Source organism: Ekhidna sp. (assembly GCF_965228795.1).
In the GTDB taxonomy this organism is placed as follows: domain Bacteria; phylum Bacteroidota; class Bacteroidia; order Cytophagales; family Cyclobacteriaceae; genus Ekhidna.
The window spans coordinates 3630061-3687731 of record NZ_OZ245839.1 but is presented as its reverse complement, the minus strand read 5'-3'; the positions used below and the strand labels follow the sequence as shown (position 1 = coordinate 3687731).

55 protein-coding genes (2 of these 55 only partly in view) are annotated in these 57671 nt (G+C 40.0%); 21 read left to right on the top strand and 34 right to left on the bottom strand.

Going from position 1 to position 57671, the window contains the following annotated elements:
- The 4 genes from ACQK2H_RS16545 to ACQK2H_RS16530 all read left to right on the top strand — a co-directional run.
- Positions 1-1147: the 3' portion of an MFS transporter gene (locus tag ACQK2H_RS16545; RefSeq protein ID WP_425392488.1), read on the top strand. It extends 131 nt beyond the left edge of the window; only the last 1147 of its 1278 coding nucleotides appear in the window; the start codon falls outside the window, past its left edge; it ends in the stop codon at positions 1145-1147.
- Positions 1144-3030, top strand: a complete 1887-nt coding sequence (locus tag ACQK2H_RS16540; RefSeq protein WP_425392487.1) for a RecQ family ATP-dependent DNA helicase — start codon at positions 1144-1146, stop codon at positions 3028-3030. The genes ACQK2H_RS16545 and ACQK2H_RS16540 overlap by 4 nt, the downstream gene beginning before the upstream one ends.
- A gap of 107 nt (positions 3031-3137) precedes the next feature.
- Positions 3138-3512 (top strand): hypothetical protein, encoded by a 375-nt coding sequence (locus ACQK2H_RS16535; protein WP_425389432.1) that lies wholly within the window; start codon positions 3138-3140, stop codon positions 3510-3512.
- Positions 3509-4444 carry an IS3 family transposase gene (locus ACQK2H_RS16530; RefSeq protein ID WP_425392486.1) on the top strand — a complete coding sequence of 312 codons (936 nt, stop codon included), beginning with the start codon at positions 3509-3511 and terminating at the stop codon, positions 4442-4444. Before ACQK2H_RS16535 ends, ACQK2H_RS16530 begins: the two co-directional genes overlap by 4 nt.
- A gap of 78 nt (positions 4445-4522) precedes the next feature.
- On the opposite strand, the gene ACQK2H_RS16525 is transcribed toward ACQK2H_RS16530, so the two are convergent.
- A complete protein-coding gene (locus tag ACQK2H_RS16525) occupies positions 4523-5710 on the bottom strand; it encodes a phosphoglycerate kinase (protein WP_425392485.1) in 1188 nt (395 codons plus the stop codon).
- A gap of 103 nt (positions 5711-5813) precedes the next feature.
- Here ACQK2H_RS16525 and ACQK2H_RS16520 point away from each other — a divergent pair, with 103 nt between their 5' ends.
- Positions 5814-6554 carry a tryptophan-rich sensory protein gene (locus ACQK2H_RS16520; RefSeq protein ID WP_425392484.1) on the top strand — a complete coding sequence of 247 codons (741 nt, stop codon included), beginning with the start codon at positions 5814-5816 and terminating at the stop codon, positions 6552-6554.
- Here ACQK2H_RS16520 and ACQK2H_RS16515 read toward each other — a convergent pair whose 3' ends face one another.
- The gene (locus ACQK2H_RS16515) at positions 6555-7529 is read right to left on the bottom strand and encodes a polyprenyl synthetase family protein (RefSeq protein WP_425392483.1); all 975 of its coding nucleotides are present in this window, start codon (positions 7527-7529) and stop codon (positions 6555-6557) included.
- Positions 7530-7692: 163 nt separating this feature from the next.
- On the opposite strand from ACQK2H_RS16515, the gene ACQK2H_RS16510 reads away from it, so the two are divergent.
- Both ACQK2H_RS16510 and ACQK2H_RS16505 read left to right on the top strand, forming a co-directional pair.
- Complete coding sequence (locus ACQK2H_RS16510; RefSeq protein ID WP_425392482.1) at positions 7693-9366, top strand: 1-acyl-sn-glycerol-3-phosphate acyltransferase; 1674 nt, start codon at positions 7693-7695, stop codon at positions 9364-9366.
- Entirely contained in the window at positions 9344-10408 is a 1065-nt protein-coding gene (locus tag ACQK2H_RS16505) for an NAD(P)H-dependent glycerol-3-phosphate dehydrogenase (RefSeq protein ID WP_425392481.1), read from the top strand. Before ACQK2H_RS16510 ends, ACQK2H_RS16505 begins: the two co-directional genes overlap by 23 nt.
- A gap of 39 nt (positions 10409-10447) precedes the next feature.
- On the opposite strand, the gene ACQK2H_RS16500 is transcribed toward ACQK2H_RS16505, so the two are convergent.
- The 3 genes from ACQK2H_RS16500 to ACQK2H_RS16490 are packed head-to-tail and all read right to left on the bottom strand — an operon-like array spanning position 10448 to position 12546.
- On the bottom strand, positions 10448-11509 hold the full coding sequence (locus ACQK2H_RS16500; protein WP_425392480.1) for a hypothetical protein: 1062 nt from the start codon (positions 11507-11509) through the stop codon (positions 10448-10450).
- On the bottom strand, positions 11481-11999 hold the full coding sequence (locus tag ACQK2H_RS16495) for a hypothetical protein (protein ID WP_425392479.1): 519 nt from the start codon (positions 11997-11999) through the stop codon (positions 11481-11483). Before ACQK2H_RS16495 ends, ACQK2H_RS16500 begins: the two co-directional genes overlap by 29 nt.
- Entirely contained in the window at positions 11992-12546 is a 555-nt protein-coding gene (locus tag ACQK2H_RS16490; protein ID WP_425392478.1) for an RNA polymerase sigma factor, read from the bottom strand. The genes ACQK2H_RS16495 and ACQK2H_RS16490 overlap by 8 nt, the downstream gene beginning before the upstream one ends.
- A gap of 249 nt (positions 12547-12795) precedes the next feature.
- Between ACQK2H_RS16490 and ACQK2H_RS16485 the strand changes: the two genes are divergently transcribed.
- The 3 genes from ACQK2H_RS16485 to ACQK2H_RS16475 all read left to right on the top strand — a co-directional run bounded on the left by ACQK2H_RS16485 (position 12796) and on the right by ACQK2H_RS16475 (position 15800).
- Positions 12796-14343 carry a hypothetical protein gene (locus ACQK2H_RS16485; RefSeq protein ID WP_425392477.1) on the top strand — a complete coding sequence of 516 codons (1548 nt, stop codon included), beginning with the start codon at positions 12796-12798 and terminating at the stop codon, positions 14341-14343.
- Between the two features lie 111 nt (positions 14344-14454).
- A complete protein-coding gene (locus tag ACQK2H_RS16480; RefSeq protein WP_425392476.1) occupies positions 14455-15462 on the top strand; it encodes a 3-oxoacyl-ACP synthase III family protein in 1008 nt (335 codons plus the stop codon).
- Positions 15463-15641: 179 nt separating this feature from the next.
- On the top strand, positions 15642-15800 hold the full coding sequence (locus ACQK2H_RS16475; RefSeq protein ID WP_425392475.1) for a hypothetical protein: 159 nt from the start codon (positions 15642-15644) through the stop codon (positions 15798-15800).
- Positions 15801-16149: 349 nt separating this feature from the next.
- On the opposite strand, the gene ACQK2H_RS16470 is transcribed toward ACQK2H_RS16475, so the two are convergent.
- On the bottom strand, positions 16150-16965 hold the full coding sequence (locus ACQK2H_RS16470; protein ID WP_425392474.1) for an alpha/beta fold hydrolase: 816 nt from the start codon (positions 16963-16965) through the stop codon (positions 16150-16152).
- Between the two features lie 48 nt (positions 16966-17013).
- Here ACQK2H_RS16470 and ACQK2H_RS16465 point away from each other — a divergent pair, with 48 nt between their 5' ends.
- From ACQK2H_RS16465 to ACQK2H_RS16450, 4 genes are read left to right on the top strand one after another with little or no spacing between them, the layout of a single operon-like run.
- The gene (locus ACQK2H_RS16465) at positions 17014-17952 is read left to right on the top strand and encodes a phosphoribosylaminoimidazolesuccinocarboxamide synthase (protein WP_425392473.1); all 939 of its coding nucleotides are present in this window, start codon (positions 17014-17016) and stop codon (positions 17950-17952) included.
- Between the two features lie 5 nt (positions 17953-17957).
- Complete coding sequence (locus ACQK2H_RS16460; protein WP_425392472.1) at positions 17958-18329, top strand: STAS domain-containing protein; 372 nt, start codon at positions 17958-17960, stop codon at positions 18327-18329.
- A gap of 3 nt (positions 18330-18332) precedes the next feature.
- Positions 18333-19256, top strand: a complete 924-nt coding sequence (locus ACQK2H_RS16455; protein ID WP_425392471.1) for a ribonuclease Z — start codon at positions 18333-18335, stop codon at positions 19254-19256.
- Entirely contained in the window at positions 19246-20046 is an 801-nt protein-coding gene (locus ACQK2H_RS16450) for a queuosine precursor transporter (protein ID WP_425392470.1), read from the top strand. Before ACQK2H_RS16455 ends, ACQK2H_RS16450 begins: the two co-directional genes overlap by 11 nt.
- A gap of 30 nt (positions 20047-20076) precedes the next feature.
- Here ACQK2H_RS16450 and ACQK2H_RS16445 read toward each other — a convergent pair whose 3' ends face one another.
- The 12 genes from ACQK2H_RS16445 to ACQK2H_RS16390 all read right to left on the bottom strand — a co-directional run bounded on the left by ACQK2H_RS16445 (position 20077) and on the right by ACQK2H_RS16390 (position 30855).
- Complete coding sequence (locus ACQK2H_RS16445) at positions 20077-20607, bottom strand: hypothetical protein (protein ID WP_425392469.1); 531 nt, start codon at positions 20605-20607, stop codon at positions 20077-20079.
- Positions 20608-20625: 18 nt separating this feature from the next.
- Positions 20626-21426, bottom strand: a complete 801-nt coding sequence (gene ispE / locus ACQK2H_RS16440; RefSeq protein ID WP_425392468.1) for a 4-(cytidine 5'-diphospho)-2-C-methyl-D-erythritol kinase — start codon at positions 21424-21426, stop codon at positions 20626-20628.
- Positions 21427-21541: 115 nt separating this feature from the next.
- Positions 21542-22354 (bottom strand): enoyl-ACP reductase FabI, encoded by an 813-nt coding sequence (locus ACQK2H_RS16435; protein WP_425392467.1) that lies wholly within the window; start codon positions 22352-22354, stop codon positions 21542-21544.
- Between the two features lie 48 nt (positions 22355-22402).
- Positions 22403-22804: an endonuclease domain-containing protein gene (locus tag ACQK2H_RS16430; RefSeq protein ID WP_425392466.1), complete on the bottom strand. Its 402-nt coding sequence runs from the start codon at positions 22802-22804 to the stop codon at positions 22403-22405.
- An 84-nt stretch (positions 22805-22888) separates the two neighbouring features.
- Positions 22889-23824 carry an IS3 family transposase gene (locus tag ACQK2H_RS16425; protein ID WP_425392465.1) on the bottom strand — a complete coding sequence of 312 codons (936 nt, stop codon included), beginning with the start codon at positions 23822-23824 and terminating at the stop codon, positions 22889-22891.
- Entirely contained in the window at positions 23821-24195 is a 375-nt protein-coding gene (locus tag ACQK2H_RS16420; RefSeq protein ID WP_425389432.1) for a hypothetical protein, read from the bottom strand. Before ACQK2H_RS16420 ends, ACQK2H_RS16425 begins: the two co-directional genes overlap by 4 nt.
- A 45-nt stretch (positions 24196-24240) precedes the next feature.
- Positions 24241-25893, bottom strand: a complete 1653-nt coding sequence (recN, locus tag ACQK2H_RS16415) for a DNA repair protein RecN (protein WP_425392464.1) — start codon at positions 25891-25893, stop codon at positions 24241-24243.
- A gap of 27 nt (positions 25894-25920) precedes the next feature.
- Positions 25921-26808: a DUF4835 family protein gene (locus ACQK2H_RS16410; protein ID WP_425392463.1), complete on the bottom strand. Its 888-nt coding sequence runs from the start codon at positions 26806-26808 to the stop codon at positions 25921-25923.
- The gene (coaBC, locus tag ACQK2H_RS16405; RefSeq protein ID WP_425392462.1) at positions 26805-27995 is read right to left on the bottom strand and encodes a bifunctional phosphopantothenoylcysteine decarboxylase/phosphopantothenate--cysteine ligase CoaBC; all 1191 of its coding nucleotides are present in this window, start codon (positions 27993-27995) and stop codon (positions 26805-26807) included. The genes ACQK2H_RS16410 and coaBC overlap by 4 nt, the downstream gene beginning before the upstream one ends.
- A 10-nt stretch (positions 27996-28005) precedes the next feature.
- Complete coding sequence (locus tag ACQK2H_RS16400; protein ID WP_425392461.1) at positions 28006-28338, bottom strand: DNA-directed RNA polymerase subunit omega; 333 nt, start codon at positions 28336-28338, stop codon at positions 28006-28008.
- A gap of 10 nt (positions 28339-28348) precedes the next feature.
- On the bottom strand, positions 28349-29155 hold the full coding sequence (locus tag ACQK2H_RS16395) for an outer membrane protein assembly factor BamD (RefSeq protein WP_425392460.1): 807 nt from the start codon (positions 29153-29155) through the stop codon (positions 28349-28351).
- Positions 29156-29211: 56 nt separating this feature from the next.
- Positions 29212-30855, bottom strand: coding sequence for an OstA-like protein (locus ACQK2H_RS16390; protein WP_425392459.1), 1644 nt, complete (start codon positions 30853-30855; stop codon positions 29212-29214).
- Positions 30856-30879: 24 nt separating this feature from the next.
- Between ACQK2H_RS16390 and tilS the strand changes: the two genes are divergently transcribed.
- The gene (gene tilS, locus ACQK2H_RS16385) at positions 30880-32190 is read left to right on the top strand and encodes a tRNA lysidine(34) synthetase TilS (protein WP_425392458.1); all 1311 of its coding nucleotides are present in this window, start codon (positions 30880-30882) and stop codon (positions 32188-32190) included.
- Here the strand turns inward: tilS and ACQK2H_RS16380 are convergent.
- The 14 genes from ACQK2H_RS16380 to ACQK2H_RS16315 form a co-directional block, all read right to left on the bottom strand.
- Positions 32168-34021 (bottom strand): cation:proton antiporter, encoded by a 1854-nt coding sequence (locus tag ACQK2H_RS16380; RefSeq protein ID WP_425392457.1) that lies wholly within the window; start codon positions 34019-34021, stop codon positions 32168-32170. The two genes, tilS and ACQK2H_RS16380, sit on opposite strands and share 23 nt — an antisense overlap.
- A 96-nt stretch (positions 34022-34117) precedes the next feature.
- Positions 34118-35842 (bottom strand): tetratricopeptide repeat-containing sensor histidine kinase, encoded by a 1725-nt coding sequence (locus tag ACQK2H_RS16375; protein WP_425392456.1) that lies wholly within the window; start codon positions 35840-35842, stop codon positions 34118-34120.
- 18 nt (positions 35843-35860) lie between these two features.
- Positions 35861-37582, bottom strand: coding sequence for a chitobiase/beta-hexosaminidase C-terminal domain-containing protein (locus ACQK2H_RS16370; RefSeq protein WP_425392455.1), 1722 nt, complete (start codon positions 37580-37582; stop codon positions 35861-35863).
- A 118-nt stretch (positions 37583-37700) separates the two neighbouring features.
- On the bottom strand, positions 37701-37892 hold the full coding sequence (locus tag ACQK2H_RS16365) for a YwbE family protein (protein ID WP_425392454.1): 192 nt from the start codon (positions 37890-37892) through the stop codon (positions 37701-37703).
- Complete coding sequence (locus ACQK2H_RS16360; protein ID WP_425392453.1) at positions 37892-38131, bottom strand: CBU_0592 family membrane protein; 240 nt, start codon at positions 38129-38131, stop codon at positions 37892-37894. The genes ACQK2H_RS16365 and ACQK2H_RS16360 overlap by 1 nt, the downstream gene beginning before the upstream one ends.
- Positions 38132-38297: 166 nt before the next feature.
- The gene (locus ACQK2H_RS16355) at positions 38298-40871 is read right to left on the bottom strand and encodes an FtsX-like permease family protein (RefSeq protein ID WP_425392452.1); all 2574 of its coding nucleotides are present in this window, start codon (positions 40869-40871) and stop codon (positions 38298-38300) included.
- On the bottom strand, positions 40858-41187 hold the full coding sequence (locus ACQK2H_RS16350; protein WP_425392451.1) for a PadR family transcriptional regulator: 330 nt from the start codon (positions 41185-41187) through the stop codon (positions 40858-40860). Before ACQK2H_RS16350 ends, ACQK2H_RS16355 begins: the two co-directional genes overlap by 14 nt.
- Before the next feature lie 149 nt (positions 41188-41336).
- Positions 41337-42365, bottom strand: a complete 1029-nt coding sequence (locus tag ACQK2H_RS16345; protein ID WP_425392450.1) for a serine hydrolase domain-containing protein — start codon at positions 42363-42365, stop codon at positions 41337-41339.
- Positions 42366-42438: 73 nt separating this feature from the next.
- Positions 42439-43974, bottom strand: a complete 1536-nt coding sequence (locus ACQK2H_RS16340; RefSeq protein ID WP_425392449.1) for an NFACT RNA binding domain-containing protein — start codon at positions 43972-43974, stop codon at positions 42439-42441.
- A 38-nt stretch (positions 43975-44012) separates the two neighbouring features.
- Positions 44013-44375: a four helix bundle protein gene (locus ACQK2H_RS16335; RefSeq protein ID WP_425392448.1), complete on the bottom strand. Its 363-nt coding sequence runs from the start codon at positions 44373-44375 to the stop codon at positions 44013-44015.
- 51 nt (positions 44376-44426) lie between these two features.
- Positions 44427-45188 (bottom strand): MBL fold metallo-hydrolase, encoded by a 762-nt coding sequence (locus ACQK2H_RS16330; protein ID WP_425392447.1) that lies wholly within the window; start codon positions 45186-45188, stop codon positions 44427-44429.
- Positions 45185-45460, bottom strand: a complete 276-nt coding sequence (locus tag ACQK2H_RS16325) for a hypothetical protein (protein WP_425392446.1) — start codon at positions 45458-45460, stop codon at positions 45185-45187. Before ACQK2H_RS16325 ends, ACQK2H_RS16330 begins: the two co-directional genes overlap by 4 nt.
- Positions 45450-45824, bottom strand: coding sequence for a response regulator (locus ACQK2H_RS16320; protein ID WP_425392445.1), 375 nt, complete (start codon positions 45822-45824; stop codon positions 45450-45452). The genes ACQK2H_RS16325 and ACQK2H_RS16320 overlap by 11 nt, the downstream gene beginning before the upstream one ends.
- Complete coding sequence (locus ACQK2H_RS16315; protein ID WP_425392444.1) at positions 45817-49077, bottom strand: PAS domain S-box protein; 3261 nt, start codon at positions 49075-49077, stop codon at positions 45817-45819. Before ACQK2H_RS16315 ends, ACQK2H_RS16320 begins: the two co-directional genes overlap by 8 nt.
- 127 nt (positions 49078-49204) lie before the next feature.
- Between ACQK2H_RS16315 and miaA the strand changes: the two genes are divergently transcribed.
- The 6 genes from miaA to ACQK2H_RS16285 all read left to right on the top strand — a co-directional run bounded on the left by miaA (position 49205) and on the right by ACQK2H_RS16285 (position 56634).
- Entirely contained in the window at positions 49205-50122 is a 918-nt protein-coding gene (gene miaA, locus ACQK2H_RS16310) for a tRNA (adenosine(37)-N6)-dimethylallyltransferase MiaA (RefSeq protein ID WP_425392443.1), read from the top strand.
- Between the two features lie 32 nt (positions 50123-50154).
- On the top strand, positions 50155-51450 hold the full coding sequence (locus ACQK2H_RS16305; RefSeq protein WP_425392442.1) for a hypothetical protein: 1296 nt from the start codon (positions 50155-50157) through the stop codon (positions 51448-51450).
- The gene (locus tag ACQK2H_RS16300; protein WP_425392441.1) at positions 51437-52282 is read left to right on the top strand and encodes a hypothetical protein; all 846 of its coding nucleotides are present in this window, start codon (positions 51437-51439) and stop codon (positions 52280-52282) included. Before ACQK2H_RS16305 ends, ACQK2H_RS16300 begins: the two co-directional genes overlap by 14 nt.
- On the top strand, positions 52275-53084 hold the full coding sequence (murQ, locus tag ACQK2H_RS16295) for an N-acetylmuramic acid 6-phosphate etherase (protein WP_425392440.1): 810 nt from the start codon (positions 52275-52277) through the stop codon (positions 53082-53084). Before ACQK2H_RS16300 ends, murQ begins: the two co-directional genes overlap by 8 nt.
- 169 nt (positions 53085-53253) lie before the next feature.
- Entirely contained in the window at positions 53254-55974 is a 2721-nt protein-coding gene (locus ACQK2H_RS16290; protein ID WP_425392439.1) for a TonB-dependent receptor, read from the top strand.
- 90 nt (positions 55975-56064) lie between these two features.
- The gene (locus tag ACQK2H_RS16285) at positions 56065-56634 is read left to right on the top strand and encodes a hypothetical protein (RefSeq protein ID WP_425392438.1); all 570 of its coding nucleotides are present in this window, start codon (positions 56065-56067) and stop codon (positions 56632-56634) included.
- Here ACQK2H_RS16285 and ACQK2H_RS16280 read toward each other — a convergent pair.
- Both ACQK2H_RS16280 and ACQK2H_RS16275 read right to left on the bottom strand, forming a co-directional pair.
- Positions 56627-57427 (bottom strand): ParA family protein, encoded by an 801-nt coding sequence (locus ACQK2H_RS16280; RefSeq protein WP_425392437.1) that lies wholly within the window; start codon positions 57425-57427, stop codon positions 56627-56629. The genes ACQK2H_RS16285 and ACQK2H_RS16280 overlap by 8 nt on opposite strands.
- 76 nt (positions 57428-57503) lie before the next feature.
- Positions 57504-57671: the end of a SprT-like domain-containing protein gene (locus tag ACQK2H_RS16275; protein ID WP_425392436.1), read on the bottom strand. 450 nt of this gene lie beyond the right edge of the window; 168 of the gene's 618 nt are visible here — the last part of the coding sequence; the start codon falls outside the window, past its right edge; the stop codon is at positions 57504-57506.

Genomic DNA, 57671 nt, shown 5'->3' with positions numbered 1-57671 from the left:
CACGCAACTAGGTCTTTGCTTTACATTTTATGGGATAACTGCAATGCTTTCCTATTTTGTTGGCGGGCCCATAGCCGATCGATTCGAGCCAAGAAAATTAATTGCCTGGTCACTCTGGACAACCGCTTTAGGTGGATTCATATATGCATTATATCCTGGTTTTTACATGCTTCAACTGCTGTATGGTTATTGGGGGTTTACCACGATTTTACTTTTTTGGTCTCCTATGATCAAGGCTACTCGTATTTGGGGAGGGGCATCAGATCAAGGAAAAGCCTTTGGCATATTAGATGGCGGGAGAGGACTTGTAGGCGCTTTATTTGGAGTTTTTGCAGTAGCTCTTTTTGCAAACTCTTTACTAGAGAATGTTGACATTAATTTGGAAGAACGAAGAGAGGCCTTTAAGTGGGCCATATATGGTTCTACAGTCTCCATTGCGGTTATAGGAATATTGGTTTGGCTTTTTCTCAAATCGGAAGAAGCACCTTCCGAAAAAGTAGATCATCTCTCCGTCAAACAAGTAAAGGAAGTGATCAAATTACCTGCGGTTTGGCTGTTGATGGTGATTATTTTATGTGCGTATATGGGGTATAAAACCACTGATGTGGTATCTCTGTATGCAAGGGAAGTGTTACATTATGATGAAATTAATTCAGCCCATATTGGTACGTTCTTGTTATTCATGAGGCCCTTGGCAGGTGTTTTAATAGGCTTTGCCGCCGATCGTTCAAAAACCACTCTTTGGCTCTTTATAAGTTTTGCGATCATGTTTGTTGGATCACTATGGTTTGTTAGCGGTTTTGGCTTTGAATTATTGCCTGTTTTTCTTGTTTCAATCTTCACTATTTCCGGAGGGGTGTATGCGGCACGCGCACTTTATTTTGCGGTGATGAGGGAAGGAAGGATACCATTATACCTTACTGGCACTGCAGTGGGGGTGGTTTCAGTTGTAGGGTTTACACCGGATGTTTTTGCAGGGGTTATTATAGGATTCCTTCTGGATACGAATCCCGGTGAGCTTGGGCATCAACATGTGTTTTTGCTTCTGGCTGCTTTTTCAGCATTGGGCACTTTTTGCGCCTGGAGGTATCATAAATTGGCACCAAGTGATGAAGCATGCAAAAAGGCTGATAACTTAGCCAAATGAATCCATCTGAGATCCTAAAACAATACTGGAGGTATGATTCCTTTCGCCCTTTACAAGAGGATATCATTCAGTCTGTGCTGGATGGGAAAGATACGCTCGCGCTACTTCCAACAGGAGGAGGAAAATCGGTCTGTTTTCAGGTGCCTGCTATGGCTATGGATGGGATTTGTATTGTGGTTTCTCCCTTGATTTCTCTAATGAAAGACCAGGTTGATCAGCTGCAAAGGAGAGGCATTAAGTCAGCGGCTATTTACTCAGGAATGAGTCGAAGAGAAATTGACATAACGCTCGATAATTGCATCTATGGAAATTTTAAATTCTTATATGTATCACCGGAGCGTTTAAAAACGGAGATATTCCTGGAACGAGCCGTACAAATGAACATTTGTCTTTTAGCAATAGATGAGGCGCATTGTATCTCACAGTGGGGGTATGATTTTCGTCCACCGTACATGCAAATCTCAGAATTTATTGAGTCCGTTTCCATTGATCGAATGATTGCATTAACGGCCACTGCCACCAAAGAGGTAAAGGAAGATATCATTGATAAACTGGGGATGAAAGACCCACAGGTTTTTCAAAAGAGCTTTGCCCGTGCCAACCTATCGTACTCTGCTTTCCGGTTAGAAAATAAAGAAGGAAAGCTGCTCGAAATCCTTGGAAATGTACCTGGTTCGGCCGTTGTATACGTTCGAAGTAGAAAACGAACCAGAGAGATAGCTGAAATGCTAAGAAGAAATCAAATCTCTGCCGACTATTATCATGCAGGACTAACCGGATTAGATCGATCGGAAAAGCAAACCGCCTGGATCAATAATAAAACCCGTGTGATGGTCGCTACAAATGCATTTGGGATGGGGATTGATAAACCGAATGTCCGTACGGTTATACACATGGATTTGCCTGACTCGCTGGAAGCGTACTATCAGGAGGCTGGCCGTGCCGGACGGGATGAAAGAAAAGCGTATGCGGTAGCACTTTACCATGTTCAGGATATCGATGAGTTGAAGGAACGGACAAGTAGGTCGGTGGTTACACTTGAGCAGATCAAACGGACATATCAGGCACTAGCTAATTTCTTTAAAATGGCGATTGGGAGTCATGCGCTATCCAGCTTTCCTTTTAATTATGAGCAATTCATTAATACGTATAACCTGCCAGTTGTTGAGACCTATGCTGCATTAAAAAAGCTAACAGATGAGGGACTCATTCAAATGACTGAAGGGTTCTACGAGCAATCGAAGATCACATTTTTATTGGATAAAAGTGAGACGTATAAATTTCAGATAGCCAACCCAAAACTTGATTCTGTAATTAAAACACTACTCAGGCTGTACGGTGGGGAAGTCTTTGCCGGCTATGCAAAAATCAAGGAAAAGGACATTGGATCTTTGCTTAAAACAGATAAGGTTCAAGTACGGAAGTGGTTGAAATTTTTGCATGACAGTGAAGTGATCGACTACCAACCTGCAATGGATTCAGCTACGATCACGTTCTTAACTCCTCGCCTTGATCCGGAGAAGCTGCCTATTGATAATAAACAAATAGAGTGGAGGAGAAAGCTGGCGTTGGAGAAAGCAAACGCAGTTATCGATTATGTGAAATCAACAGAATGCCGCACACAAATATTCCAACGTTACTTTGATGAGGAAACCACGATTACTTGTGGTATTTGCGACAATGATCTGGAGAAAAAGAAAAAGCTGAAGGCAAGCGAAATCCCTGTAGACAAGGTAGAGGACGTCTTGGAGTCTCCTCGTAATATGTCTGAATTAAGAGCATTGCTATCCAGCTATACTCAAGATCAAATCATGGAAGCGCTGCGTATTCTTATTGATGATAAGAAGGTAGTGGAAAGTGGGGGGAGGTTTAGTTTATTGTAGTTTGGAAGTTAAACATCCTCCTAACCCCCCTTCAAAAGTGGAGTTGCACAGAATTCTATATCTAAGTTGTCTTGTCCTGAAATAGGTTTACACAATTTAAGTGTAAAATGAGAATAAAAACAGGAAGCCGTATTTATCGGAGTGATTCAGAGAAACTACGAATAATACAAGAAGTACTATCAGGTAAACTAAGTAAGGAAGCAGCTCAGCGCAAGTATGGAATTAGAGGTCATAGCGCCATCACCAACTGGATGCGTAGTTTTGGGATGAAGGAGCCATTAAAAGCCCGTGTCTATATGTCCAAACCAAATAAGAAACAGGAGCATCCTGAAGATTTATCTGCAAGAATTAAGGAACTAGAAGAAGCGCTGAAGTTAGCTGAGCTAAAGTCAGAAGCTTATTCAAAGATGATTGACATAGCCGAGGAGAAGTTTTCATTGAAGATCAGAAAAAAGTTGTCCACCAAACAGTCAAAATCATGAAACAAGTCTATCCATCAGTGGGGCTGGATTGTATTTGTGGACTGTTTGGTATGAGTAGGCAATCCTACTATCAATACCAGGCAAGAAGCAGATCATTGGAATCCACTCACCAGCAGATACTTCAGTTAGTTTTAGAGCAACGGGCATTACACCCACATTTGGGAGGTAGGAAGCTCTTTCATATGCTCCAGTCGGATTTTGATCGATTAGGTATCCGCATAGGCAGAGATGCTTTTTTTGATCTACTTTCCAGCCATCACTTGCTGATTAAGCGAAAAAAACGTCGAGTATCGACGACCAACTCCAGGCACTGGTTTAGGAAGTATCCTAACTTGATTAAAGGACTGGATATTCAAAGCGTTAATCAGGTATGGGTCAGTGATATTACCTATTGGAAGTGGAGAGATCGCTTCCATTACATCTGCCTCATCACCGATGCTTACAGTCGAAAAATAGTAGGTTATGAGTTATCTGATAATCTGGAAGCCATCAATAACCAGCGAGCATTACACATGGCAATCGAAAGCCAACCTGAACCTTTAAGAGGCTTAATCCACCATTCAGATCGAGGAATCCAGTACTGCAGTCAAGAATATGTGGACATGTTATCCGCTAGAGGTATACTTATCAGCATGACTGAAAATGGAGATCCATTAGAAAATGCCATTGCTGAACGAATCAATGGAATACTCAAAGAAGAATATCTTAACCATTATGAAATGGAAAACATGGCTCAAGCCAGAGAACTTTTAAGCTGTGTAGTGAACCGCTACAATCAAGGAAGACCTCATCTAAGCTGTGGTATGAAGACTCCAGATCAGGTTCACTCTACAAATAGTAAGCCCAAACCTCTCTGGAAGAATTATTGGAAAAATACAACTGTCAACATAAAACAGGACTACAATCAAACTGTCAACATATGTCAGGATTAACTATGTTTAACTGTAAACTTATTTTAGGACGATACAAGTTGTCCCCTTGAGGGGACTACAGGGGTGTTCATTGAGTGTTTACCCTTCCAAAGCTGCAACCCCCGGAAGCACCTTGCCTTCCATGTACTCAAGTAATGCGCCACCTCCGGTAGAAACGTAGGATACTTTATCGCCATAACCCAGATTATTTACTGCAGAAGCAGAATCACCTCCACCGATCAGTGAGAAGCCTCCTTTCTCAGTGGCTTTTACCACTGCTTGTGCAATGGTATTGGTACCTGCAGCAAAATTGCTCATCTCAAATACACCCATTGGGCCATTCCAAAGGATGGTTTTTGAGTTTTCAATGATTTTGGAAAAGACCTCTCTTGATTCTGGGCCAATATCCAATCCCATGTGTCCTTCAGGGATGGCATGATTGTCTGAAGTTTGAGTGTTGGCATCATTGCTGAAATTATCAGCTACGATGGAGTCTTTTGGTAGCTGAAGGTCAACACCTTTTTCTTTTGCTTTTAAAATCAACTCTTTCGCTAAGCTAAGCTTGTCTTCTTCAACAAGCGAGTTGCCGATTTGACCACCCATTGCTTTGAAGAATGTATAGCTCATACCACCACCAATGATCAGGTGATCCACCTTATCCAGCAGCTGCTCGATGATCATGATCTTATCGGAGATTTTAGCACCTCCCATAATGGCTGTAAAAGGCTTCTCTGCTTTCTCCAAAACCTTTTGAGCATTTTCAAGCTCGGCACTCATTACATATCCACAGCATTTCTCGTTAAAATACTTAGCAGCGACCGTTGTAGATGCATGCGCTCGGTGTGCAGTCCCGAATGCATCATTTACATATATGTCTCCATGTTTCGAAAGTTTTTCGGCAAAGCCTTCATCTCCTACTGTCTCTTCCTTATAAAATCTAACATTATCCAGTAATAGCACTTCACCACCTTGCAGTTGTTTTGATAGTTCGCTGGCGGACTCACCAATACAATCACCTCCAAACTTCACTTCCACCCCTAGCTTTTCACTCAAGTTGGGAATAATGTGGCGTAGAGAGAATTTATCTTCCGGCCCATTCTTTGGCCTGCCCAGATGAGACATTAATACGCATGCACCACCATCGCCTAAAATCTTTTTTAATGTAGGTATAGCAGCATTGATTCTGGTTTCATCTGTCACTTCCATATCCTCATTCAATGGAACGTTAAAGTCAACTCGGATTAATGCTCGTTTTCCTTCAAAATTGTAATCATCGATGGTCTTCATGCTATGCTCGTTTTTTGAGATCGCAAACATAAGAAGCATCTATGAATTAGAGGGTCGACAAACAATTCGTTTTAGTAATGGTTTGGTCGAGTAAATTTGCAGCATGTCAAGAATTATTCCGGTCATTTCCCTGGTTGTCGTATTGATCGTTAATTTCCTAGCCAATTACCTGCCAATTGGTGGTCGAACTACAGGGGAGGTGTCTGAAGCATATCCAACACTTTTTACACCTGCTGGATTTACTTTCTCAATTTGGGGTGTCATCTATGTTTTTTTGATAGCTTATGTGATTTATCAATACTTACCTCGCAACCGGGAGGATAAAACCTTTGATCGAATCAATAGACACTTCGTTGTAAACTGTACGGCAAATACACTCTGGATTTTTGCATGGCACTATGAGCTGATTACATTGGCGCTAGTCTTAATGGGGGTGATTTTAGGCTCTCTCATTGGAATTTACAGGCACGTTTTACCCGGAAAGATTAGCGGATTTCGAAATAAACTATTTGTCAGAGTGCCTTTTAGTCTCTATTTCGGATGGATCACGGTCGCAACCTTAGCTAATATCAGCGTTGAGCAGTCTGTGATTGGGATGGATAATTGGATCATGACAAAAACAGTTTGGGTGTTTGTCGAGCTGGCGCTAGCAGGAGCTATCGCTACTGTAATGGTGATCAGGTATCGTGATCCGATTTTTGGAGGAGTGGTGGCATGGGCAGCTTATGGAATTACAGAAAAGCAAGCCGATACTCCGGAAGTCGCTGGAGCCGCTGCTGCAGTTATGATTTTGGTACTGGTAATACTAATAATTGAAGGAATCCGAAGTGTAGTCTTCAAATGACTATTTCGTTCGTTCGATGGTGAACTGAACCAAATCCTCCAATGAATTTCGGTAAGCGGATTCCGGAAGGGTTTGGAGAATGTCTTTGGCTTTTTGGTGAAAATCTTCCATTACAGAAATGGCATACTCAATTCCACCTGACACTTTAACAAATTCGATTACTTCATTTACAAGTTTCGGCTTTTTCTCAGCTCTCTTTACTAGTCGCTTGATTCTTCTCTTTTCTAGTTTGGATGCTTTATTTAAGGCATATATCAATGGTAATGTCATTTTCTTTTCCTTGATATCAATCCCTCTTGGCTTTCCGATTTCGAATGTTCCATAATCAAATAAGTCATCTTTGATTTGAAAAGCCATACCCACAGCAAGGCCAAACTCTCCCATTTTCTCAATGGTTTCTTCATCTGCTTCAGCAGAGCATGCCCCCACTTTACAGCAAGATTTAATTAAGCTAGCTGTTTTTTGCCTTATGATCTGATAGTATACATCCTCTGTTATATCGAGCGTTTTTGCCTTGGCCATTTGAAGTAATTCGCCCTCACTCATCTCCTTCACAGGTTCAGTGGTGATTCTAAGCAGGTCAATGTCGTCGTTTTCCATCGATAGAAGCATCCCTTTTGCTAATAAGAAATCGCCAACCAAAACAGCAATTTTATTCTTCCAAAGTGCATTAATGGAGAAAAAACCTCTTCGCATATCGGAATCATCTACCACATCATCATGCACGAGCGTTGCTGTGTGCAGTAACTCAATAAGCGAGGCACCCCGATAGGTGGCTTCAGAAATCTGCCCTGTTGCACCCGCGCTAAGAAACACAAACAGAGGCCTCATTTGTTTTCCCTTTCTTCTCACTATATAGCCTGTGATCTTATCGAGAAGCATCACCTTACTTTTCATGGATTGTCTGAATTTTTTTTCAAACGCTTCCATCTCAGCGGATACTGGTGCCTGGATGTTTTTTAAGCTTAGGGCCATTTCGGATGCAATAATACTGATGTTGAGCTTTTAGAAAGGTATTCTTACCACTACATTTAAAAAAATGTGTTTAGCTAAAATGTTTGAAAGACAACCTTTCCGATTAATCAAACAATATTTTTCTAGTAAGAACTATCTTTCCGCCAATTTCTAAAAGAGGTAAATGGGTAGAAAGAAAGTAAGATATTCGGAAATTGTTCCTGACAAGAGCGAATGGCCAATTGTAAAATTGTCCAGAGACAGGAAGGAATTTATAGATGAAGTGGCGGATGAAACCTATGAGCATCTTACTAACATTAAAAATGGGTCGCTAAGGGAGGAAATTGAAACGACCATTCATAGAGAAAAGCTACGAATGAAAGCCAATCCTTGGCGTGTAGATCCCCCTGATGAAAAAGTATACTGGAAAAGTATTCAGGCTAGATTATTAGATATAAACCCGGACGAAAAGGAGAAAGCACGTGAACAGGAAAGAAAGCTTATACTAGAAATAATTAGTCGGTACACGGATGAAATTGCCGGGAATTTCAAGAAATCTGCCTATCGCTTTGCACAAAGATTCATAACATTTGGTTTCGCCAGACTGCTCAATGCTGCACGAGTGAAAGGGCTGATGTCGCTTTTTAGCCGTCAGTTGGATCTTGAAGATAAGATTCATGTAATCGGCGAAACGGAGCATATTCGGTCATTGGCTAAAAAAGGCACTGTAGTAATGGTGCCAACACATTTTAGCAACCTGGATTCTATTCTGATTGGTTGGGCTATTCAGCACCTGGGATTACCTCCTTTTATCTATGGTGCCGGACTTAACCTATTCAACATCAAAATTCTAGCCTACTTTATGAATAGTCTTGGTGCCTATAAAGTGGATAGGAGGAAGAAAAATCTGATTTATTTAGAAACGCTAAAGACCTACTCCAGAAACGCAATCAAACGAGGTTGTCATTCTTTGTTTTTTCCTGGTGGTACACGTTCCAGGTCCGGAGAAATTGAGACCACTCTTAAAACGGGTTTATTGGGAACCGCCATTGAAGCACAAAGAGAGCTTTATCTAAAAGCGGAAGAGGGAGCTGACGTGCGTAAAATCTTCATTGTTCCGGTTGTAATCAACTATCACTTTACACTTGAGGCCCCATCGTTGATTCGTGAGTATCTGAAGCGAACGGGAAGGGAGCGCTATTACGTAGAGGCAGACGAGTTTTCCACATCCTACAAGCTGGGAACTTTCATGTTCAAGTTCTTTGCAAAAGGATCTGATATTTCAGTGAATATTGGAAGGGGAATGGATATTCTTGGGAATTATGTTGATAATGATGGGAAGAGTTTTGATAAAAATGGAAACCCCATTCACGTAAGGGACTACTTTCTTAGGGAGCAGAAAATCACTTTCGATGCTCAACGTGAAAAGGAGTACGTGAGAGTTCTCTCCAAGCGAATTATTGAGGAGTACCATAAATACAATCGCGTATTTGCAAGTCATTTGGTAGCATTTGTTGCCTTCAAAATGTTGGAAAGGAAAAATCCGAAACTAGATCTTTACCACGTACTGCGCCTGCCGGACGAAGATTTGATCCTTGATTACGAAGCGTTTAAAAGTAACTTCAAAAAACTGCGAACAAGGCTTGAGAAAATTCATAAAAAAGGTCAGGTAGATATGGCTGACCATATGAAAAAACGTGCAAGTGATGCGATCGAACATGGACTGCAAAACGTTGGTTTATACCACGACCAAAGACCATTGATCAAAAAGGGTGATAAGATCATTGTGCAGGACACGAACACTTTATACTACTACCACAATAGAATGAATGGATATGGACTCGAAAAGTACATCTAAAGAGGTAGTAGGGGTTATTGGTGCCGGAAGTTTCGGTACGGCAGTAGCCAATATTCTGGCTGAGAATAACTCCAAAGTGATCTTGTATGTGAGGGACCCTGAAAAAACAAAAAAGATTGCAAAAGAGCGAGTCAGCTCCGGACAAAAGCTCCATGATAATATAGAAGTCACCAATAACCTGGAAGAGGTGCCGCAGCAATGTGAAATCATTTTCCCAATGGTGCCTTCGGCTAATTTCAGGGACATGGTGATAAAGTTGGCGCCTCATCTTAAGCCCTACCATGTGCTGATTCATGGAACAAAGGGGTTCGACTTGTTTGTGCCTAAGAAACAAAAAATATCTAGCAGTAATCCGCTTACGCGGGAGCATGTTAAGACCATTTCAGAAGTAATCAAGGAAGAAACATCTGTTTTGCGTGTGGGATGCCTGGCAGGACCTAATCTGGCCAGAGAACTGGATCAGCGTAAGCCTGCTGCATCAGTAGTGGCATCCCATTTTGATGAAGTCGTGCGTATTGGTCAGCGACTCTTAAAAAATGATCGATTCATGATTTATGGTAGCCGTGACCTGATAGGAATAGAGCTGTGTGGTATTCTGAAAAATATCATTGCTGTAGGTGCCGGAACCATTGCCGGAATGGATCTGGGGGAAAATGCCAAATCACTTTTTATAAGTCGGGGACTGGTAGAGATGGTCTACATTGGCAAAGCACTAGGTGGAAATGCACAAGCTTTTCTGGGCTTAGCAGGAGTAGGGGATTTGATTGCTACCTGTACATCTAATTTAAGCCGTAACTTTACGGTTGGATTTCGATTGGCGCAAGGCGAGAAGTTGGATGAAATTATCGAATCAATGGAGGAGGTAGCGGAGGGGATCAAGACCATCAATATTGTAAATCAACTGGCTGAGTCCTATAAAGTGAGGTGCCCAATTACGGAGACCTTATATCGAATCATCCATGATGAAATGACCATTCAGGAAGCTCATACCTATCTGATGAGCTTTCCATTTAGAGCTGAGATTGACTTCATTGAAACATAAAAAAAGCCACCCACTTGGGCGGCTATTTTGTATATTTTCTTAGTCCATTTTTAGTCTCAGATTTCCATAGCTGGAGTCGACGCGAATGATTTTGTTCGGATCACCCTTTCCAATTTTTCCTTTGTAGGTACTTCTATTCGATTCTTTTACTCTATAATTAAATGTGGCGTCTACATCAGATGAGATTTTCAGATCAGCAAATGAAAACTCAGCATTTATGTCAGCATTGACTCCCTCTTCCAATCCGATTTCGTAGGACCCAAATTTCCCGTCGATATCTATGGATGTGAACGTTTTAGCAAGTTTATCGATTCTGAAATCACCTAAGTAGCTGCAGTCCAGCTTCAAACTGCCTGTAAGTTCTTCTATTTCAAAGCCGGTAAAGTGAGCATCAGCGTCTACTTTCCCTGCTTTTTCAATTTCTACTTTGCCATATTTACTTTCCAGCTCCAGGTCATTGACCTCACCGATTTCCACATCTGAAAATCCTTGAGTTAAATCCAGAATATTGGCTTGCTCGACTTCAAAATTGCTGTATTTGATAGTTGCTTCAGCATCGTTGATTCTACCGATGCTACCGTTACCGAATGATACCTTTATGTCTGCATCCCCGGCAACATCCCCCACCTTCATTGATCCATAAGAGACGCTGATATCCAGGTCATTTCCTCGATCACCCATGGTAATGTCACCAAAGCTGTTTTTGACTTCCAGCGGATTTTTTTCAGACATATAAACGGTATAGTTGACTTCAAATCCTTCTTCGTTTTTGTTTTTATTGTTTGAAATTTCCGTTTCAAAAATGATTTCAGAACTACTCTCGGTAATGTCTATTTCTATGGCATCCAGAATGCGTTGTGCTCTTTCTTCATTCCTTCCTTTGCCAATAATTTCAACTTTAATGTCGAATTCATTCTTCTCCCAGGAGTTGATTTCGACCTTACCAAACTTATTTTCAATTACCAGCTTTGTGGTGGTACTTACTTTATAGTTTTTTTCTACATGTTTTTTCTTTTGATCCTGATCTTTTGCCCAAGCAAAAATGGTCAGGAGCATGCATACTGCTAATAGTCTATATTTCAATCGATATGTCGTTTTCATTGTTTTGGTTTTTGATACTTTGTAAAATGTCCAGTTGTTTGTTGAGGATGTCTAGTCTCAGCTGCAGGTTGCTGATCATTGCATCCATTACCCGGTCATTGGAAGCGTTGGTTTGGTAGGTTTTCTTAAGCTCTACATACATAGCGTCTAGTTGGTCGATCTCTACCAAAAATTCTTGGTGCTGTTCAGGAGTCAACTGCTCCTTAATCAACTGCCTTTTCTGTGAAATTAGTGAAACGTAATAGTCCTCTGCTTGCGTGAATTCTTCACTAAGGATCGGACCATCCTCTACGGTAGCACTATTTCTGTCGATCATTAAATAAATAGTAGATGCCATAAATAGGACTGCAGCTACTTTCCACATGAGAGGCCAAAGGGATGATTTTTTATCCAATCTTCGATCAATCTGCTGCCATGCATTTTCTGATGGGCTAGCATCATCAAAAGCATCTCTGTTCTCTATTATGAATTTCTCTAACTGGTCACCCATAATTTACCTCCTGTCTTATAATCATTTTTAACTTGTCCTTTGCTCGTTTATACTGAGATTTAGATGTTGATTCTGTTATTCCCAGTATTTCACTAATTTCTTTGTGGTCATACCCTTCAAATAAATAAAGAGTAAGTACAGTCCTGAATCCGGAAGGTAATTCCTTCATCGCATGTTTAACCTGATCAATGCTATAGTTTGGTTCTGACTTTTCCGGTTCGAATTCATGCACTTCTTCTTTTATTTCCTCCGCCAGCATCATGTCTTTTTTTACACGCTGTACATGATTCAGCGCTTTATTAATCACGATTCTTTTAAGCCATGCTCCAAAAGAGGCATCTTCTCGATAGCTATTCAGGTTTTGAAATGCACTGACAAATGCTTCCTGCAAAACATCTTCAGCGTCATCCTGGCCACCAGCAATCCTTAGCGCAGTGTTGAACATCGCTTTATTGTACAGTTTGTAAATCTCAAACTGAGCGGAGCGATCATCGTTCCTGCACCTTGCGATTAAATCAGCATGGATATTTACCGTGTTTGCTTCCAATTTTCAGGTTAGTTCACATAAAAGACTTTGACGAATTGAATGGGTTGCATTTGATCTCGAATTAAATCTTGATACTGCTGTGTAAAGAGTTAGCATCCTCAAACCTATAGTGAAACACATTTCAATTAATCACAGTTAGTCGTTTACAGTTTATTAAAATTAGTCGAAGATGTTAAGTATTTAACTTATTTACTTATAGAGGTTTAGGGTTATTTATTTAAACTTGTTCGTCAGTTACTATTGGAGAATATGAGAAAAGTTATTCGTATAGTATTTGCTATGTGTGCCATTATTGTATGTTCAGACCTGATGGGTCAAAGAATATTCAAAATGTTTAGTGATGCAGAGGAGGCTTTCTATGACGAAAAATTTGCGGAGGCCCTCACGCAATATCAGGAGATACAGGAAATAGACTCGGCCTATGAGGATATTCAATACAAAATTGAAATCTGTAAGCTTCTTTCCATTACCCAGTATGAAAACATGCAGCCGTTTAATGATTATGAAGAGATCATGTCACGGCGGGATAAGTTCTATTATTATTGGAAAGGACGAATTCAGATGAAAGAGTATGAGTTCGAGGAAGCCGTAGAATCACTTAAAAAATTCATAAAACTACCTGCCAAAAAAAGCGATATTATCCTGGAAGAGGCTAGAAGGTGGATCAATTGGGCTAATAATGCCAAGGAGTTCATGGATAATCCAAATTATTATGAGATACACTTACTAGAGCAGGGAATCAACACTAAAAATGCGGAGCTAAGTCCGGTCTATTTTGCTGAGAACGAAGAATTACTTTTTTTATCAAACAGAGATGAAACCAAGCCGGATCAATTTCAGATTTATCATACCAAACACAAAGGAGATCGATCGTGGACAGATCCAACGGTGATATATAATGTAGGCGTTTTTGAAAGAGATAATGCCAACATTGAAGTAGTTGACGAAGATGGACGATTATTTCAGTTTAGGACTGATAAAGGAGGTGACCTCTTTTACAGCGAGCCCACTGATAGCAAGACAGGGTGGTCCTCACCGAAAGAGTTTGATAGCAAAATATCTTCCACTCATTTGAGCTCTCATTTCTTCATCAATGAGCATGAGGATCGGATCATTTTTGCTAAGAATGTGGGCACAAAGAATGAACCCAATCTTGATCTGTTTGAATCTTACAAAGATCCGACTAAAGGCAATTGGAGCAAACCTGCTCTCTTTGCTACTACCATAAATAGTGAATACAATGAAGATAGTCCTTATCTCAGTCCAGATGAGAAAACCTTGTATTTCGCATCAGATGGTCATGAAACCATGGGAGGATACGACATATTTAAATCAGAATACGATTCAGCTACTTTATCCTGGTCAGAGCCTGAAAATCTAGGGTTCCCAATCAATTCTCCGGATGATGAAATCCATTTCAAATTAAATCATGATCAGATGTCAGGCTATTTCACATCGAATAGGCTGCACACCATTGGAGACTATGATATTTTCTTTTTCTGGGAGATTCATACTGTTAAGATCAAAGGAAGAATTTTAGATGAAGAAGGTAAGCCGGTGACAAACGCAAGGATATTTTTCCGTCCGGTTGAATACACAGATATGTATTTTTTCTCGGCTATCAGCGATGATGGCAGCTATGAAATGGTCATAAACGCGGATGATGTTTATGAAGTGGAGATCAAGATTGACGATTCAAAAGAAATCCTTCATTTAGAAGATTTTGAAATACACGCAACAGGAGGTGTAAACACGACCTATATAAAAGACTTTTTTATTGGCGGTGGCCCAAACTAGACAAGGATGTCTCCTTGTATTATAAACATTACAAGTAATTAACGTTTAATTTCTTTCAAAAGAAGAGGAGATAGCAGCCTCACTTTCTTATATTAGGATAAAATAAACAGCATGTATACCTCAATTATTGCAGGTCTAGGACATTATGTACCCGATAATGTTGTGACCAATGAAGACTTGTCCAAAATGATGGACACCAGTGATGAATGGATTGTAGAAAGAACCGGTATAAAAGAGCGAAGATGGATAGATCCGGCTACTGATGACAGCCCATCTACCATGGGAACGAAAGCAGCCAGAATGGCCATTAAAAATGCAGGACTTGTTCCGGATGATATCGACTTTATCATTTTTGCAACACTAAGTCCAGATTATTATTTCCCGGGTCCGGGGGTGATGGTACAAGACCAACTTGGAATTAAAGAGATTGGGGCACTAGATGTACGTAATCAATGCTCAGGGTTTGTTTATGGCCTTTCTGTGGCAGATCAGTTTGTGAAATCAGGAATGTATAAGAATGTACTGGTAATTGGAGCAGAGAACCATTCCGGTGGATTGGAAAAATCGACGCGTGGGAGAGGGGTTACCGTCATTTTTGGTGATGGAGCTGGTGCAGCAGTCGTTCAGCGAAATGAAGATTCAGATAAAGGTATCCTGTCGACTCATTTGCATTCTGAAGGTAAGCATGCGGAAGAACTGGCATTAATTGGTCCAAACACAGCGAGGTGGGTTCCGGAAATCATTGAAGAAAATGATCCTGAAGATGCAAGCTACTATCCATATATGAATGGAAATTTCGTCTTTAAACATGCTGTCACCAGATTCATGGAGGTAATTGGGGAGGCACTTGCCACGAACAATAAAAAACCGGAAGATATTAGTCTTCTTGTACCCCATCAGGCCAATTTGAGGATTAGCCAGTTTGTTCAAAAGAAAATGGGCTTATCCGATGATCAGGTATATAATAATATTATGCGATATGGAAATACCACTGCAGCTTCAATCCCTATCGCTATGAGTGAAGCATATCAGGAAGGCAAGATCAAGGATGGTGACCTGGTGTGCTTAGCAGCATTTGGTAGTGGATTTACCTGGGCGTCCGCATTAATTCGTTGGTAGCTTAAAGCATCACTCTTCATTCAAATTGGACAAATCATACGATTTCATCGATAAAAAGGGCTTTGTTTAAATTTTAATTGTATTATAACGAGAACTTATTTAATTATTTCAATTAATCGCTTAGAATAGTTAAATTTGTTCTCAACAAAGTATAAATCAACCATAACCATAAAGCAAAGATGAAATTCGTTAAAACGCTACTAGGGAAATCAACAGACGAAAACCAGCTTAAACTAAAAAAAGAAGCTCCGGGTGAATGGGTAGTGCGAAAAGGATCAACTGTCCTTTACATCGGGTCTAAAGACAAATGTGAGACCTACATGAGTCACGCCATGTAATTCGTTCATATAATGAAAATCTCACCAAGGCAGCATCTCTATCGGGGTGTTGCTTTTTTTTTGAAGCAATGCTATTAATTATTAAAAAAATAACAATTAATAGTGGTTAAACACAATAATTATTGTTATATTAATGTTTAATATTTGAAAGATACAATTTAAACTACCTCACCATGAATTTTTTTAAGTTATTCTCAAAAAGGGGCAATGATGATAAAATACGATTGACTAAATCTAAATCAGGTGATTGGATGGTGAAGAAGGGGTATAGCATTCTTTACATTGGTAGCCGTGAAAAATGCGAGACTTTTATGGAACAGACACTTAGTGTCTAGCTATGGATAATGGACTATTGGTTATCCGCCAGTCGGCGGATGGCCTTTATTATCTCCTCCGGGTGAGTCCAGGGGATAAAATGATTCACATCCTCCAATAAAACGATTTCTATTAGCGAATCTGGTAGCGTCTGCTTGGCAAAATCAGCATTCTCTTTAGGCACCAAAGAATCGGCCGTTCCTTGAATAACAATGGTTTCTATTTTAATCTTTGACCAAAGAGGTAGCATTGTCGTCAATTCATTTCTAAGCGTTAGAATTTCACTATTGCTCACCTCAAATTCCTTCGGAGTGAAGAATGCACCAACTTTGGTATCAATGGCATCCCTGTACCATTCATCTTCTTCTAGTTTAGGATCTATTGAAGGGGCAACCAGAATCATTCCTGTATAATCATCGGGAAAATCCATTCCCATTCGAGCTGCTACAGGTCCTCCAAGAGAATGACCGACTAAGATTTTATTCTTAGATGGGAATTCCTTTAATACTTCATTTACTAAAAACGCTTGCTTTTCGATAGATGGCTCTGGTTCTCCAAAATCAGAATTTCCAAATCCAGGACGATCAACAGCTAGAATATCAAAGTCCATTATCAAGCTGTCTTTTTCAAAGAAATTAATGAATGCATTCCATGAACCAGGTGATCCATGTATCAATACGATGAGTGTTGATTTTCCACGATCAATATATGCGTAATGCATATTTCTGTCACCTACTAAAAGATCGTTGAATTGAATTTCAACAGCATCTACAGATTTTTTTGCCTTCTCGTCAGTTATCCGAAACTGACATGCAAATCCTAATATCAGAATAAAAGCGATTTTTTTCATCTGTTGATCACTAATCCAATCGTATACATCAGACTATATTTGCCCTCTATGTCAGAAGGCATCATTTCCACCGACTTTCAATTTAAAGGACAAACCGGAAAATACACCGGTAAGGTTCGTGAGGTATACGAATTTGGCGATAAACTGGCCATGATCGCAACAGATCGAATTTCTGCGTTTGATGTGGTTTTACCAAAGCCAATTCCTTATAAAGGACAAGTGTTAAATCAGCTTGCAGCTAAGTTTTTAGCAGCGACCAGGGATATTGTGCCTAACTGGGTGGAATCAACACCTCATGCAAATGTGACCTTTGGAAAGAGGTGTGAACCTTTTAAAGTGGAAATGGTCATCCGTGGATATCTAACAGGACATGCCTGGAGGGAATATCGTGATGGAAAACGAATGCTTTGTGGAATCCCAATGCCGGATGGAATGGTCGAAAATCAACGATTCGATACGCCTATTATCACGCCAACCACTAAGGCAGACGAAGGTCATGATGAGGATATTTCCAGAGAGGAGATACTGGCGCAAGGTATTGTTTCAGAAAAGGATTACCTCCAGCTAGAAGATTATACACGCAAGTTGTTTGCTAGAGGAACCGAAATAGCTGAAAAGAGAGGACTTATACTGGTTGATACGAAGTATGAATTCGGAAAGTATGATGGTGAAATCTATTTAATAGATGAAGTGCACACTCCGGATAGTTCACGCTACTTTTATGCTGAGCCATATGCTGATTTGTTAGCTAAAAATGAGCCTCAGAAGCAGCTCTCGAAAGAATTTGTAAGGCAATGGTTGATATCAGAGGGTTTTCAGGGAAAAGACGGGCAACAAATTCCTGAGATGCCGGAAGATCGAATAGAAATGATCTCCAACAGATACATTGAACTTTATGAGAACATCTCGGGTGAAAAGTTTGTTAAAGACGAATACTCCGATAAATTAGCCCGAATTAACGACGCGATATCTCAAATAGTAGAATAAGAATTATGGAATTTACAGTAGACAAATACGAAAACTATTCAATAGCGAAGATTAAACAGGAAAAGGTAGACTCTACCATGGCCCCTGAATTGAAGTCAGAGTTTATGAAGCTGGCTCAGGACGGTGTAAATAGCCTGATTGTGGATATGGCAGATGTGAAATATGTAGATTCCAGTGGTCTAAGTGCACTTTTGGTTGGTAATCGATCATTTAGTGAGACCGGTGTTTTCGTACTTTATAATGTTACGGATCATGTGATGAAATTGATCTCCATTAGTCAGCTAGATAAAGTAATGAATATTGTAGCAAGTCAAGAGGAGGCTGCTGATGCCGTTTTATTGGCTACTATCAACAAAGGGCAAGGTGCAGCTGAGTAAACGTTGAGCCTTGAACTACTGATATTAGGATCTAACTCTGCGGCGTTTGCGCATCGTCGACATCACACGGCGCAATTATTCAAACTTCAGGAACAACACTTTTTGATTGACTGTGGGGAAGGTACTCAGCTGCTGATGAAGCGGTATAAAGTAAAGCTTTCCCGCATCGATCACATATTCATATCACACCTTCATGGCGATCATTATTTTGGTTTGATAGGCCTCTTATCTACCATGCATCTTTTTGGTCGCAAAAAAGACTTACTTCTAGTTTGTCCTCCAGGGCTGAAAGAGATTTTGCAACTTCAACTACGTCACTCTGAAACATCTCTGAATTTCCGCATTCAATATGTGGAGTTTACTCCGGGTGAATCTGAAATAGTACATGAAACGCCAAAATATACGGTTACAACACTACCTATGGATCATCGGGTGCCGTGTTCCGGGTATTTATTCAAAGAGAAACCCAAAAAACGAAGGATCAATAGGAATAAGTTACCTGAAGTCCAGCTTTCAAGCCTGGATATAGTGCGGCTGAAGGAAGGAGAGGATATTCTAAATGAAGATGAATCAATAAAATATGAGAATAAACTGTTGACGCTTGACCCTAACCCAAGTTTTAGTTACGCATTCTTTTCGGACACTCGGTTGCGACCTGAATTAGTGGACACTATAAAGGGAGTTGACTTACTTTACCATGAAGCCACGTTTGCGAATGATATGAAAGATCGTGCGGTTCAAACGTTTCATACGACTGCAGAGCAGGCTGCACAATTTGCGAAAGATGCTGAAGTAGGAAAACTAGTATTGGGTCACTTCTCAGCACGCTACAAAGAACTCGATCCGATATTGAATGAAGCAAAAGCTATTTTTCCAAAGGCGGAGTTAGCCATTGAAGGAACCAAATTTGTAGTAGATGGGAAATAAAAGGCAAAACCTATTCATAGTCCTTGGGGCCATTTTTCTTACCAATGCAATCCTTGCTGAATTAATTGGAGTAAAGATTTTCTCACTTGAGCAAACACTTGGCCTGCAACCTGCGAATCTGGATATTTTGGGATATACCCTGGATTTTAATCTTACCGCGGGGGTGATGATTTGGCCGGTGGTATTTATCACCACAGACATTATTAATGAATATTTTGGAAAAGCTGGAGTTCGTAAGATCAGTTTTATTGCTGTAGGGTGTATATCCTATGCGTTTTTAATGATTTGGTTAGTAACAAAGCTGAGTCCTGCCGGCTTCTGGTTGGAAGTAAATAATTCCGATCCTGATGGTAATTATTTCAATGTCAATTATGCATTCAATAAGGTTTTTACCCAAGGCTTAGGAATCATTATAGGTTCGATTATCGCCTTTTTAATCGGTCAGTTGCTTGATGTGGTAGTCTTTCAGCGACTTAGAAAGATCACCGGTGAGAAGATGATATGGCTAAGGGCTACCGGCTCTACATTGATCTCTCAGCTGATTGATAGTTTTGTTGTTCTGACGATTGCTTTTTACATCCTGGCACCTGCCGAAAACCGGTGGGATTTCTCACAAGTAATCTCCGTTGGATCGCTAAACTATATCTACAAGTTTATTGTCGCTATCGCGCTTACACCGTTAATTTATCTTGGTCATTTCCTGATTGACCGGTACCTGGGCAAAGAAGAGGCGGATCGAATGAAAGAAGAGGCTAGTCAGAGTGGGTTTGTGGGAAAGTCGATCCGATAGGCTGTAAATAGTTTTAGCTAATGATAGCATTCATGCAATGATGACAACATGATAAAACTGATTAGTTAAGATCCAAATCGATGAGAATAGGATAACCAAAAGAAGCGTTTTTACCACGAATTTCAATTTATACTTTTTTTTCTTTGCTATAGATAGTAGCATGAGAAAATGGAGGGAGGTAAACACTGTTGGTAATGTAAACAAGCCCATGTTTAGCGACGTGCCAATTCTTCCTAAGTCATTAGGGTTACGATAATTCATAATTCCTGATAGCAATTCCAGATAAAAGCAGGTAAAAAGAAATGGGAAAAAGTTCTTATTATTATTTCGGCTAATAACTAGATAGTAAATTATTGCTTGTACTAGTGTTATTAGTGGCCCCACAAAACTGATAATTGTGTAATGCCAATCTTTGTTGTATTTGCCATAGTTAGGATAAACCTTATTTAATGTCATCCTCATTTCGTATCCTAGAAACTCCCCCATAATCCAATGAGAAAACTCATGAATGAGAAATGTGAAAACAACAGCCAAAAGCGTATAGAAAATATATTTATACATGCTCTAATGGCATTAAGTTTAATCGTTATTAAGAGACAGCCATTTCCACTTAACACTTTGATTTAGTTTAGTGTCAAATAGCCCAAACACGGTACTGCCACTTCCTGTCATTGAAGCATAGATAGCTCCAGACTCATACATGTCTTGTTTTAGCTGCTGTATATTCGGATGATTAGGGAAAATAGATTTTTCAAAATCGTTATGAAGAGAATTTTTCCAGGTGGAAATTGGTGTTCCAATCAATTCTGAAATTTCAATTTTCGATGGGTTAGGAGTGACACCCGAATAGGCTTCTTTCGTGGAAACATGGATGTTCGGATTATGGATCGCTAAATGGAAGCCTGATAGATCCAGTTCAATTGTCTCTAGTTGCTCTCCGCGACCTTTGGCAATAGCCGGTTGATTCTTAATGAAGAATGGACAGTCGCTACCAAGCTTCAAAGCATAATTTCTAAGGGTGTCTGTTGAAAGACCTAATTCAAAAAGCCTATTGAGCATTTTTAGGGTGAATGCGCCATCGGCTGAGCCACCCCCAAGTCCGGCTCCCATAGGAATGTTTTTAAGAAGGTGAATTTCTACCGGAGAAATGTCAAAATCCGACTTTAAAAGCTCAAAGGCTTTTACGCATAGATTCTTCGATGCATCACCGGGGATTTCCAGTCCATAACTGTAAAAAGCAAAAGCAGCTGCCTCTATCACCTCCAAACAGTCGTGCCAGGGAATAGGATAGAAGCAGCTTTCAATGTTGTGATAACCGTCTTCCCGCTTGCTCACTATGTTGAGTCCAAGATTGATTTTTGCGTTTGGGAAGGTGATCATAGAATGGATAATATTAAGATGTCATTCTGAACGAATTGAAGAATCTATCTTCTATTCAAAAAGATTCTTCGCTGCACCTGTCTGCCGACAGGCAGGCTCAGAATGACACTGAATTTTACTTGCTGAGCTCCTCTACCATTGCCTCGGTGATACCCGAAGTAGAGAATCCTCCATCGTGCATCAGATTTTGCATGGTCACCATACGTGTCAGGTCTGAGAACATAGTTATGCAATAGTCTGCACAGCTCTCGGCATCCGCATTTCCAAGCGGTGACATTTTATCCGCATAATTAAAGAATACGTCAAAGCCAGGCACCCCGGAACCTGCTGTGGTCATCGTAGGAGACTGAGAGATGGTATTTACGCGTACTTTTTTGCTTACTCCCAGGCGATAGCCATAGCTTCTGGCGATGGATTCAAGCAATGCTTTTGCCTGTGCCATATCGGAATAGTCCGGGAAGGTTCGTTGCGCAGCAATGTATGAAAGACCAAGGATGGATCCCCATTCATTCATTGCGTCCAGTTTTTCTGCGGTCTGCATCATTTTATGAAAACTCAATGCAGAAACATCTAATGTTTTTTGGAACCAGTCGTAGTTCAGATCTCCATAATCTTTTCCTTTTCTAACATTAGGGCTCATTCCGATGGAGTGCAACACGAAATCGATTTTACCTCCAAGTGTTTCCCGAGATTTCGTGAAGAGATTTTCAAGATCTTCCATTGAGGTAGCATCTGCAGGAATGATCTCTGCATTACATTGCTCTCCCAGTTTATTGATCTCACCCATTCGCATTGCGATAGGGGCATTTGTCAATGTGAATGTAGCTCCTTGTTCATATGCTTTTTCAGCAACTTTCCATGCGATTGAATTCTGATCCAACGCTCCGGAGATGATCCCTCTTTTTCCTTTCAGTAGATTATGTGACATAGTATTTTATTTCAGTTTTCATAAATACCCCCCTGCTTTCTTTAAGAACTACTCCCCCTTAGAAAAGGGGGACGGGGGGTTGTTCTTATCTTCAAATTCTAATATAAAACTTTCAATGGTTCTCAAAACATTTGACATGTTGTGTTTTACATCCAGATCTTCAAACCGTAGAAAATGAATCCCCAACTTTTCAATTTCTTCTTGTCGAGCCTGATCCGCCTTCACTGCATCCTCAGAATTGTGCGAATCTCCATCTATTTCTATTACCAGGCTAAGTTTACTACAAAAGAAATCAACTATGTAATTAAGAATGGGTTTTTGTCTCATAAATTGATACCCATACATCTTTCTGGATTTCAATTCATTCCATAACAAAACCTCAGACAAGGTGCTGTTATTTCTAAGTTCACGTGATAAAGCTTTTAATTTAGGATTGTAATGTATTTTCATTGGCCAAGTAAATATACAACCCCCTGACCCCCTTTATAAAGGGGGAATTGTATCGTCCTAAAATAAGTTTACAGTTAAACATAGTTAATCCTGACATATGTTGACAGTTTGATTGTAGTCCTGTTTTATGTTGACAGTTGTATTTTTCCAATAATTCTTCCAGAGAGGTTTGGGCTTACTATTTGTAGAGTGAACCTGATCTGGAGTCTTCATACCACAGCTTAGATGAGGTCTTCCTTGATTGTAGCGGTTCACTACACAGCTTAAAAGTTCTCTGGCTTGAGCCATGTTTTCCACTTCATAATGGTTAAGATATTCTTCTTTGAGTATTCCATTGATTCGTTCAGCAATGGCATTTTCTAATGGATCTCTATTTTCAGTCATGCTGATAAGTATACCTCTAGCGGATAACATGTCCACATATTCTTGACTGCAGTACTGGATTCCTCGATCTGAATGGTGGATTAAGCCTCTTAAAGGTTCAGGTTGGCTTTCGATTGCCATGTGTAATGCTCGCTGGTTATTGATGGCTTCCAGATTATCAGATAACTCATAACCTACTATTTTTCGACTGTAAGCATCGGTGATGAGGCAGATGTAATGGAAGCGATCTCTCCACTTCCAATAGGTAATATCACTGACCCATACCTGATTAACGCTTTGAATATCCAGTCCTTTAATCAAGTTAGGATACTTCCTAAACCAGTGCCTGGAGTTGGTCGTCGATACTCGACGTTTTTTTCGCTTAATCAGCAAGTGATGGCTGGAAAGTAGATCAAAAAAAGCATCTCTGCCTATGCGGATACCTAATCGATCAAAATCCGACTGGAGCATATGAAAGAGCTTCCTACCTCCCAAATGTGGGTGTAATGCCCGTTGCTCTAAAACTAACTGAAGTATCTGCTGGTGAGTGGATTCCAATGATCTGCTTCTTGCCTGGTATTGATAGTAGGATTGCCTACTCATACCAAACAGTCCACAAATACAATCCAGCCCCACTGATGGATAGACTTGTTTCATGATTTTGACTGTTTGGTGGACAACTTTTTTCTGATCTTCAATGAAAACTTCTCCTCGGCTATGTCAATCATCTTTGAATAAGCTTCTGACTTTAGCTCAGCTAACTTCAGCGCTTCTTCTAGTTCCTTAATTCTTGCAGATAAATCTTCAGGATGCTCCTGTTTCTTATTTGGTTTGGACATATAGACACGGGCTTTTAATGGCTCCTTCATCCCAAAACTACGCATCCAGTTGGTGATGGCGCTATGACCTCTAATTCCATACTTGCGCTGAGCTGCTTCCTTACTTAGTTTACCTGATAGTACTTCTTGTATTATTCGTAGTTTCTCTGAATCACTCCGATAAATACGGCTTCCTGTTTTTATTCTCATTTTACACTTAAATTGTGTAAACCTATTTCAGGACAAGACAAATCCTTATAATTGTAAAAGCTCCTTCGCACTTTCAACAGCTGAAGCTCCCGGATTTTCTCCTCCAATCATTTTTGCAATCTCGGTAACCCGATCTTCATCCGCTAATTTCTTAATTCGACTTACAGACCGGTCTGAGGTGTGGTCTTTGTAAACAAAATAATGGGCATCACCCCCTGCAGCAAATTGAGGTAAATGACTAATACTAATTACTTGATGGTTTCGAGACATATGCTTCATCATGCGAATCATTTGAAGCGCAACCTCACCGGACACACCAGTGTCAATCTCATCAAAAATAATGGTAGGCATGGCAGTCTTGTCTGCAATCAAGTATTTCACCGCAAAGATCAATCGTGAAAACTCACCACCGGATGCTACTTCTTTTAATTCCTGAGGTTTGATGCCTTTATTCGCACTGAATAGCATTTCTATTGTATCCAGCCCGTTTTGGGATGGCTCTGCAGGATGGACCCGAATCTCTACTGTGCCATTTTCAATGCCAATCTGATGAATGATTTTTTCCATCTCATCAGAAAAATTCAGTGCCGAGAGTTTTCTTGATTCTGAAAGTTTGTTGCCATGTTCATGCATCACTTTTTCAGCTTCGGTCAACTCCTTTTTTGCTTTCAAAATTTCATTGTCAAGGTTTGCGACCTGACTCAGCCCTTGATCCAGATTATCTCGGATTTTGATTAACTCATCCACCGTCAATACCGAGTGTTTTTTCTGTAAACGGTACAATAAATCCAGCCGATCTTTTAATTCCTGAATCTTTTCAGGGTCATGTTCAACTTTATCCTGCACTCGCTGCATCTCATTGGAAATGTCAGCAAGCTCAATAGATGCACTTTCCACACGAGCACTTAATTCCTCCAGATCCTTAGAAAACGATGCTATTGTGTGCAGTAAGGATTTCGCTTCATTAAGCTGCTGCACAATTGCTACTTCAGATTCATCCAGCATATGGATCGTTCGAGATAGTTTCAGCTTGATATCTTCTGAATTTTCAAGTACTTCCAGTTCCTTTTCTAGTTCTTCCTGATCTAAATCATCAAGTTTTGCTTCTTGTAATTCATTTAGCAAGAACTGCTTATAATCAGCATCCTCCGCACTTTGTGCTGCCAATGATTCAAGTTTTTCCAGGGTTTTTTTAGCAGATGCATACGTTTGAAAAGCAGCGTAATAAGAAGTAAGTAGTTCAGGGTGAGCTGCAAAAGCATCTAAGGCATTTAACTGATAAGTATTGTTGCCCAGCTGAAGTGATTCATGTTGAGAATGTACATCCATCAGTTTTTCACCGATGGTTTTAAGCGTACTCAGGTTGGTAGGAGTGTCATTAACGAAAGCTCGCGACTTTCCTGATGGGCTTATTTCCCTTCGGATGACACATTCTGCTTCGTAATCAAGGTCTTCCTTTTCAAATATTTTTTGAAGCGAGTAGGATGAAATATCGAATGTCCCCTCTACTATACATTTCTGATTTTCATCCAGCAAAACTTTGGTATCTGCTCTCTTACCAAGCAACAACCCAACAGCACCCAGCATGATCGATTTACCAGCACCTGTTTCACCGGTGATGATATTCAATCGGGGAGAAGGAGACATCTCCAAATCCTGGATGAGTGCGTAATTCTTTATCTGGAGTGACTTGATCATAAATGGGTCACAAAGATATGTCAGAGACTAGTCAATCAATGCCTTATATTCATCCGTTCTTGAGGGATCGATGTTGCTTAGCAGATTGTAAGCTTGTCGGCGTGTCGCAAGATTGGATTCTTTGAAAATTTGAATCAATTCACCTGACTTGGCATCCATAAAAGCTATGGTCAAAATGGATCTTGGTCTAGCCCTGTTTGCTTTCTGAATTTCTGATAATGACGCTAATATATTTTTCTCTGCTTGTTCACGGTCTTCCGCCATGATGTCAAGGCCTTCTCGGTGATAGGTGTAAAGAGCCTTGCGAATGGGCTCCAGTTGTGGGTTTTGGATATTTTCAATCAGCCAATACCTATTTCTGACACTGTTGAATTGCTGCCAGCCTGTATAATTGGTTTGCTGTGCATTGTTAACGATTTGAAAAGCTTTCTGATAATGAGGTGCTCCACCCATTTCAGAAAAGGTGTCGTAATCAAAGCCCAGCACCATATACGCGTAGTAAGCCAGCAAGGAGGTGATATTGCTTGTGAAAGTGTTTTCATTGAACCGGAGTGGCTGTGATTGTACATACTCAAAGTCCCAATCCCGGTCAGCAAAATTCATAATTACTGATTCGTAGCTCGTACCGTAGACCGGACGACTTGATAAAACCTGGACAGAAGCTTTGAAAACACCAACACTTGGCATTTCAGTCATGGTGATTACGATATTGCAGTTGATGACTTCTTCTTCCTGAAATTCATCGTTGGTCCACTTGGTGGTATTTAGAAACTGAGCAAACTCATTTTCCATCTCAGTGAAAATTGCACGCTCAGTGGTCTGTATTTGTTGGGCATTTACAATCACACGGCAATTGAGTTCTTGTGCGTGTGAATAAATAGTTATTAAGACCAGAACTAATCCAAAAAACCTCATGAATGCTTTTTTATGACGTAATCAACAATATCCTGCGCTACTTCGACCTTACTCTTCAACTCAAATTTTTGTTCGTTATTGTCCTTATCGAAGAAGGTCACTTTGTTCGTGTCTTTTTGAAATCCGGCACCACTGTCATTGAGTGAATTGAGTACAATTAGGTCGAAATTCTTCTTCTTTAGCTTTTCCCTTGCATTGACCGATTCGTTGTTGGTTTCCAGGGCAAACCCGACATGATACTGATGTTTTTTCTTTTCTCCGAGGGTAGCAGCAATGTCAGGATTTTTTATTAGCTCTAATTGAAGGCTGTCATCGTTTTTCTTGATTTTTTCCTTGGCCGGATCTTTTGGCCGATAGTCGGATACAGCGGCGGAGAATACCACCACATCAGCTTCATGATGCCTTTTCTCGGTTTCTTTCAGCATCTCCTCTGCAGATTGCACTTTGATGACTTCACTAGTATGAGGAAAATGGTCAGCAGGGCCTGAAACAACCACTACATCTGCACCCGTGTTTTTAAATGCATTTGCGATCGCTGTACCCATCTTGCCTGAAGAATGATTTCCAATAAACCTTACGGGATCAATAGCTTCAAAAGTGGGTCCGGAAGTGATTAGCACTTTCTTTCCTTTCAAAGCTTCTGAATTAGTTAACTTTTTTTTTAAGATTTCAAGTAACTCCTCTGGTTCTGCCATTCTACCCTGACCGGATAATCCGCTTGCCAGTTCTCCATCACGTGCCTCGATTACTTCATTACCGAACGATTGAAGTTTCTTAAGGTTCTCCTGAGTGGTTGGATGTTGGTACATGTCCAAATCCATTGCTGGCGCAACCATTACAGGGCATTTAGCAGATAGATAGGTGGCCAAAAGCAGGTTATCACAAATGCCATTGGCCATTTTGCCGAGGGTGTTGGCGCTTAGTGGCGCTATAAGCATCAAGTCAGCCCACATGCCTAGTTCTACGTGATTATGCCATTCGCCGCTATTCTCATCGAAGTATTCGGAATAGACCGGGTTTTTAGAAAGTGTGGCGAGAGTTAGGGGTGTAATGAAATCCTTTGCGCTTTCAGTCATGATTACTTTGACCTCAGCGCCCTCTTTTTTCAGTAAACGCACAAAAAAAGCGGTTTTATAGGCCGCTATTGACCCACAAACCGCTAATAATATTTTCTTACCCGCCAACATGGCGACTAATTTATGCTAAATCTGAGCGAGAGTCGTCTTCTTCTTCTGGTAATCTGAAATTTAATTCACCATTCAAGAACTCCTCGATTGCCATCGTTGTAGGCTTAGGCATGCGCTCGTAGAATTTAGAAATTTCAATTTGCTCTCTGTTTTCAAAAATCTCCTCCAAATTGTCTACAGAAGATGCAAACTCTGCAAGTTTGGCATTAAGTTCTTCTTTCTGATTAGCGCTTATTTGTCGTGCTCGCTTAGCGATGATCACCAAAGACTCATATAGATTGCCACTAGGCTCAAGAATGTCCTGATTGTCTCTTGTGATGATTGATGGATTTATTTGCTGCATATCGCTATTTTTATTTTGAATCCGCAAATTTAGTTATTTCTTCGATGCTTTCCGCATAAATTTTCTCAGCATCTTTTAAAAATTTACTATTCGGATATTTATCTATAAAGGCCAGGTAATGATCGATTGTATTTCTAAATCGCTCTTCCTGCTTGGATGGAATACTTTCTTTAGCAAGGTCAAAGGAGGTTTCAATTCTTAAAAAGGAAACTTCTTCATTGTAATCTGAATCTGGAAAATCATTAGCAAAATTATCATAGACCACAAGTGCAGCCTTATATCTTCTCAACTTATAGTAAAGCTTACACTGCTCGTAAGCTTTCTTTTCAAGTTTCTCCTGCATTTCATCGATGATACGATCAGCATCAGGTGCATATTTTGATGAAGGATATTTATTGATGAAGTTCTGCATTGCTGCGATCGCTTCGTAAGTCACCGTCTGATCCAATTGATAATCCGGAGATTGCATAAACAGAGAGTAAGCATGCATATATGCAGCCTCCATCACATAGTCAGACCTTCCGTAGATGCGAACGAACTCATCAAAGTGATGTGCACTTAGGATGAATTGTTTCTGATAATAGTAGCTATAAGCAAGGTAGAAGCTGGCAAGTTCAGCTTCCTCCGTACCCTTGATGATTGGGAGTATATCCTCTAAAAGAATGATTGTTCTGTGATAGTCTTCCTCTTCGTAATATGCCAGTGCGGCTTCATATTTCACTTTCCAATCTCCACTTTTTTGGATCTTGCGAAATTTGCTACAGCCAACAATGCTAAGTGCAGTAATCAACAAGAACAGAATTCTAACTTCCCTCATAATTTTTTAATAGGTCGGCAAAACTAAGGACTTATACCTTAAACGAAAACAAGGGTTTACCTTTTACCGCCTTCTTTAAGGGATTTTAACAATTCGCCTTCTCCCTTGGTGCGTTTCTCTAAATTGATTTTCTCTTTTGGCGGCAGTTTTGGAAGGTTTTCATCTTCTTCTTTTATCTCTCTTTGAAAGTCTGTAAACAGATCTTTTAGCTCCGGTCTTTGTTCACCTCTCCATTCAAACCCTTGTAGTTTTTGGACTTCCTCAGTTAACTCATGAGGGGGAATAAACCGTGCCTCAGGTTTGATGTAGAATGAGATGTTATCAAGCTCCTCATTTTTAAATCGGATGGTCATATCACTGCAAAGAATGCGATTCATTCCCAGGGTGATGATGTTGTAAGGGTCATCCTCATCAAGCACATAATAAATGCTTTCGCCATTACCATTCACATAAATTCTGTTGATCTGTGATTTGACAAAGAGGGCTTTCATGGTTCGCCCCTTAATTTGATTGTAATTTTTGAGGGTGTCTTCTGTTGCTAAGAATGCCTGCTGTAAAAGTGTCATCGATTTGATTTCCTTCTCCGTAACATTCATCTTAATGGTGTCACCTTCCAGTTGATTCTTGAGATTCCAGAAGATTGGATCCTGATAGAAGTATAGCATGGAATCTTGCAGGAAGTAAGCCGCTGAATCTGCCAACCCCTGAAGGTTACTTTTCCATATTCGTACGTTGTGATAGGCCAGGATTCTCTTGGCAGAATCATAATCACTTTCAATTGAGACGAGGGTGTCAGCAGCCAGGTATAGTGTATCTCTTTCGAGAAACCTTCGCATCAAGGCATTGCCGTATACTTTGCTAATGCCATTTGCTTTATCCGCATAGCCCTTTTCTCCTGTTATAACGACATCATCTTCCTTTGAGGTGAGCTTTACATTTCCTTTGGCGTCATAATATTTTTTGAGATCGTCAAAGAACAGTTCATCACCCTCCATAAAGTAATCCGTGGTTTCAACTGTCCCATCGATAAACTCTGACTGATCGATTTGTGTACGAAATGTACCACCCTTGGCATGTAGAATCGATTCGTCTTCAGTTATTATGGTAGTTTTTCCTTCAGTGATGGCAATTTTTGGGCGTGTATTATATCTCAGCGTATCAGATTTTAAAGTATAATCTGGAGCTACAAGAACCACATCATCCCAAAATAAGGCATATTTCTGTAAGCCGTAATAGTATCCTGTTTCACTTGTCAGGACATTTACAGAGTCTTTCAGCTTTCCGCCATTGTAGTAATTGCCAATTTCTGTATCCATGTTATAGTCCAGAAAATTGGTGGTTAGACGTTGGTCTGCCTTGGTATAAATCACATTATCCCTTAATTGAGCGGTTCGTGTCTGCCCATCATATATGAGCCGATCTGAAGTGATTGTTACTGAATCGTCTATGATTTTAACTCTACCAAATGCTTCCATGACATTATCTTCGACATAGTAGTAAGAGCTATCACAGTACATGGTGGTAGTCTTCTGAGCAAATACCACATTGCCAATAAGCCTTCTTATTTTCTCACCATTTTTACGAAATTCGAATAAATCTTCAGCTTTGTATTTGATCCGATCGACCTTTTGGGCGTTTGCACTCAGGGCTGACAGGATCAAAACAAATAAAACGAAGGTGAATTGAAGTAACTTCCGCATCTGGCAAAATTAACTGATCAAGTGGTGCATTCTTTACAAAAACAGTTCCATGATTTTATTCTCTCCAAACAATTGGTAAAAAAGGGAGAAAAACTACTACTTGCTGTCAGTGGTGGTGTCGATTCGATGGTGCTTGCTGACTTGTTTGTTAAGGATGGATTTGAAGTAGCCCTGGCACATTGCAACTTTGGCTTGCGAGGTGAGGAGTCCGACGGAGATGAAGCGTTTGTTATGGAATGGGCCGATAAACGAGGTATTAACTGCTTTGTGAAGTCTTTTGATCTGGAAGGATCTATACAACTGGAAGCAAGAAATGCCAGGTATCAATGGTTTAATGAACTTTTGATCGAGCATGGATTGGATAAGATTGCCACAGCGCACCATCTCAATGATTCACTTGAAACCGTATTAATCAATCTTTCGCGTGGAACCGGCCTAAAGGGCCTTACAGGAGTTCCATTGATTAATGAAAAGATTATTCGTCCACTTTCATTCGCATCGAAAAATGATATTTATAAATATGCTATGGACGTAGGGCTTGAGTGGCGCGAAGATTCGAGCAACAAGAAAGACGACTATGACCGGAATCAAATCAGGCATCATGTGGTACCGGAACTTGAAAAAGTTAATCCATCGCTTTTAAAATCCTTCATTAGCACACAGGAGCGATTGAGTCATGCAAATAAGATCATTACTAACAGAGTAGCGGAGATTAAGCAACGATTTATTCAAGATGATAGAGGGGGAGTAAGAATTGACTTAACATGGATATCTGACCCGTCTGATGAGCTGATCTTAGCCGAAATTTTAGCTGAATTCGGTCTTAATTATCAGACTGCAAAAGAAGTATTTGAGGCGAGAGGTAAGTCGGGGAAAAGTTTTTCAAGTGGGGAATGGTTTCTGACCATGGACCGATCTGAGTTGTTTATCGATAAGGGACAGAATGATACAGTAGAACTGGAGATTTCAGGTCTAGGAAGTTTTGATTTTGGAAACGCTTCAATTGAGTTGCAGCTTGTTAAGAAGGATGACGTGGTTTTTGAATCTGAAAATGTGGCTTACCTCGATTATGATAAACTCCGATTTCCGCTATCGTTACGAAATTGGAATGAAGGGGATAGGTTTCAGCCGCTAGGTATGAATGGGAAAAAGAAAGTTAGCGACTTCCTGATAGATATAAAGATACCGCTTGCTAAAAAGCATGAAGTGTTTGTAATGGAGAGCAAAGGAGAAATCTGCTGGGTAGTAGGCTACCGGATTTCTGATTCTTTTAAAGTGACAAATGATTCAACCTCTATTCTGAAAGTTTCATTTAGCCCTCCAGAATCTCCCTGAAGTCATGAAGTGCTGCCGAATTTCCAATTACCGTAATTACATCTCCTATCAGGAGGTGAGTGTCACCATGTGGAATGAAAATTTCGCTATTGCGACGCTGAATGACCAGAGATCCTGATGGGGGAAAGGCCACCTCTTTGACTAATTTTCGGTGTATTTCCTTTCTTTTGATCAGAATTTCTTCCACACGATACATCCCAAAACTCTCCTGAAGGGTTCCAACCGAATGTGGTCTGGTGACCATCGCTTCCACATGACTTGCAAGCACTTCATCGTGATCTACAATTTTCAGATCACCCTGTGGATCTATGAGGTCGTGAGCAGCCGATTGTTTTCGCATGATTATTTTTTTGTGTTTGAGCTCGTTTTTAATGTATCGTGCAAGCTCAAGATTGAGATTTCTTGATTCGGTTAAAATAATGATCAGGTCATTCGGTCGAATATTTAAGGAGTCAATAAAACCGGTACTCAATGCATCAACATCCTCATGCTTTATTCCTTTATTATCAAACTCTTGGGCCATTACCCTGTTTTGAAGGTAGGTGATACAGGATGAGTCATGCATATTCAATCGCTCCGCCAGAAATAAACTTGACCTACTGCCTCCAAAAATGTAGATGCCATGATGCTCTTCTATGTCATCACTCAGCATCCGATAGATGAAAGGACATGTAAGGCTGACCAGAATTGCTGAAGCAACGATTCCGGCATTATCTGCTGTGGTTATCACACCGAGTGAGAGACCAATTTGAGCAGCTGCAATAGTTAGTCCCATTCTGGCCGTGTTTAAAACTCCAGCCGCGATCGCTTTTTTTATTCCAAAGAACCGGGTCATTACCAGTGATGGAATAATCTGAATGAAATAGAAGCTGACAACCAGGATAAGAATCAATGGAATGGATTCCTGATAATTGCTGAGTGCAGATAAATCCAGATTAACGCCTACCATGATAAAGAAGATCGGGATGAAAAAACCATAGCTCATTCCGTCCAACTTAAAAAGGAGCGCTGATCGCTCCTTATTGATAAACATACTCAGTAGAGTGCCGGCAAAAAAGGCACCCATCACCAGTTCAGTATCGATTAGGTGAGAAACTATTACAAATAGCAATAGCAACACTACAGCCCCACGCACTCTGATCTGGCTGGCGGCATGTTCGAGTGTATACAACAGCTTCTGAAATGACCTGGATTTGAGGATGCGTTTTCCTACAATGTAGGTAACAACAAAAACCACAAAAATCACTGAAAAGAGCAGTAACTCGACCTGGAATCCATTTTTTAAAACTCCGGAATAGATCGAGATCAGGATGATGCTCATCACGGTGGCTATGGCGCCTTCCATAAGCATAACTTGCCCAAATCTTCTGGAGAGTATCCCGTCAGACTTGAGAATAGGGACAGTGATACTCACTGCTACTGTAGGCAATAAAATGGCATAGAATGCTATATCCAAATCTATGAATGTGCTGATAAGCCAGGCTACCGGAATGGAGATTAGCAGCGACCCAAAGTAGATAATAATGGCTAGCATCAAGGTATTGCTAAGAATATCTGACGCTCCGAATCTTCTTGGAAACGATGCAATAATTTTATTCACATCTATTTCCAGCCCGGCTAAGAAGATAAGGATTAAGAAGCCGGTTTGGGCCAAAAAATCCATATACTGGGTTTCGACCATTAAGTCAAGAACGAAAGGGCCAATAACTACACCCAGAATGATTTTCAGAATGACTGCATGTGATCGGGATACTTCAACCCAGGACAAGATCAGCGGAACGAGCCATGCAATTACAAATACAATGAAGAGCGGTCCGTAATTAATATCCATAGATTGGTTGCCAGCAACTGGCAGGCCCCAAAATAGTCAAAATAAAGGAGTGTAGTCTTAGGGATATTAATAAAAGGTGATTAATTCATTTTTTAATCATGAATCCCATCTGGGAAGCTGAAAAATAAACGTGGTGCCATTACCTTCTTCACTTTCGCATCGGATATCACCTTCCATAGCTTCCATGTATTTTTTGGATATGGAGAGACCCAAGCCGGTGGATTCTGTATCACCGTTCTTAAGTATTTTGAATGTTTCAAATAAAAACTTCTGATCTTCCTTGCCAATGCCAGGTCCCTCATCTTTCACAAATATTTCACAATGCCCGTTTTCTGATCTTACTCCCAAGTGAATAGTGGATTCATTTGGAGAGTACTTTACAGCATTGTATAAGACATTTTCAATAGCTTGGGTAAGGTATATTTTATCTCCCTTCACAAATGAGGCATCCGGAATATCGGATAGGTTAAAAGAGATATTCTTGTTCTTGGCTGAAAGGCTTTGCGATTGGACATTTCCTTCCAGGACTTCACGCACATCCAGTTTTTCCTGGACAACATTTAGTTTCCTACTTTCAATGGCACCCGCGTCTAGTATTTTGTGCACCATGTCACGATAGCCTTGCGACGATTTTTTGAGCACGCTCACCAAGTGATTGAAGTCTTCAGGTAGCTTATCCCGATACTGCTCTAAAATTTGAGAAAGAGAAGTGAGATCGTTGATTGGTTTTTTCAGGTCATGAGCCACCATACTCATCATCAGGTTCTTCTCTTTGTTTACAGCAATGAGTTCGTCATTCTTTATTTCAAGGTCCTGTCCTTGCTTTTCTATTTCTTCTTTCTGTCTAGTAATTTGATCATTTTTCTCGCTCAGCAAGATGTTCTTTTTCCTTTTTTGTCGGTACTGAACATAAAGGATGACAAGGAAAAGCAAAGTGAGTGAAGTGATGATAATTAGCCCATTTCTGATAAGGCGTTCATTTTCGAGCTGCGCTTCTTGTTCGCGAAGGGTTACTTCGTTCAACTTAAGCTGAAGTCTTTGCCTTTCTGCTATTTCTCTGGCTCTAAATAAAGAATCCTGAGCTATTTGAAGCTTTTGATTGCTTGACTGTAAAGCACGATCTGTTTTCGCTTTTTCGTTTGCGATTTGCGCAACTTTCTGATTAGACTCTGACTGTATTTTTTTTGCTTGTTCGTCTCTTAAGAATTTATCTACTGTGGAATACAAATTGAAGTATTCAATGGATTTTTCAGAATTGCCGATAGCTTGATAGCATTCGTATAAAATGCCATAGCATCTTTTGGTGAGATTGATATTCTCTAGTTCCTGGGCTATGGCTAAACCTTCGGTCGCAAAGTCAATTGCTTTTTGATTTCTGCCAAGGCTTTGATTAACGGAAGCGGCATTGATTAATCCGGAGAGGATGTAGTTTTTTTGTTTAAGCTCTTTGGAGAGTTTTATACCCTTTTCAAAATTTTCAAGTGCCTTCTCGTACTCCTCATTGTCAATTTGAACAAGCCCCAGATTATAATAGGCACTTTTAACACCATTCTTATTGCCTACTTTCTCATTGTGCTCAATGGATTGTTGGAAATATGAAATTGCCTGATCGTTTTTTCTATTATTCCAATAGAGGTAGGCAATCTTGCCACAAATGCCTGCTGCATCATCGTGTTTACCTTCCTGAACAGCAGTTTTTAGTGCTTGTTCGTAGTGATCTATTTGGCCTTGAGCCTCATCACTTAGATTTTGGGCGAGCGAGTAAACGGTGATGAATAAACAAGCAATGCTACAAATTAAAGCTCTGCTTAAATTAATCATGTGGCAAAAGTATTATCATTATTCTATGTAAAACACTATTTCTTCCTGATTTTCATTACCAAGCTTATCGGTAACGGCTACATTGATACGATATAGTGTATCCTTCTTAAAGTTCTCGATCAGACTTCTGTAAGACTGCATGGGTCCACCATTAATCTGATAACTGATTTTATCCAGTCCGGCATACTTGTCGGTAGAGGATAAAAATAGCAGTACGTGAGGAGGAAACACTGGAACTGTTTCTCCTTCTATTTCTCGTGTTTTGTTTGAGTCAATGCTGAATCTATTGAATACATTCGGGCCCTCATTATCCACGATGCATAGGATATTTTTTGTGCTGGAATTTGAAAGATTATCATATCCATTGTAAGTCACCACGTGAAATCCATCGCTCTCAATAGAAAATGGGTCTGTGAATGTTTGTAATGATCCATCATCTATCTGATAGTCGATTTCTCTGAATCCGGCATCTTTATCATTCCCACGAAGAGTTATTTTAGTTTCTTTGGATATATACACTGTGTCTTTCACTTCAAAAGACGGACCTGCCAAATTATAATTTAAGCTTGGGCCTGAGAGGTCCACATAACTAAGAAGGTTGTCTTTATCTGAAAACTCTGTGGTACGAACCCTGTTATTAACCTTATCTAATACAAGCACCTCAATATTCAGGCTTCCTGACTGGGTCAGATAAAATGGAGATTCGTACAATTTGAATTCTCCACCATTCACGGAGTATCTGATTTCTTTTACTCCCGCCTTATTATCCATCGCCACCAGCTTCAATTTGGTTCTTCCTGAGTAGTATTCTTTCCCATTCGCTATGAATGTATTACCAATGATTTCGTCTATCACACGTGGAGCTGACTTATCTAAAAAGAAGCTGTAGGTTTTCTTTTCTTCGTTATTATCTACATCATCTACTGCGAAATAGGTGATTGTATGTTCACCTTCGCTTAATCCGGAAATGTCAATTGGGGATGAATAAACAAAGGTTTTTCCATCGTCGATGGTATAAAATATTTTACTATTAGCAGCTGCATTATCCTTTGTACTAAGTACAATTTGAGATCGGGATGAGACCACATTATCGGAAAGATCACCTTCAACATTGATGGAAGATGATGGTGCAGATTTATCAACTTGAATACGGATCGTTTGCAGTTCTTCAGTGTTTCCAACTTTATCAACTGCATAGTACTTCAAAACATAAGATTTCTCTTCATTCAAATTGAGTGCAGCATTGTAAACTTCATAGGGAGCTCCGTCTAAAGAATAGTAGATAGATGCAATCCCAGAAATTCCATCTTCAGAAGTAAGCGTAACATTCCCGGATTTCAATATGACATTTCCATCTACTCTGGCGATTTTGTCGTCACCAAATGAGATGGAAGTAGAAGGTGGTCTGCTGTCTGCATATAGCGCAAAAACAACTTCCTCTTTTGGGTAAATAGTTTTTTTAGTTTCAGGATCTACTTTCCATGGCGATCTGATCGTATTTAGTCCTTCGGTATCAAGGTACATTGGGCTACTATACTTTGGATCATTGTCTCCTAATGTCTCGCTATTGCTTCCATCGGGGCTTGTGGAAACGCTTAGATAAACCGGGAGGTCTTTGTTTACATAGACTTTTCCATCTTCATCTTTATGAATTTTCTTTTCGTGGGTTGGAATTTGTTGGGAAAAAAGGCTGGTGGTTAGAAGTGCTAAACAGCATACTCCGATAAGTTTTTTAATCATTCGTCTTTGGTTAATTAGTGACATCTATTCACTAATATATACCTGTACTGATGTGAAGGTGATTATTATAAGACGGACGCTAATACCTATTCGATTAATGAGAAAATACGGCGACTAATCAATTTATTTTTTTCACACGACCGACGATCCCATCCTCCAGCATAACCTTAATTCCATGGGGGTGATTTGAAGATTTTGTGAGAATTTTTTTAACTGTCCCCTGAGTTAATTCACCTGATCGTTGATGGTGTTTTTGAACAACCTCAACTTCGGCACCTATTTTGATATCGCTTCTTTTTGTTCCGTCCATCACACTTTTAGTCGCATTTGAATCAGCTTGAAAGAAGAAAAAACTACCCAAACAAAATTAACTGCCACGAAAGGAAAGGCTCCATTCATGTATGCATTATATAGGAGAAGGATAGAACCGATGAGGTTGAGCAATAAGTAGCTAGTAGATTCAGCAGTGATTTTCTGAAACAAGTTTAAGGCAAATCCTAAGAGGAGGCTGCCGGCTCCCAGCCATCCGATAAGTTCTAGTATGTCCATAGTTGAGAATATTGAGTGGCGAAAGTAGGAGCTTTTTACAACATAGTGCTACTGCTTTGCCAACTTAAAAATCAATTTGGTTTAACCCAATCTTAATGTAGTCAGATTTCATTTTCGCTTTTCCCTTTAGGATCGCATCATAAAAAAGCCAAATTAAAAAGTTGATCTACTCATCTTTTAAGTATTGAACAGGATTTGTTTTCGTCACTTTGAAAATCTGGGAGATAATCGTAATTAATGCAATTACAAGCGTGATAACAGCCGTTGTACTAATTATTGCACCATCGAAGTTCACATGATATGGGTAGTTCTCGAGCCATCGATTGATTAGTATACTTCCTACACCAAGTCCTAGCAACAGACCCAACAAGATGATAAGAATAAATCTCCTTGTAAACACTCTGTACAGGCTACCGGATGAGGCTCCCAATACCTTTCTGATGCTGATCTCTTTCAAACGTTGACTCAATTGCAATCCTACTATCCCCAAAAGCCCCATTGCAGCAAGGAAAATGGATACAAAACATCCAATGGTGACTAGCTGCATCATTCGTTGTTCCTGTTGATAGCTACTCTTGTAAACATCTTCCAGAAAGCTAAACTCAAACGGGAAGGGCTCGAAATGCTTAGCCCATACTGAGCTGAACTTTTCCTGATCGAAAACTGTGCCATCACTCAACTTGAGGTATACAGATTGTAACGGATAGGCTGGTGCTATATAGATTACCAACGGGTCAACTGTGCTTTTCACTGATTCATAGTGATAATCTTCTACCACACCAATAATCTTTGGGTTGATCAGGTCTCCGTACTCAAATGGAACAATTTCTCCAATTGGATTCTCCAGGTTCATTTTTGAAAGAAATGCTTCGTTCACCAAAATAGCTGATTCATCCGACCCGATTTCCGAATCAAAATTTCTTCCTTTTATAATCTTCACATCCAATAAACTCATCAGGTCTTTATGGACTCTTAAGTGGCGAACGTCAAACTGATTTTCGCCTTTCGTACGAGTGCCATTGTACCCGGAAATAGCCGCTACTTTGCCAACTTCAGGCATTTGCGACAAGTCAGTGACAAAAGATGCGATTTTGCCCTCATCTGCCTGGATGTAATCCATGTAGAGTACATTTTCATAATCCACCTTGGTGTCAAAGGTCGAAAGGAATTTGATTTGCTTGTTCATGGTGAGCATACCGGCCACCAGGACAGTTGCAATCATAAACTGTATGCTTAGCAGAGTTTGTGTGATCCACTTACCGGATTTGATTTTTTGTTCACCTTTTAGGCTTTTGATGATGTGAAACCGTGAAAGGATAAAAGCAGGATAAACACCACTGATGAATGCCGCAGCTATAAGAATACCAATAGCTCCCAAAATAAAACTCCAATCTAAGATATAATTCAAGTCATAATCTTTCTGAACAAAGTCTGAAAAGTAGGGTAGTACAAGCAACATTACTCCCAGAGCCAATGCTCCTGCAAGCACGACTGAAATGAATGATTCGGTAATGAGTTGGCTAAATATTCCTGACCTCTCCGCTCCAATCACTTTCCTTAATGCCACCTCCCTGGCGCGGTTGATATAGAGTGAAATGTTGAAGTTGGAGTAGTTGATCATAGAAATGATCAGGCAGAAAATGCCAATACCTGCAAATAAGCGGATCAGCTCATTGTTCCCACCTCGGGAAATACCATTGTAATGGCCGTAATCTTCATTTAGGTGAATTTCGGATATAGGCTGTAGTTTCAGTAGAACAGATGCACCCTCTTCGTCCGGTTCAGCTTCCTGATGCAGTTCATTCATTTTTTCTTCTGCAGACGCTTTGTTTAAAGGGCTTGACAATTTCACCAATGAATTCATGTTGATGTCAAACCATGTGGTTAACCTTCGCTTGGGTGCATTGGTGATATAATTGGCGTAAGACATAATCATTTCTCTTCTTACGGAGGTGTTTTTCGGAATGTCTTCATAGACTCCTCGAATGATAAAGTCTTCAAACTCTTCGCCTCTAATCAATGAAATAATCTCACCAACCGCTTTTCCTCTGACGTTTAATTTTCCTGCAAGTGTTTCAGAAATAATGATATCATTTGGTTGGTCGAACGCAGCGGCAGTACCCTCCAAAAAGTTGAGATTTAGGTAATTAATCATAGCTTGGTCAGCCATAATAAATGACTGCCCAATGGATTCTTCTCCTTTTTTGATCAAGCCATAATCTGATTTGAATCGGGCGATACTTTCAATTTCAGGAATTTTTTCTTTGAACTGAACAGACATGGCATTTGAGCTACCACCAATATGGTGGACATCATCGCCTCTTTGAAAATCTGAGACGATACGATAAAGTCTTTCATGATCCGGGAGGTGCTGGTCAAAGCTCATCTCGTCTTGTGCGTAGAGATACGCCAGCCAGCAAAAGGAAATTCCTAGTGCTAGACCTAAAATATTAAGAGAGGAGTAGAGCTTATGTTTTTTCATAAAGCGCCATCCCGTTTTGATATAGTTTTTGAACCTCATGATGTAGTTATTTATATAATGAGTCGTCTTAAGATTAGCTGGACGAATGGATCGGAAAGTCTCCAGAATAAAGTGCCAGCGTGCTTTTGTAAGTCCTTTTTCTTGCACTCGCCAGCAAAAAGCTTCATGCAAATCCCCTTGAACTTCTTCGATCAGGTGATCGGCACAGCACTTCTTTATCAGCCAGTCGGCCCACTTTGGTGGATTATGTCCTGACATATTGTAAAGATGGTTTGGTGATACCACTCCAAAGTTTGGTTTTTACTTCATTGAGCTCACTTATCAGTTTGTAAGCTGTAGGGGTGGCCCAATAGATGCGTTTTCTTCTGCCACCACGTTCGGGGGTAGGTTGGCCAAATTCTGAATTGACCCAGCCTTTCTTTTCCATACGTTTCAGCACGACATGAATAGCAGGGATGGAAATGTTTTTACTCAATGCATCTTCATATTCCTTGGCAATATCCACGCTATTGATCTTCTCATTTTTGAGCAAAATCATCAATACAATTTCTTCCAGTGATCCAATCGATTCCATTAGATTAATAATTGTTTAAGTTATGGATACGAATATCATTAATAAATGTTTAAGTAATAGTAAGTTTTTCAGAAACTTTCGGACTATAGGTTCTTTTTCTTTTGCTGTGGGCTCAGTTCACGAAGAACGAACTATCGCAGAAGTGTCATTCATCTTTTGAGTATTTTGACAATCCTACCATTTATGATTTCGGATAGGTTCCAATTGTAGAGTTTTGGATCGGTGGTGCTATAGAAAGCGACTATCACTGCATCCAGCTCTTCATGATATTCCGCAAAGCTTTGATAACCTGGCACCCAACCTGCATGTTTAAACTCGTAAATAGAAGAATAAATCTCTTTTTCACCTTCTTCAAACAGCGAACCATCATTCAATGCCCTCAGGAAAGTTCCAACATCTTCTGCTGTGGCATGCATGCCATAATCGTTTGTCTTTAAATCATGTGGATATCCTACATGATAGCCACTCATCACATCCTGGATATTCACGGCACTTAATGACGGGAAGGTATTGTATAGGTGCTGAGGTGTAAGAATTTCTTCCTGAATGAATTGAAAATTGCCATAACCCAATTCATCATCCATTATCTTATTGATGAGCAGGTAATTCGTATTGCAATATTCATAGTCCTCACCGGGTTCAAAGTTGGCTGGTAGACCAGAAATCAATGCAAGACTTTCTTCATAGGTCTGTGTGGGTGCTGCCCAAAAATCTGGAGAGTCCGTAAAATTGGGAATGCCACTCCTATGTTGAAGCATCATTCTCAAAGTGATCTTGTCTGCGTTTTCGATTTTTCCGACGAGCTCTGGTAGGTAATCAACGATTGTCTTATCCAGATAAAGCCGTCCTTCACTGACCAATTTGGTGACAGCCACCGCATCATATAGCTTGCTAATGCTCGCAATCTTAAACAGGGCGGTAGGTTTAGCAGGTATCTTAGTTTCACGATTGTGCCAGCCAGCGGCGAGATACTGCGGAGGTTGACCGTTCTGATCTATATAAACAATCATTCCTTCAAAACCATGATCAATGGCCTCATTCATTTGCTCCTGAATGGTATCGGGAAGTGGTAAAATCCATGCTTTGACCAGCAGCCAGGGCACGAAGAACAAGGAGACGATCGTACCCACAAGGAGAGCGAGTCTGATAATGAATTTTGATTTTTTAGATTGGCTCATATTACATCATTGGTAAACTCCCAAGTTTAATCATGTTGATGACGTTCAAATGGTAAATTAAATGTTTTGATGACTATTCCATTCCTTTAGGCTCCACCATCACCACCTCTTCTTTCTCAACAATCACCTGACCGGCAAGAGCACCTTTTGCCTTTCTTACAAATTTTTTCTGGGTATAGATGACCGGACAGAGGGTGTCTGTTTTTCGCTTCGAGTTTGCTGCTGCTAAGGCTGCTGCCTTTTCGATGATGTGCGTTGGGAAGTTTTGTCCGGGCTTTTGTCTTACTACTACGTGTGACCCAGCCACGTCTTTTGCATGTAGCCACAGGTCGTTTTTGGTAGCCACTTTAAGTGTTAGCTCGTCATTGGCTTTGGCATGCTTGCCCAGAAGTATCTGCCAGCCATCATACTCAAACGTATGGTAGGGGAGGTGCTCTTCTTTGACTTGCTCTTTCTGACCCAACCCTCGGTCTTTCAAATATTTTCGGAGCTCTTTTGTTTCCGAGATTTCATCAATGTGAAGAATCTGTCTGCTCAGCTTATCGATAAGTTTTTCTTTGGCAGCAATATTTTCTTTGAGCGCATCAATTTCCTGATGTCTGTTTTTAGCCTTTCGGTATAGGTTCTCTGCGTTTTTCTGTGGGCTCAGTTCACGATTTAGCTTGATTTCGATCGGTTCATTGGTATAAAAATCGTGAAGAACTGCTTTTGTGAGTCCTGTTTGCAAACTGTTAAGGTTGGCCATCAATATATTGGCGATTTCCTCAGGGCTTCTGGCGTTTTCAACCTGTTGAAGTTTAGTCTGGGTTTTTGAAATGTAATTCTCCGATTTTTTGATTTTTTGCTTCAGCTTATTGATCGCCTGTGATTTCTCCTTCTCAAAATAGAAGTTTCTGACAGTCTTATTATACAACCAATTAGTGGCTGTTACCGCCGAGTTGGTATTTTCGAATGAGCAATTTAGCAAACTAATAGAGGGTCCATCATGTAGGTAGATCGGATTACTCTCAAGCTGTGATAGCAGTTGATTGAATAGCTCCCATTTCTCTGTGTTTTGCTTTTCGAAGTATCCGATTTGATCCAGATACATCTTCGTTTCCTTGCCCAAAGCAGGGATCAAGGATGTAGGGTGGAAGTTGTGCTCAATTAAAGCTGATTCAGAGATTTCAATCTGTTGGTTCAATTCTGTGGGTTGTATCTCAAAATCCTGACTCAGGTTCTTGCGAAAGATATTTACGGTCTCATTGTTTCTGCTATGGAGAATATTGGCTCTACGCGCGTGCATTTTAAAGAGCAATGCATTTTCCCCCAATTCAATTTGAAAGGAGCGTTCAAATTTAAAAACAGAAACACCTGTTACCTCTTTGTCTAGCAACTCGGAGAATAGATCAACGCTATTTTTTCCGGCTCGTGCAAAATCCTCCGGAAAGGAGAGCAACGAGACATTAGGGTCAAGATTTGCCCTGATATAAAATGATTGATTCGAATCACCAAAACCTAAAATGAGTTCGTCTTTGTTTTGCGAGAAGCATTCCAATAGACTTAGTCCTTTCAGTCTTGCCTCTAGTTCGGGTGCGAGGCGTTTTAAGAAGAAGTAGTTGTGGAACATTTTGGTTGCTGGTTTACTGGTTGGCTAGTTTCTGGTTGTTATTTCCAGCTTGATTCAACATATTGGATGAACTTGTTGATTTTTCTACCCAGTTGATCATATGCGATTTTGAGGTCTGTTAGTGGTTTTTCTTTGAAATGAATATCAGAAATCATATCCAATTGGGAAGTGGTTTCATCGCATGAAGCCTGAGCATAAACTAAGAATTTTATAAAATCATTTTTATACCTCCTTCTTCCATACCCCTCAACGATATTGTCTTTTATGCTTTTGCTTGACCTGCAAATTTGGCTGCCTTGCTCATATAACTCATAAGAGGGAAGGTTTAGGCTCATATAGTGAATTTGAATTGCTAGTTGATAAGCTTCCTTATAAATATCTAAATCCCAATAACTTTTCATGTTGGAAAGTTAACCAGCTCACAAACAACCAACTCACCACTTACTAACTCACTAGATTTTCAGTTGCAAACCATCCCATGCAATCTCTACATTTTCCGGTAATTCTTCAGATACGTCCTTATGTGTGCCCATATAATGCCCCAGGTGGGTCAGGTATCCTTTTTCAGGCTTTAGCTCTTCCATCAGTTCCAGTGCCTCTTCCAAATTAAAATGGCTGATATGACTTTTTTTCTGAAGTGCATTCAAAACGATAACCTTCGACCCTTTGATCTTCTCTTTCTCTTCCTCAGCAATGTAATTTGCATCCGTGATATAGGTAAAGTCACCAAATCGAAAACCTAACACTGGCAGTTTGTAGTGCATCACTTCTATGGGGATAATCTCCTTTCCAGCTACTTTAAACGGTTTATTCTCGATAGAATTCACTTTTACTTTGGGAATGCCAGGATAATTGTCAGCAGAAAAAATGTATTCAAACTCTTTCTCTAATCTGCCAAGGACAAAATCAGTGGCGTAGATAGGCATATCTTTTTTTTGAAGGAAATTATAGCTCCGGATGTCGTCCATCCCGGCGACATGATCTTTATGGGCATGAGTGAAAAGGACAGCATCCAGTTGGTCGATCCGTTCTCTCAACATTTGCTGTCTGAAATCCGGTCCTGTATCTACAACAATTTTTACACCTTCGTATTCTACATAAATGGAAGAACGCAATCGATTATCCCGATAGTCAACAGAAGTGCATACGTCACATTTGCAGCCGATTACCGGTATGCCCTGGCTGGTGCCTGTACCCAGAAAGATAACTTTCACAATTGAAGTTGATTATTCGTGATTTCTGAATAGAGTTTTCTGTTGCCCTCGCTTAGTTTGCTTGAGTCTACTTTAATAGATCGGATGATTTCGATGAGGCTATTTACTTTTCCTTCCAACGCAAAAAACTTATTCACAACAGCAACTTTGCTTTCATTAAGAATGCAATACCCTGATTGGAAGTTCCCTTTTTCATAGCGAAGGATGTAGTCTGTTTCAGACATGATATCCTCCAGTTTGTTTAAAAAGTGGTTGGTGTATTTAATTGTCATCCGTGTACTTTTTTACCATTTCCACCACAGAGTCATAGTTGAGGGGTTTAGGTATAAAAGCGTTAATTCCGGCAGCTTCAAAATCATCCATAGTATAATTATTCGCATTGCCGGTAATCGCTACTATAGGGATGTCTTTGTTATTTCCTGACATACTTCTGATCTTTTTTGCGCATTCCATACCATCCATTACAGGCATATGAATATCCAGCAAAACCAAGCCAAAATCGTCTTTCTCAAGCAGGTCGATTACTTGCTGGCCGTTTTTTACTGAAGAAATTTCGTAATTGAGTTGAGATAAAATCTTCTTGGTAAGGTTTTGTATCACGCTGCTATCTTCGGCAACTATTATTTTTTTACTCATCGGTGACTAATAGGTTTTGGCTACTTTCTTTGAACTCCTGAAACAATGTTTTTAAAACTTTCATTTCATCATCCAGACCTCCAAATTTATTTTCTTTTAATCTTTTTTCAATATGTGCGGCTTGTTTAGATAGTTTTTCTACACCTAATGTCCCCGCATTGCCTTTTAAGGTATGCAATTCACCACGCATTTTCTCGTAATCTGTACTATTTAAATGCATTTCTGTATTGCTTACCAGTATTTCAGCTTCTTCTTCAAACTCCATCAATGTGGCTTCTATCAACTCCTGCCCTCCAAATTTTGCTAGTTGATTCAAGGTGTTTTGGTTGATTGCCAGTTCTTCAGCTTTTTCTACGATTGAATCTATAGATACTTCAATAGGTTTGAAATCTACCCATTTCTTGATTTTATCAATCAGCATGTCAGCCTTGATAGGTTTAGCCAGATAATCATCCAGTCCTGCATTTAAGAATCGTTCTCTGTCCTCTTCCATGGAATAGGCGGTCATGGCTATAATCGGAGTATTGGCACCATTTTTCAACTTTCTTACCTCATTGGTGGCTTTTAGGCCGTCCATTTTAGGCATCTGGATATCCATGAAAATCAAATCATACGCCTGGTCGGATACTTTCTCAATGGCATGAAACCCATCATATGCTTCTTCTACCTGACAGCCGGATTTGATCATAATGCTGCTAGCTACTTTTCTATTCACATCATTGTCATCAACCAAGAGAATATTAGGCTGCTTTCCTGTGAATTCCTTCGTAAATGGTTTATCGGGCTCAATTGCTTTCACCTGATCAGGAGCCACTTCTTCTGCCATGAATGTAAACCAAAAAGTACTTCCAAGTCCAGGAGTGGAAACGACTCCAATATCTCCTTTCATGGATTTTACTAATTCCCTGGAAATCGCCAGGCCTAAACCAGTGCCACCGAAATTTTTTGAACTACTGTTGTCCAGCTGGTGGAAGCTTTGGAACAGGCTTTTCTGATCGTTCTCTGAAATACCAATTCCGGAATCTTTGATGGAGACCTTAAATACAAATTGCTTGCCTCTCTTCTTCAAAAGCCGAATACTCATATTGATGTTGCCCTTGTTTTCGCTAAACTTGATAGCGTTGGAGGTAAGGTTTGAAAGTACCTGAATCAAACGGGTTTCATCTCCCAAAATCCATTCAGGAATGCGCTCGTCTATATGGTAGTATAAATTGTTGTCTTTGGATGAAGCTTGCTGGGAAAACAGATCGTATACTTTTTCTATTGTTTTCACTAAGTGTACAGGCTGTTGACGTAGATCCATTTTGCCAGCTTCGATTTTAGAAAGATCCAGAATGTCATTTAGAATATTAAGCAGCGTCTGAGAAGACTTATTGATTGTTTTCACATACTCTGACTGTTCGCCATCAAGGTTTGTGCTGGCAAGGAGATCAATCATGCCGATGATTCCATTCATAGGTGTTCTGATCTCATGACTCATATTAGCAAGGAATCGCTCTTTGATTTTCAATGAACGCTCGGCCATTTCCTTCGCTCGCTTCAGCTCTTCATTTGTTTTTTTAAGCTGTGAAATATCTCTGGCTACACCCTCAATTTCTGTAGTGCCATCATCTTTATCAATCAGCCGAATGTTGAAAAGAAACTGGAGCTTTTTCCCTTTTGCGGTTTTTAAGGTCCCCTCCACGTTTCGTATTCGTTTTTCCTTCGTTATTCGCCTTCCAATTTCAATGATCTGTGACTTTCGCTCTGCATAGCTCAGCACGTTGGTCTCAATCACCTGTCCTGATTCATAACCCAATACTTCTTGTACAGAGGGGCTTATCATGGTGATAATTCCTTTTGTGTCACATCTGAAATAGATGTCCTGAAAGGACTCGAAAATCGTACGGAATTTTTCTTCACTGGCTATTAGGGCACTTTCTGACTCTTTTTTCTCCGTGATGTCATTAGCAATGATTGAGAGTTCTTCTATTCGTCCATTTGGTAAGAAAATGGGGTTGACGAAAACTTCTCGCCAAATCATTTTACCTGTTTTATCCAGGTTGTTGGTCTGAAAGTTTATGAATTTTCCTTCAAATGCTTCCTTGTATTTTCTAACCCAAAACTCTTTGACATCATCAGTTAACAGCTTATTGGCTACCTCTTTAATACTGGTTCCAATGGTTGGAGACATTCCGTAGTATTGCTTAAAGGCTATCTCGTAATTTTGATTATAAGATGTAAAACAAAAATTTCTGTCTACTGACCAAATTTCATGTGTGCTACTGTCGAAAATTGCTCCAAGTGTGGCCGCCTGGTTTTCAATTTTTTCTTCTTTGTGTTGGCGTTCCATCGCCAGACTGATTTGTCCACCGATATAGTCTAGCAACTCCAGGTCTTTGTTGTTGAAGGCACTTTGGTCATGGTAGCTACAAATGGACATTACCCCTACTTCAGACGCGGTTCGAATAATTACACCAAGCCATATTTTGGGAATAGGGTCTTTGAATGTGATTGCTTCCTGCTGTCCAATTTTTTCAATTCCGTCCTTATAAATGATCAATGACCGGTCACGTTGGGAGGTGTAGTCCATCAAAGCGTGATCCACATCAAAAGTCAGTTGATTATCTGCATTCTTTTCATTGATGCAGAATACCTGTCTGTACTTTTTGCCCTCTTTAAGCGAAATGTGAAAGTTGTGAACCTTCAACATCTGATTCAACTGATGGTAGATGTTTTTATATAGCTGCTCCAGATCATTTTCAGTGATGGTTATATTAGCGATCTGATAGTAGAGGCTTTGTGCACTCTCTGCCCTAATGCGCTCCGTTATGTCATAGAATACGCACCGATATTCTACCGGCTCGTCATTCTCAAAGACGGATGTCATCTTTCCGGTCACGTATATGTTTTTACCGGATTTAGAGATCAGCACGGTCTCAAAACGTTCGAATCGACTGCCTGCGGTTATTTTAAGAATATTTTGCAGAGTGCCTCGCTGATATTCATGGTGAACTGCCTGCAGAAATTTCATTTCGGTGATTTGCTCCTCGGTATAGCCTAATTTTTTTTTCACCGCTTCATTAGCAAATCGAATTTCCCCGGTACGTCTAAAAATGATTATGAGGTCATTTGAGTTATCAAAAAGGTCTTTGAGGTTCTGATTAGTTTTTTCAACGAGTGTGTAATAATCCCTTTGGGTATTGTCCAGCTTGGCTTCAAGATGGGCAATTTTCTTTTTTAGCTGATCAATATCGTTTTCCACTTCTGCCATATCTGGGCTAATCCCTTTTAACACACAACCACAAAACTAGGATGACATTTAAATTGCAGGTCTGAATTTCTTTTATAGGGAAATAATGTCATAAGCATTAAAATTAGGCATTTTAGCCTTTTGAATGATGTCTGGATCAGGTAAACCCATATTAATATCCATTGTAGGACCTACTGCTGTAGGAAAGACCGAACTTGCTATAAAAATAGCCGGTTGGCTCAAAACGGAGATTGTGTCCGCAGATTCCAGGCAATTTTACAAGGAAATGACCATTGGAACAGCTAAACCTTCAAAGGAAGAGCTTGCCATGGTGCCACATCATTTCATTGATTCTCATAGCATACAAGAATTATATAGTGCCGGGGAATATGGCAGGGATGCCATAAAAATGATTACCAATCTTCATGAGACAAATGATGTTGTTGTTGCAGTGGGAGGTTCCGGTTTATACCTGAAGGCAATTTGGGATGGTTTTGATGAAATGCCGGCAATCGACCCTTCCATCCGAATACAATTGAATGAAGAATTTGAGAAAAAGGGGATTGATCCTTTGCTTGAGGAATTAAAGCAGCATGACCCTGAATATTATGATCAGGTAGATCAACAGAATGGCCAGCGAGTTATCCGAGCTCTTGAGGTGATTAGGGGTACGGGGAGGTCCTTTAGCTCTTTTCGAGCCAATCAAAATGTTGACATGCCTTACGATCATTTAAAAATCGGGTTGAATATGGAACGAGAAGTCTTGTTTGACCGGATAAACCGGAGAATGGATGTAATGATCGATGAAGGGCTTTTCTCTGAAGCTGAGAAATTATACAAGTACAAGGATCATAATGCCCTTCAAACAGTAGGCTATTCTGAAATATTTGCCTTTATGGACGGTGAATATGATAAGGAGGAAGCGGTTAGACTACTGAAGAGAAACAGCAGAAGATATGCAAAGCGTCAACTGACCTGGTTTAGGAAGTATGAAGATATTCATTGGTTTGAGCCTGGTCAATTTACGGAGATCAAACAACTGATTACAAAATCCCTTTCCCAATAAGGCAGATTTATTGTTGATTTGCCCATCGTCTTATGAGTTCATCCAAAAAAATTTTAATTGTCACCTATTATTGGCCTCCAAGTGGAGGGGTTGGTGTTCAGCGCTGGATGAATTTTGCTATTCAACTGAAGAAACGTGGATGGGAGCCATGGATATTAACTCCTGAAAACCCACAGTTTGAAATAAGGGATGAGAAGTTACTTGAAAAAGTAAAAGATATCCCTGTTGTTAAGGTTCCTATTTGGGAGCCATTTGATCTGTTTCACAGGATTACTGGAAATAAGGATAAAAAAAATGTCCAGCAAGGACTGGTGATGGAAAAATCGCAAACGTCTTTTACCGATCGACTTGTTGTTTGGATTCGAGGTAATTTACTTGTTCCTGATCCTCGTGTTTTTTGGGTTAGAACAGCAGCAAAGCGCGCGATTGAGTTGGTTAAATCGGAAGGGTTCTCTGCGATTATTACCACCGGACCTCCACACAGTATGCACCTTATTGGTAAAAAGGTTAAGAAAGAAACGGACATTAAATGGTTAGCTGATTTTAGAGACCCCTGGAGCAAATGGGACGTGTTGGATAAGTTAAGAACCTCTTCTCTTGTTCGCAGTATTCATAGAAAATTGGAGAGAAGTGTTATTGAAAATGCCGATGTTGCTATCACGGTTACCAAAGGGTTTTGTGAAGACCTTGGGGGAGGACTAGCGATTATTAATAATGGGGTAACTGTGCGTCACGGGAAAAGCGAAAAATTACCTTCAAATAAGAAATTTGTTATTGGTCATTATGGGTTGTTAAATGAATTGAGAAATACGAGCCAGCTTTGGCAAGTGCTGGATCAGATGTGCAGAGAAAATGAGAGGTTTTCAGAACAGCTTGAACTTAGGATAGGAGGCATTGTATCTGAGTCTATTATGACGGAAATTAAAAAGCTTCGTTTTTTAGGTGAAAGGGTGGTGTTTTTAGGTTACATCCCTCACAGTGAGATATTTTATGAGTACTCTAAGTGTGATATTCTTTTACTTCTTCAGAATAGGTCAGGTCAAGCTCCGGGTATTTTACCCGTCAAATTTTTCGAATACCTAACTGCGCATAAAATGATTTTGACCATTGGTCCACGAGAAAGTGATCTTGGAGAACTGATTAATAAAAAGGATGTTGGGATTATTCTTGACTCGAGTGAAGTTGGTGAGATTAGAGCTTTTATTGAAGATGTCTACGAGACAAATAGGAAGCCAAATATTGATGAGATCAATTCACTAATTGAACAGTTTTCGCATGAGAATTTGGTTGTTAAACTAGAAGACCTCTTAATAAATGGAGCATCATAAGCACTTCATCGTTGGGGACGCAGGAGGCACCAGTACTCAATGGAGAGTGGTAAGAGGTGAGAATATCCAGCAATTCGAGACTGTTGGATTTAACGCCTACACTCATAAGATAGATGACTTGAAATCCAGTATGACTCAAACTTTTGGGGCAGAAGTAGAAAAGGAATTACCGGTTTATTTCTATTCTGCTGGAGTAGACACTAGTCAGCAAGCGAATGAAGTGATAGATGGATTTGCTGATATTTTTGGGGATAATGTCCATGTTAACAATGACTTATTAGGTGTTGCCAGGGCCCTTTGCGGAAAAGAAAAGGGGAATGTTTGCATACTAGGTACAGGAGCGAATGCCTGTTACTATGATGGAGAAATAGTGAATAAGGTCAGTGCTTCCTTAGGCTATGTGCTTGGTGATGAAGGAAGTGGTGCGCATCTAGGGAAAACGTTGATAAAAGGAGTATTTAGGGAGTATTTTTCAAAAGAAATAATCAAGGCATTCAAAGAAAAATATCAGCTAACCTCTCATGACGTGATTAATCGCATCTACAATGAGCCTAAACCCAATCACTTTCTAGCCTCTTTTGCACCATTTATTTATGAGCATAGAAGCCATCCCGAAATTCACGATTTAATCACCCAATCATTCAATGATTTTTTTGAAGCTTTTTACAAAAAGAGCAAAAACGAAGAGGAGCCTTTTCACTTTTCAGGTTCAATAGCGTACTTCTTTTCAGATCACTTAAGAGAAGTGGGTGGTGAACGAGGTATTCTAATAAGAAATATTGTTCAGTCCCCGATAGCTGGGCTAGTTTTATATCACCAACAATATGACTAAGAAATCACTAACTGAATCCGACTCCAATTACGATCATTTAGAAAAAATGAGTGTTTCTGAACTGTTGGCAAATATCAATAGCGAAGATCAGGCTGTACCAAAAGTAGTTGAAGGATGCATTCCGAAGATCGAAAAGTTAGTGAATGAAATAGTCCTTCGAATGCAGCAAGGAGGCCGTTTGTTTTATATTGGAGCCGGCACAAGTGGTCGTCTTGGAATTGTGGATGCATCAGAATGTCCGCCAACTTTTGGCGTTTCTCACGACTTGGTCATTGGAATTATTGCCGGTGGAGATGGGGCTATTAGAAAAGCAGTAGAATTTGCCGAGGATGATACAAGCCAGGGTTGGAAAGACCTTCAATCGTATGAGATAGGTCAATTGGATACAGTTATCGGCATTGCCGCTTCTGGCAGAACACCCTATGTAATAGGAGCCGTAGAATCAGCTCGTGCATTTGGGTGTCTCACCGGATGTATCACTTGCAATGACGGATCTGACCTGGCAAAAGCAGCAGAACATCCCATTGAGGCATTGGTAGGGCCTGAGTTCGTTACAGGCAGCACACGAATGAAAGCAGGTACCGCGCAAAAATTGATTTTAAATATGATTTCAACGGCTACTATGATCAAACTGGGTCATGTTCGTGGGAACAAAATGGTGGATATGCAGCTCAGTAATGAAAAATTGGTGGACCGTGGGATTAATATGCTGTCCGAGATACTAAATATTTCCAGAGAGGAAGCAGAAAAACTACTTGAAAAGCATGGCTCTGTAAGGCAGGCAATATCTGCTGTCAAATAAGTAACGCGATTTCTGAATAATAAAAGCAATGAAAGCATTTTTTCAAAATGCCAAATTTTGTTTGTTATGGATTTATTAACAGTGATTGTGGAAAATTTAAACATGAAAAAACGGGTACTTAGCCAGAAGATTCTACTTTTGTAACTACGAAAAATTAAACCAAAAAAAGATGAGGAAAATTTTACTAAGCTTAACGCTTGTGGTTGCTGGCCTCCTGACTTACGCACAGTCAGTTAGCGGTACAGTAACGGATGACGCGGGTGAAGGTTTACCTGGAGCTACCGTTCTTGTGAAGGGTACTCAAAACGGAACAATCACTGACGTAGATGGAAAATTTACTTTGAATGTAAAAGAGGGAACTCCTCTTGTTATTTCATTCATTGGATTTGAATCTCTGGAGGCGACAGCTTCTAATAATATGGAGGTTACACTTAGCCCGGGAACAAGCATTCTGGCTGAGGTGGTAATTACTTCTAATGTAATCGATGTAGTAAAAGAAAGAGAAACACCTGTGGCTGTTTCTAATATTTCACCTGCTGAGATTTCATTGAAAGTAGGAAATCAGGAATTTCCTGAAGTAATGAATAGAACACCAGGAGTATATGCTACCAAACAAGGTGGTGGATACGGTGATTCCAGGCTTTCGCTTAGAGGGTTTGATCAAAGTAATACTTCATTCCTTATAAATGGACAGCCTGTTAATGATATGGAGAATGGATGGGTATACTGGTCTAACTGGCAAGGTCTTACTGATGTTGCTTCCGGTATACAGATTCAAAGAGGTCTTGGAGCTTCAAGATTAGCTGTACCTTCAGTTGGTGGTACTGTTTCAATTTTTACGAAGGCGGCAGAGCTTGCGAAGGGAGGAAAAGTTGCTCAGACTATTGGTAATGACGGGTTTGTGAAAACAACGGCTAGCTTTTCTTCAGGAAGAAGCGAAACCGGATGGGCGTCTTCTTTCCTATTGAGTAGATGGCAAGGAGATGGTTACGTATACGGAACCAAGGGTGAAGGATGGACGTACTTCGGTGCAATTGGATATGCTCCTGAAGGTTCTGATCATGCATTCAACCTTTCATTACTAGGTGCCGGACAGTGGCATCACCAAAGAACAACTTGGGTATCCATCAGAGATTACCAAAACTTCGGTGACGATAAGAAAGATGGAATTGATCGAAGATGGAATACCGATGCAGGTATCATGAGAGGTGAGGAGTTCAACATGAGAAGAAACTTCTATAATAAGCCATTGGCTACATTCAACTGGGATTGGGAAATCAATGATAACCTTTCATTAGCTACTTCACTTTACGGTTCTGCCGGAAGAGGTGGAGGAACTGGTCCAAGAGGTAGTAACTTTAGAAACCCTGAAATCAATATCAATCCATTCAGGACTGATTTAACAGGTCACTACATTGAAGATGGCAATACAGGATCAAGATATGCAAATGGCCAGATCAACTTCAATAACATTGTTAGAGTAAACCAGGAATCTACACAAGGTTATAATGGACCAATTTCTGATTATGATGGTCAATTGATTGGTTCAAATGGCTATAATTCAGATAACGTTAATAGAGCTGTGTTGATCAGAAGAGCTTCTATGAATTCTCACAACTGGTTCGGAGGTATTTCCACATTGGACTATACATCCGGTAATTTCAGATACTCGCTGGGAGTTGACTTAAGAAAATACACAGGTTTCCACTACAGAGTAGTTAACAACCTAATGGGTCTTGATGGATACTATTCCACAGGAAACGATAACTCTGCCGGTCAAATCATTGAGACTACAATAGATGCTTCACCGTTTCAAAATACTGGATTGGTTGGACCAAAAATCAATTACTATAACATTGGTTATGTAGATTGGCAAGGGGTGAATGGATTAGTGGAATACTCTGGCGATGCGGTTACAGCTGTATTACAAGGAGGAATCTCTAATCAGGCGTTCCAAAGAGAAGATCAGTTTGCTCAGGTTGGCAATCCGCTTTCAGAGAAAAAGAACCTTACTGGAGGATACTTAAAAGGAGGAGCCAATTATAACCTAGATGAAAAACACAATGTGTTCTTCAATGCAGGATACATTTCTCGACAGCCATTGTTTGACGCAGTATTCCCTGGATTTGCCAACGATGTTAATCCTGATCTTCAAAATGAAATCATTACTTCGGTTGAGCTGGGCTATGGTTTCTTAGGAAGATACCTAACTGTGAATGTGAATGCATATAACACAAACTGGGGTAATCGATTCATCGAGCAGTCAGTTCCATTTGGTCAGCAAGGTGATTTTGGAACGGCACAGTTTACGGATGTAGATGTACTTCACCAAGGTGTTGAGCTAGAGGCTACTTACCGACCAATGGACAACTTGAAGTTGAGAGGTATGGTTTCTGCAGGTAACTGGAGATATACCAAAGATTTCGATGCTACTATTTTTGATGAAAACAACGTACAGCAAGGTACTGCAACGATCTATGCAAAAGATGCAAAAGTTGGTGATGCTGCACAGTTTACATCATTCATTTCTGCAGATTATAGCTTTGATATTGTTAGTGTAGATCTTTCTTACCGTCATGTTGACGGTCTTTATGCAGACTACAATATTGCTGATTCAGACTTCTTACAGCCTGATAATGATGGTGCGCTTAAGCTTCCTTCTTACGGCTTGGTTGATTTTGGTGTAACTGCTCGATTCGAGTTGTTTAATACGAATGGAACATTCAGAGCAAACGTGAACAACTTATTCGATACTGTTTACATCATGGAGTCTAATACGAACATTCATGCTGAAGCTGGTTCAGAAACTTGGAACGGTATTGATGTGACAAACTCAGTATGGTTTGGATTTGGTAGAACGTGGAATGCTACGCTTAGCTTCAACTTCTAATCAATCGATAATAGATTTTTAAAAAGAGGGTGTCGCAAGACATCCTCTTTTTTTATGCTCTTTCTTTAACGGTCTACTACCTTTGCCTCAGTGCATACCATCACTCCATATGAGCGCTGGAATCAGTATTACAATTCCAGCTACGATGACCGATCTCCCTTTTCCGGTAAGGAGTATAATTACGAATTATATTCTGAAAACATCTACGGCTATTACATTGACCCTGCCTGGGACTTCTTTGGATCTGAGACGCTCTATATCAAGTTACTATTTGTCGATTATGATCGAGGTTTTGCGGTCATAGAAATGATTGGAGAGTGGAATGATGCCCTCAATAATGACATCATGCATTTCAAGCGTAATATTCTGGAGCATATGATGGGTTATGGGATCAATAAATTTGCTTTGATTGGTGAGAACATCATGAACTTTCATGGAAGCGATGATTGCTACTATGAAGAATGGTTTGAAGATGTGGAAGATGGATGGGTTGCCGGAATAAATTTTGGTGAGTTTATCATCGATGAGATGAAAAACTACAACATTGATAATTACATCAATATGTCCGGAAGTCTGCAGATTGAGAAATGGCGTACTTTGCCTCCATTGAGGTTTTTTGAACTAGTAAATGGATTGATCTCGAGACGGTTGGCTATTTAGTTTTTATCTCCCGTTTTTCGAAAATTGAGATGGCTTCATTGATATCCGTTCTATTCATACGCTCAATTACTTCTTCACTGAGTTTTAGGAAATCCTCCGCCACAGCACTTTGATCAGTGAAAGAATAGACCGATTGATTTTGTTCGTTTGCTTCACTAACACGAATCGATTCTCTAATTCGTTGATCGAGGATTAGACTTCCGAGTTCTTTCTCAGCTTCTCTAACAATTCGTTGATGAAACAACGTATGCTTTCTAAACTGATTAAAGAAGATGCCCAGAATATGTAATCGCTTTTCTTTTTGAATGTCACTTAAATAGGCGAGCAATTTCTTAAATCCTTCTACGGAGAATGATCCCGGAGTTGCCGGGATTAAAATACTATTGATATTGGCAATGAAGGATTTTACGGTTACACCGAAATGTGTCGGGAAATCCAGAATAATAATGTCGTATTGGTGTCGGACTGTTGAAAGGAGCTTGTAAAAAATAATATGACCGAATGATATAAACTGGGTATTCGATTCAATCGTCGACATTTGGAAATCACCGGGAATAAGATGTAAGTACGGGTGTATGACAACTGGCTCAATGGATGGTTGTTCATTGTGTAAATAGGCTTTCGTTAAAGTAAAGAGTGTCGATTTATGGGCTTCAGAAGTTAGTGCGTGAGTGAGGTTAGATTGTGGGTCACAGTCGATAAGGAGTACCTTAAAGGATCTCGACCAGCTGTGAGAGGTGCTGGTTTTACCTACACCGCCTTTGAAATTGTATACTGCTAGTGAATGAGACATTTCAATAAAAATCCATAGTTCTCCCCAGCAGCGGTGATTTATGTGAATGTTAAAATAGTAAAAATATATCTTAAAATCATTCTATAACTTCATTATTCATTCGAATTACCTCTGCAATTTCTGAAATCAAGTATTTTCGTTTGCTCCTGATTTCCTGACAGACAGATCGAGTACGTTTCTTCTCAAGCTTTATAAATGCTTTCTTATTGAATTTAAAAGTTCCTCCTATTGATATATCCTTGAG

Bases quoted from the DNA above. Each gene is read 5' to 3' on its own strand.
- ACQK2H_RS16540 (WP_425392487.1), top strand. From the start codon at position 1,144: ATGAATCCATCTGAGATCCTAAAACAATACTGGAGGTATGATTCCTTT.
- ACQK2H_RS16535 (WP_425389432.1), top strand. From the start codon at position 3,138: ATGAGAATAAAAACAGGAAGCCGTATTTATCGGAGTGATTCAGAGAAA.
- ACQK2H_RS16530 (WP_425392486.1), top strand. From the start codon at position 3,509: ATGAAACAAGTCTATCCATCAGTGGGGCTGGATTGTATTTGTGGACTG.
- ACQK2H_RS16525 (WP_425392485.1), bottom strand. From the start codon at position 5,710: ATGAAGACCATCGATGATTACAATTTTGAAGGAAAACGAGCATTAATC.
- ACQK2H_RS16520 (WP_425392484.1), top strand. From the start codon at position 5,814: ATGTCAAGAATTATTCCGGTCATTTCCCTGGTTGTCGTATTGATCGTT.
- ACQK2H_RS16515 (WP_425392483.1), bottom strand. From the start codon at position 7,529: ATGGCCCTAAGCTTAAAAAACATCCAGGCACCAGTATCCGCTGAGATG.
- ACQK2H_RS16510 (WP_425392482.1), top strand. From the start codon at position 7,693: ATGGGTAGAAAGAAAGTAAGATATTCGGAAATTGTTCCTGACAAGAGC.
- ACQK2H_RS16505 (WP_425392481.1), top strand. From the start codon at position 9,344: ATGGACTCGAAAAGTACATCTAAAGAGGTAGTAGGGGTTATTGGTGCC.
- ACQK2H_RS16500 (WP_425392480.1), bottom strand. From the start codon at position 11,509: ATGAAAACGACATATCGATTGAAATATAGACTATTAGCAGTATGCATG.
- ACQK2H_RS16495 (WP_425392479.1), bottom strand. From the start codon at position 11,999: ATGGGTGACCAGTTAGAGAAATTCATAATAGAGAACAGAGATGCTTTT.
- ACQK2H_RS16485 (WP_425392477.1), top strand. From the start codon at position 12,796: ATGAGAAAAGTTATTCGTATAGTATTTGCTATGTGTGCCATTATTGTA.
- ACQK2H_RS16480 (WP_425392476.1), top strand. From the start codon at position 14,455: ATGTATACCTCAATTATTGCAGGTCTAGGACATTATGTACCCGATAAT.
- ACQK2H_RS16475 (WP_425392475.1), top strand. From the start codon at position 15,642: ATGAAATTCGTTAAAACGCTACTAGGGAAATCAACAGACGAAAACCAG.
- ACQK2H_RS16470 (WP_425392474.1), bottom strand. From the start codon at position 16,965: ATGAAAAAAATCGCTTTTATTCTGATATTAGGATTTGCATGTCAGTTT.
- ACQK2H_RS16465 (WP_425392473.1), top strand. From the start codon at position 17,014: ATGTCAGAAGGCATCATTTCCACCGACTTTCAATTTAAAGGACAAACC.
- ACQK2H_RS16460 (WP_425392472.1), top strand. From the start codon at position 17,958: ATGGAATTTACAGTAGACAAATACGAAAACTATTCAATAGCGAAGATT.
- ACQK2H_RS16450 (WP_425392470.1), top strand. From the start codon at position 19,246: ATGGGAAATAAAAGGCAAAACCTATTCATAGTCCTTGGGGCCATTTTT.
- ACQK2H_RS16445 (WP_425392469.1), bottom strand. From the start codon at position 20,607: ATGTATAAATATATTTTCTATACGCTTTTGGCTGTTGTTTTCACATTT.
- ispE (WP_425392468.1), bottom strand. From the start codon at position 21,426: ATGATCACCTTCCCAAACGCAAAAATCAATCTTGGACTCAACATAGTG.
- ACQK2H_RS16435 (WP_425392467.1), bottom strand. From the start codon at position 22,354: ATGTCACATAATCTACTGAAAGGAAAAAGAGGGATCATCTCCGGAGCG.
- ACQK2H_RS16430 (WP_425392466.1), bottom strand. From the start codon at position 22,804: ATGAAAATACATTACAATCCTAAATTAAAAGCTTTATCACGTGAACTT.
- ACQK2H_RS16425 (WP_425392465.1), bottom strand. From the start codon at position 23,824: ATGAAACAAGTCTATCCATCAGTGGGGCTGGATTGTATTTGTGGACTG.
- ACQK2H_RS16420 (WP_425389432.1), bottom strand. From the start codon at position 24,195: ATGAGAATAAAAACAGGAAGCCGTATTTATCGGAGTGATTCAGAGAAA.
- recN (WP_425392464.1), bottom strand. From the start codon at position 25,893: ATGATCAAGTCACTCCAGATAAAGAATTACGCACTCATCCAGGATTTG.
- ACQK2H_RS16410 (WP_425392463.1), bottom strand. From the start codon at position 26,808: ATGAGGTTTTTTGGATTAGTTCTGGTCTTAATAACTATTTATTCACAC.
- coaBC (WP_425392462.1), bottom strand. From the start codon at position 27,995: ATGTTGGCGGGTAAGAAAATATTATTAGCGGTTTGTGGGTCAATAGCG.
- ACQK2H_RS16400 (WP_425392461.1), bottom strand. From the start codon at position 28,338: ATGCAGCAAATAAATCCATCAATCATCACAAGAGACAATCAGGACATT.
- ACQK2H_RS16395 (WP_425392460.1), bottom strand. From the start codon at position 29,155: ATGAGGGAAGTTAGAATTCTGTTCTTGTTGATTACTGCACTTAGCATT.
- ACQK2H_RS16390 (WP_425392459.1), bottom strand. From the start codon at position 30,855: ATGCGGAAGTTACTTCAATTCACCTTCGTTTTATTTGTTTTGATCCTG.
- ACQK2H_RS16380 (WP_425392457.1), bottom strand. From the start codon at position 34,021: ATGGATATTAATTACGGACCGCTCTTCATTGTATTTGTAATTGCATGG.
- ACQK2H_RS16375 (WP_425392456.1), bottom strand. From the start codon at position 35,842: ATGATTAATTTAAGCAGAGCTTTAATTTGTAGCATTGCTTGTTTATTC.
- ACQK2H_RS16370 (WP_425392455.1), bottom strand. From the start codon at position 37,582: ATGATTAAAAAACTTATCGGAGTATGCTGTTTAGCACTTCTAACCACC.
- ACQK2H_RS16365 (WP_425392454.1), bottom strand. From the start codon at position 37,892: ATGGACGGAACAAAAAGAAGCGATATCAAAATAGGTGCCGAAGTTGAG.
- ACQK2H_RS16360 (WP_425392453.1), bottom strand. From the start codon at position 38,131: ATGGACATACTAGAACTTATCGGATGGCTGGGAGCCGGCAGCCTCCTC.
- ACQK2H_RS16355 (WP_425392452.1), bottom strand. From the start codon at position 40,871: ATGTCAGGACATAATCCACCAAAGTGGGCCGACTGGCTGATAAAGAAG.
- ACQK2H_RS16350 (WP_425392451.1), bottom strand. From the start codon at position 41,187: ATGGAATCGATTGGATCACTGGAAGAAATTGTATTGATGATTTTGCTC.
- ACQK2H_RS16345 (WP_425392450.1), bottom strand. From the start codon at position 42,365: ATGAGCCAATCTAAAAAATCAAAATTCATTATCAGACTCGCTCTCCTT.
- ACQK2H_RS16340 (WP_425392449.1), bottom strand. From the start codon at position 43,974: ATGTTCCACAACTACTTCTTCTTAAAACGCCTCGCACCCGAACTAGAG.
- ACQK2H_RS16335 (WP_425392448.1), bottom strand. From the start codon at position 44,375: ATGAAAAGTTATTGGGATTTAGATATTTATAAGGAAGCTTATCAACTA.
- ACQK2H_RS16325 (WP_425392446.1), bottom strand. From the start codon at position 45,460: ATGACAATTAAATACACCAACCACTTTTTAAACAAACTGGAGGATATC.
- ACQK2H_RS16320 (WP_425392445.1), bottom strand. From the start codon at position 45,824: ATGAGTAAAAAAATAATAGTTGCCGAAGATAGCAGCGTGATACAAAAC.
- ACQK2H_RS16315 (WP_425392444.1), bottom strand. From the start codon at position 49,077: ATGGCAGAAGTGGAAAACGATATTGATCAGCTAAAAAAGAAAATTGCC.
- miaA (WP_425392443.1), top strand. From the start codon at position 49,205: ATGTCTGGATCAGGTAAACCCATATTAATATCCATTGTAGGACCTACT.
- ACQK2H_RS16305 (WP_425392442.1), top strand. From the start codon at position 50,155: ATGAGTTCATCCAAAAAAATTTTAATTGTCACCTATTATTGGCCTCCA.
- ACQK2H_RS16300 (WP_425392441.1), top strand. From the start codon at position 51,437: ATGGAGCATCATAAGCACTTCATCGTTGGGGACGCAGGAGGCACCAGT.
- murQ (WP_425392440.1), top strand. From the start codon at position 52,275: ATGACTAAGAAATCACTAACTGAATCCGACTCCAATTACGATCATTTA.
- ACQK2H_RS16290 (WP_425392439.1), top strand. From the start codon at position 53,254: ATGAGGAAAATTTTACTAAGCTTAACGCTTGTGGTTGCTGGCCTCCTG.
- ACQK2H_RS16280 (WP_425392437.1), bottom strand. From the start codon at position 57,427: ATGTCTCATTCACTAGCAGTATACAATTTCAAAGGCGGTGTAGGTAAA.